Raw genomic sequence first — 57,671 nt, forward strand, 5'->3', positions numbered from 1 at the left:
ACTGCCGAAGGCTTGGCGTTCCCGGTCAGCGAGCGCCTGCTGGCAGAAGCGATCGTCCAGGCCGACATCGTCGGCCGTCGGGCCGCGCGGCTCGCTTCATCGGTACCGCCGGCTATATGAAAAATGATGTAGTCTCCGTCGGCGTCTCTTTTCGCTCGCAGCTTGTTAGCCTATACTGCAGCAGCGGCCAAGGGAGTCACGAAACGTAAGGCAGAAGCCAACCGTCTGGCGAACTTCTTACGTAGGGCGAGTAGTCAGAAAGAGCAATAACAACAAACCCCCACCTATTGTTGGATAGGCGGGGGTTTACAAGTTAATTTAAGGTAACGGAACAAATTTAAAGAATATGGGCAAAAGGTTGATGAAGTGGGAATATGACGGTAGTATTACTAATTAACAAACCTTAGATCCTGCGGCTAAGATAATGACCAGCAATACGAAGAGGACAAGCGCGAAAGCTGCGCCTCCGCCTGCTCCACCAACTTCACAACCCATACAGCACACCTCCAACGTAGTTGTTTATTTCGCTAATAGCTTATGCGCGTTAAAAAATATTGCATAGTCATTCGCACAGAAGGCCATATTTTGCTTTTCCGCATTTACCTTGTTGCAATAAGGCTATAATGTTCAACGCGGAATAGCCCAGGAGCTTAGGCTCTCGGGCTTTTTTTATTGAAAACGCAGCCGGGGAATAGCGTTGCACGGAAAAACCGTGTAACTCTTTACCAGTTAAGCGCATAGAAGCAATAACGCCGGCTCCGAGCCGCTCAAGATGCTGCCGATAAGCGCATTGGGGCAGGTTTACGCTCGGCCAAACATCCTGAAAAGCGGCTTCACGTTGAAAAGCACGCCTACCCTATCCACGATTCGCCGCCAATGGTATGCTTCGATAATCAAAAAAGGGATAAACCAGCGCGATCCTTCGCGCCGATTCATCCCTTTTATCTCTTCAAAACAAACCTTACACCTCTACCGAATCCTTCGCCACCGTATGCCGGTTAGCCGGAATCGGCACGCCGAGATTGCCGCGAAGCGTGTCGGCTTCGTATTCCGTGCGGTAGATACCACGTTCCTGCAGCAGCGGTACGACAAGCTCGACGAAGTCGTTCAGGCCGCTCGGCAACGTCGAGTGAATGATGAAGCCGTCTGCCGCCTCTTCCTTATGCCACTGCTCGAGCTGATCCGCGATCTGCTCCGGCGTGCCGATGAACTGTCCGCGAGGCGTCGCCGCGCGGAGCGCCACTTGGCGAAGCGTGAGCCCCTGCTCGCGCGCGTCCTTCTTGATCTTGTCCGTGCCGCTTCGGAAGCTGTTGCTGCCGAGGTCCCCGATGTCGGGGAACGGCTCGTCGAGCGGATACTGGGAGAAGTCGTGATGCTCGAAAAACCGGCCGAGGTAATCCAGCGCTTTTTCGATCGATACCAGACTCGCAATTTCCTCGTACTTGCGCTCCGCTTCCTCCTGCGTGCGGCCGATGATCGGCCCGATGCCCGGCAGAATGGCGATGTCGTCGCGCGAACGGCCGAAGGCGACCGCCCGGTCCTTGACATCCTTGTAGAATGCCTTCGCCTCCTGCAGATTTTCCTGGCCGGTGAAGACGGCGTCCGCTTCTTTGGCCGCCAGGTTTTTGCCGCTCTCCGAAGAGCCTGCCTGGAAGATGACCGGCTGACCCTGCTTGGAACGGGCGACGTTCAGCGGACCTTCGACGGAAAAATGCTTGCCCTTATGATTCAGCTTGTGCAATTTGGAGGGATCGAAGAAAACGCCTGACGCCTTATCGCGCACGAACGCGTCGTCTTCCCACGAATCCCAGAGGCCCTTCGTTACCGCCAAGTACTCTTCAGCGATCTCGTAGCGCTCGTCATGGGTCGGATGCTCCGTCTTCCCGTAGTTGCGCGCGGAGCCTTCGAGCGGCGAGGTTACGACGTTCCAGCCGGCGCGGCCGCTGCTGATCTGGTCGAGCGAGCCGAACTGGCGCGCCACCGTGAACGGTTCGCTATATGAGGAGGACAGCGTTCCGACGAGCCCGATCTTCTTGGTGACGGCCGCGAGCGCGGACAGGATGGTGATCGGCTCGAAGCGATTGAGGAAGTGCGGAATGGACTTTTCGTTAATATAAAGACCGTCCGCGATAAAGACGAGGTCGAAGAGTCCTTCTTCCGCCTTTTGCGCGGCCTGCACATAGAATGGAAGGCTGACGCTCGCGTCGGACGGGATCTCCGGATGTCTCCATGCCGAGATGTTGCCTCCTACGCCGTGGATCAGTGCGCCGAACTTCAGCTTTTTGCGTTCGCTCATCGTATTGCCTCCTTTAATATGGGGAAATGAAATCAAATCTTCAGCAGCGCAGCGTCGTTCAGACAGAGCCGGTAGCTCTTGACGAGAATGTCGCCGTTATAAAGGTCCTTGTCGTAGGCGCGCTCAAAGCCGAGGCGTTCGTACAGGCGAACGGCGGAAGCCATGAGATCGGAGGTGTGGAGGTGGAGCGTCTCGCCGCCGTGCGCCTTCGCGCGAAGCGCGGACTCGCGAAGCAGCGCGGTGGCGACGCCTTGGCCGCGGGCTTCGGGGCTGACGGCGATCAGGCGGATAATCGGGGACTCGATGCCGATATCGCGTCCGTACGCGACGATCGAGGAGTCGAACAGCACGGCGCTGCCGACGAGCCTGCCTTCCCGCTCTGCCACCAGGCGGGCGAACGGTCCGGGAGCGTCGACCGATGCTGCGATATTGTTTTTGTATTCGATCCAACGTTCCTCCGGCATGGTTGCCTCGTATTGTCCGTAAGCCGCGAGCAGCACCTCCAGGATCGCTTCGCGGTCGCGGTCTTCGGCATCGCGGACTTGAATGTGCGCCTGCGCCATGGTTAAGCCCCCTCGCGTGCGGAAGCCGACGGCTCTCGCCCTAGCGCCGCGGCCTCTGCCGCCTTGATTCTGTCGAGCTGGCCGAGGTGATGCTTCGCATGCGCCGCGAAACCGCGCACGACGTCCGCAAGCGTCACCCGGTCTCCCTTGGCGTTGATCGCTTCTTTCTCCCAATCCGCCGGGGACAGCCGATGCAGCAAGCGCGCGTTGTAGGCGACGAGCGAGCGGAAGCCCTCGAGCACGTCGGACGCCTCCGCCTCGTTGCCGTATTGGCCTTCGACCCAAGGGTCCTGGTTGAATGCGGGCAGGCGAACTTGCGAGCCGGACAGGATCTCGCGAATGCGGAAGGAAACGACGATCAGATGGTCGGCCAGATGGACGAGCACCTCGGTGGCGCTCCATTTGCCCGGACCCGGCTTCCAGGTTAGCGCGGATACGTCCAATCCGCGGACGGCGTCCGTCAGCCAATCGTAAGTATTAGAAAACGCGTCGATATCGGCGTTATGATTGCTCATTCGTAAACGACCTCCTTATGGGGTTGAAGCTGCGGTTGTCGACGGGAAACGGGAGAGCGAGAACGGCAGAAGGTCTTGCGGGGGAATGTCTGATTGCGTCCATTCGGCCAGCGCCTCGCCGATCGCGCTGGCGAACTTGAAGCCGTGACCGGAGAAACCGCCGGCGAGCAGCACGCCCGGAAGCTCCGGATGCGCGTCTATGATGAACTGGTCGTCCGGGGAAAGCTCGTATTTGCATGCCGCGCCGTGCAGCAGGCGGCCTTCGGCTCCGGGGAGAAATTCGCGGAGCGCCGCCCGCAGATCGGCTTCGTCCTCCGGAAACGTACCGAAAGGCTCAAACCGCTCGCCCGGCTGCCAGGGACGGCCTCCGTCGTGCCGGCCGATCTTGACGCCGGCGCCGCCGATGCTCGGGAACCCGTAGTAGCCGCCTTCCGGTCCGCCGAACGTGAAGCCCGGCAGATGACCCGCGCGGTAGAGCCGCTCGTCGGCCTCGAACCAGCCGACGACCTTCCGTACCGCCCGGATCGGCAGCTTTACGCTCGGTTCCAGCGATTTGAACCAGGCGCCGGCGCTGACGACGACCTTGCCGGCCGCGAATTCCCCGCGGCTCGTTTTCACCGCAAGACCGCCGCCGCGCCGTTTCTCAATTCCGAGGACGGCCGTATCCGTCAACAGCTCCGCGCCGGCCGCCAGCGCTTCGCGCCGATACGCGGCGACGCAGCGCTCGCTGTACAGATAACCCGCGTCCGGCTCATACAGTCCGCGATAGTGTCCGGGCACGGTCCATCCCGGCCATCTCCGCTCGATCTCGGCAGCGTCCAGCGATTCGTAGCGAACGCCTTCGCGATCGGCATCGGCGAACCGGCCGTCGTACGCGTAGGCGCCCGGGTCGCTCACGTTAAGCACGCCGGACCGTTCAAGCAGCCGCTCCCCCGTCCGTCCCTCCAGCTCTCGCCAGAGCGCATCGGACCGAAGCGCGAGCCTGACATAGTGCGCGCCGCCGTGGTAGACATGGCGGATCAGCCTGGGTTCTCCATGATGGCTTCCGCCCGTGTGAGGCGGGTCGAACGCATCGATCAGTAGCGTCTTCAGCCCGCGGGCGGCCAAATGATAACCTGCGCTCATCCCCATCGATCCGGCGCCGACGACAATAACGTCATACACGCTCGCGCCGCTCATGCTCGCGTACCAGCTTCGGCAGGTGCATCATCCGGCTGGCTGTCGGCCGCCTTCTCGGCCGACAATTCCGCCAGCGCCTCGATGGCAGCGGATGCCAGATAAGCGGCGGCAAGAGGAAGCGCGGATTCGTCGACGTCAAAAGCAGGATGATGCCACTCGCGCGCACCGCTCGTGCCCAAAAAGACGAAGGCGCCCGGCGCTTCCTTCAGATATAGCGCGAAGTCCTCGCCAGCCGGCGAAGGCTTCGGCTCCAGAACCGTAAGTCCCGCCCGTTCGGCGGCCTTCGCAGCCGAACGCGCCCAGCGCGCGTCGTTGACGACCGGCGGCGGCCCGCCCGTCCAGCGCGTACGCGCCGTCGTGCCGAAGGCGGCCGCCACGCCGTCCACCACCTGCTCGAAGCGCCGTTGCACCTCGGCGCGTACGTCTTCGTCGAAGGTACGGATCGTCCCGTCGAAGATCGCCTTTTCCGGAATGACGTTCCAAGAGGTGCCTGCGCTGAGCCGAGTGACGCTGACGACCGCGCTGTCGAGCGAGCTGACGTTGCGGCTGACGATGCTCTGCAGCGCCGTCAGCATATGCGCGGCCGTGACGAGCGGATCGAGTCCAGCCTCCGGCACCGCTGCGTGCGTACCTCTCCCGTCGACCTCGACCGCGAAGCCGTCCGCGGCCGCCATGATCGGACCGGACCGGATGCCGACGGTACCGACAGGCAGATCCGGCTTGTTGTGCAGGCCGAACACCGCGGCGACGCCCGCCAGCGCACCGCTTGCGATCACCTGGGCCGCGCCCTTCGCCTTTTCCTCCGCCGGCTGGAACAGCAGCCTCACCGTGCCTGGCAGCTCGGCTTCACGGCGCTTCAGCAGCACCGCCGCGCCGATCAGCGCCGCCGTGTGAAAATCGTGACCGCATGCGTGCATGACGCCCGGCCGCTGCGAGGCGAACGGCAGTCCCGTCTCCTCCTGGATCGGCAGCGCGTCGATGTCCGCGCGCAGCGCGACGATCGGGCCTTCCCGCAGACCGCCGATCTCGGCGACGAGACCGGTCTTGAGCGGATAATCCGCGATCCGGACGCCTTCCCGCCCGAGCCATTCGCGGATCGCCGCGGTCGTCTCGTATTCTTCGCCGGACAGCTCCGGATTGGCGTGCAGCCGGCGCCGGATATCGATCAATTGCCGTTCGAGCGGCTCATCTGCCTTCAGACGCATCTCATGTCCCTCCTTCGGTCGTGCGGTCATTCGCTAACCGGCAACCGCCTTTCGCTATCTTTCTATCAGTCGGTTATTCAGTCGACGCCGACCGGCAGCTCCTCGAACGCTTCCTTGATCAAACGAATCGAACGCTCGCGCTTCTCGAAATCCGCCAGAATCGTCGTAAACAGCAGCTCGCTGACGCCATAAATTCCGGCCAGCTCCAGCAGACGCTCGCGCACCTGCTCTTTGGTGCCGCGGGTAATGTCCGCGTCGCGCACCTCCGCGGTAAACGTCTCGCCGGCCTGACGCGCGAACTCCTCGGCCTGCTCGAGCGTGCCGACGTTGACGGTTTTGCCGCTCGCCAGCGTGACGCGCACGTTCTTGAATTCGCCGGCCAGCTCCGCGGCTTCTGCTTCCGTATCGGAAGCGATGACCGACAAGGCAAGAATCGCTCTGGGCTGACGGCCCGTGCTATAGTCGAAGCTCGCGCGGTAGGTCTCGAAGGCGCGCTCGGCCGTATCCGGGTCGTTGTTGATGAACAGCGCGAACGCGTACGGATATCCTCGTTTCGCTGCCAGCTCGGCGCTCGATACGCTCGTGCCGAGCAGATGGATCGCCGCCGGCGCAGCGGGCAGCGGGTTCGCCTGGACGCCCGCGAGCGGATGGGCTTCGCCCGCGGGACCGCTCAAGTACTGCTCCAGCTCGCCAAGCTTATTCGCCAGATCCGCTGCTTGGCCTGCTTCCCCTTGCAGCGCGCGGGTCGACCGCGGAAGACCGCCAGGCGCGCGGCCGATGCCCAGCTCTACCCGGCCCGGCGCCAGCGTCGCAAGCACGTTGAAGTTCTCGGCAACCTTGTAAGGGCTGTAATGCTGCAGCATGACGCCGCCGGAGCCGACGCGGATGCTCGAGGTACGGGCGAGCAAATGGGAGATCAACACTTCCGGCGACGAGCCCGCCACCGTGGGCGAATCGTGATGCTCGGCGACCCAGAACCGGTCGTAGCCGAGCTCCTCGGCGAGCTGCGCCAGCCGGATCGTGCCCTGCAGCGCCTCGGCGGGCGTGCGTCCCGGGAAAACAATGCTTTGGTCCAAAATGCCAAGGGATAAGGCCATAGGTCCCAGCTCCGTTCGGATTAGATGTTATAAACGGCCTCGGGCGTCATGCGGCGCAGAAATTGCTTCGTGCGCTCCTCCCGCGGCGATCTGAAAAATTCGGAAGCCTCGCCCTCCTCGATAACGGCGCCCTCGTCCATGAACACGATGCGGCTCGCCACCTCCTGCGCGAACGCCATCTCGTGCGTGACGATGATCATCGTGATGCCTTCCCGGGCGATCTTGCGGATGACGGCGAGCACTTCGCCGACCAGCTCGGGGTCGAGCGCGGACGTCGGCTCGTCGAACAGAATGACGTCAGGATTGAGCGCGAGCGCCCTGGCGATGCCGACACGCTGCTGCTGTCCGCCGGACAGCTGGCTCGGATAAGCGTCCAGCTTGGCGCCGAGTCCGACCTTCTCAAGCAGCTCGACGCTTCGCTTCCTAGCCTCTTCCTTCGGCACGTTTTGCACGACGACGAGTCCTTCCATGACGTTCTGCAGCGCCGTCTTGTGGCGGAACAGATGATATTGCTGAAACACCATGGCGGAGCGACCCCGCAGGCGGTGAATTTCTTTTTTGGACGGATGGCCGCAGTCGACCGCGACCTCGCCGATCTGAATGCGGCCGCTGCCCGGGCGCTCCAGATAGTTAATGCAGCGCAGCAGCGTCGTTTTGCCGGAGCCGCTCGGACCCAGGATGGCGACTACCTCGCCTTTTTCGACCTCGAGATCGATGCCCTTAAGCACCTCTTGACGGCCGAACGACTTGCGGATTTGCTTCAAGGCGATCATGCGACCCCTCCTCTGTCATAACGGCCTACCCGTTTTTCCAGCAGCGCCGTCAGTCGTTCGATGACGATCGTGAGCCCCCAGAAGATCAACGCAGCGGCGATATACGATTCGAAAAACTTCCAGTTGGTCGACGCGACGATCTGCGCCTTGGCGTTGATCTCGACGACCGACGCGGTGAAGGCGAGCGTCGAGCCGTGCAGCATCCCGATCACCGAGCTCGACAGATTCGGCAGCGCGGCGGCGAACGCCTGAGGGAACACAATCCGGCGAAGCGCCTGCCAGGTCGTCATGCCGACGGCATACGCCGCTTCGAGCTGACCGCGGTTGACGGCGAGCAGGCCCGAACGGACGACCTCCGACATATAAGCGCCGGCCGTAATCGAGAATGCGACGTACGCAAAGCCGATCATCGGGATTTGAACGGAGCTGAAGGAGAGCCCGAGCGCGCCTGACAGGGCGTCGATCGCAATGGGCAGGCCGAACATGACCATGAGCAGGTGGGTCAGCATCGGCGTACCGCGGACAAAAGTCACGTAAGCCGACGAGATCTCGCGAAGAACGGGAATCCGGTAAATGCGGGCCAGCGCGGTGACGATGCCGATGATAAAGCCGAATCCGACCGAAACGGCAGTAATCTCGAGCGTCGTCGGGATCGCGGCCAGCAGCTTGATAAAGGCTTCCCAGATAAATGCCGGATCGAGCTTCATCGCAGCGCCCCCTCTTCGGTCAGATTCAGCCTGCCGTTTGCGTCGTTTCCTTTCACGCGGCGCCGGTTCCGCGCCCTGGACTTGGACGTTCCGTCCGTCGCCTCATGCCGGAGCAGCCGCCGTTCCAGCCGATAGAGCAGCTTCTCAAGGACAAAGCTCAGAATAAAGTACAGGAGCGCAAGCGCCAGATACGATTCGAAAAAGCGCTGGGTCATCGTCGGCAGCGTCTGCGCCTTGCCCGTCAGTTCCATAATGCCGAGGGAAAACGCGAGCGACGTATCCTTCAGGTTGGCGATGGCCAGATTGCCGAGCACGGGCATCGCCACGGCAATGGCCTGCGGCAGCACGACGCGGCGGAATGCCTGAAAGCCGGTCATGCCGATCGCGTAGCCCGCTTCGACCTGGCCGCGGTCCACGGCGCCAACGGCCGCCCGGATCGCCTCCGAGATGAAGGCGCCGCTATGCAGGGCGTAGGCGGTGATGACGAAAACGAGCACCGGCGTGCGGGAGACGTCGACATGGACTAGCTTTAATAGCTCTGGCAGACCGTAATAGATCAGAAACAGCTGGATGAGCAGCGGCGTGCCCCGGAAAAAGGACACGTATACCTGGGACAGCCGCTGCAGCACGGGGATCCGGTATAGACGGGGAAGGGCGACGAGCATGCCGACCGCCGAACCGATCAAGAACGAGAAAACCACGATCTTCAGCGTGATCCCCACGGAAGGCAGCAGCCGGACAAAATACTCGAATACGTAGGAGACATCGACAGATGCACCCATCGGCTTTCACCCTTTCCGACGCTATTTGGAGATGTTGGCCGTGAAGTCCTGACCGAGCCATTCTTTGCTGAGACTGCCGAGCGTGCCGTCCGCCTTAAGTTCCTTGATCGCGGTGTCGATATCGTCGGCGAGCTGCTGCGATTCCGGATCGTCCTTGCGGAAGACGAACAGGATGTCGGCTTCGCTAAGATCGTCGCCGACCGTCTTCAGCTTGCTCTCGGGGTCGATGAGGGAGAGCGTGAAGTCCGCGCCGATGATGGCGTCCACGCGGCCGGTCGCGACTTGGCTGACCGTATCGTTCGCCGCTCCGCTCTGATAGACGATGTTGATTTTCTTGTCGTGGTCTTTATTATAGTTTTCGAGAATCTGCGCCTCGGCGCTCGTCGCGCCCGTAAGCACCTTTTTGCCTACGAGATCGTCGAGCGATTTGATCGAATCGTTGTCTTTGGCGACGATAATCTTGTTGCGCCAGTGCGCGTACGCCTCTTTATTAAACAGATACTTTGCTTCGCGCTCCGGATTTTTTTCCATTTCGTGGGCGACGAAGTCAATCTTTTTCGTTTCAAGGCTCAGCAGCAGGTTGCTGAAGTCCATCGTCTGAAGATCGAACTCATAACCCGGCAGACGTTCGTCGATCTTCTTCACGAGCTCGACGTCGAATCCAGTGAGCTTCCCTTTGTCGTCCAGGAACGCCACCTTCGGGAACTGCGTGCCCGTGCCGACGACGATCTTTTTGACCTTGCCGTCCGGTGCCGTGCTGGCCGAAGACGATCCGGAAGCCGGCGCCGATGCAGACGCCGTTGCTTTTGCGGTTGCCGCAGCGCCGTTTGTCGCGGCTGCCGCGCCATTGTCGTTTTTGTTGCCGCAGCCCGCCGTCACCGCTACCGTTGCCGTAAGTACCAAGCTTGCCGCGCCCGTCCACAATCTGTTTCTCATATAAAATCCTCCACCCTTTTCTCGTGTTATGCAGCATGCCGCGACGATCTCCGGATGTCAGGTCGATTCGTCCATTTATTAATAGTTTATAATTCTTACCCGTTTAGTAAGGATTATATGTTCAATAATCTACACGCTTGGCGAAAGCGCGTCAATACGGTTTCTAATAGATAAGTTCTATAAGTAAATCACACTATCCGATAAGCGGAATCCGCACCCGACAACACCTGTGCCGCAATCTCTTTTAAAGAGCGCGCGAACGCCTCGTTTTCCCCTTGTCCGTTAATTAGACTCGTCATCAGACCGATGCCCGCAGTCTCCTGAAAGCCGATCGGAACGAGCGTTCCTTCGCGCTCTTCGCGGCGGACGCTCATGCCCGGCAGGAAGCAGATGCCTTCCTGCTGCAGCAGCAGACGCTTGGCCGTCTCGGCGTTGTCCGTCTGCAAGATAAGATTGGGCAGTAAGCCCTGGCTCTCGAATACGCGGTGAATGCGAAGCCAATCGAGCGCGCCGCACTCGAAAAAGAGGAGCGGCTCCCGCGACAGGTCCTCGATGTGTGGCTGCGGGTTGGCCGCCAGCGCGTGCTCGCGATGAACGTACAGCCGAATCGGATCCTCGTACAGGACGGCGGAATTCAGGCCGGGATGATTGAATTTGCGGACGAAGCCGATGTCAAGCTCCTTGGAGAGGACGCGCGCGCCGATCTCCTCGGAAGTCCCAGTCGTCAGCTTAAGTCGCAGCGCTGGGTGCTTTCTTCTGAACGCCGGGAGAATGAGCGGCAGCAAATATTGGGCGGCTGAGACGGTACAACCGATCCGCACCTCTTCCTTGGCGGCTTGCGTCTGCCGAACCTGCTGCTTGCCCTTGCGATACGTATCGAGCAGCTGCTCGGCATAGGGCCTGAACAGCTTGCCTTTGTTCGTCAGCAGCACTTGTTTGCCCACGCGATCGAACAGCTGGCAGTCCAGCTCGCGCTCGAGCGATTGAATCCGCGCCGTGACAGAGGGCTGGGACAGAAAAAGCGCTTCCGCGGCTTTATTGAAGCTGCCGTAATGAAGAACGTGCACGAAGGCTTCGATATTTTCGATGTTCAATTCAATTCCCTCCTTCTTATTCCGTGTTTGGAGGTAATATTAGTTTGATTTAGTGCCCGCTGTCAAGCTTAAATCGGCGAAAAGAGGCGTATGGCGCGCTACTCTTCCCCAATCGGCCTGTCCGTTGCCGCCATATCCTATTGAGAGGGAAGGAGGTGGATACGCCAATGCGCGCAACGATATCGCAGGTCTACCCGAGGCTTTCCTTGTTCAGCCAGAAAAACTACAAGGGCTGCCGTTACGTATGGCGGGGCAACCGGGCGCTTCGAGATTTGAGACGCCTTTACAGTCACCTCGGCAGCCTTCGCTTCTTCTCGCCGAGCCGGGAAGCAACGCTCGTTCTCTTCAGCCGGTCCAACTTCCAGGGGAAATTCCGTATCTATCGCGGCACGACGAATATCCCGGATCTGAAGTGCTTGTTCGGCGGACACGGACCGGGTTCGCTGATCATCTCTAGCTATTGCCTGAAGCCCGAACAGGTAAAAATGATTCGTCGAACGGGCTGCTTGCCGCCAGGATTTATGGTCGTCTGACAAGGTTTACAGCGCACAAGAAAACCGTCAGGGACAGACCACCCTGACGGTCCTTTTAGGTTTGGCGGATATCCGAGACTTGAGTCGCGTAGAACGCCTACCATGTTTCATCCGACAGCCGTTCCGATGCGCCCGTGTATCGTCGCCTGTGTCGTTCTTGCGCCTCAATGCCTGCAAATATACACCTATTTTCGCCGAAATCGCCCCTCTCGATCAAAAAAGATGCAAAAGCGCAGGTATTTTTCTCCATCAGCCCGATTTCCGGCTTGTGTTTTGAATTTACCTGCACATTTGCAGGTATTTCATCAAGTGTCGCAGGTCGCCAGAAAATACATGTACAAACGCAGGTCTTTCGATCCGCCAAAATCCGAAAACTTCAATCGGCATGCCGATGCGCGCTTATCTATCCACGAATGGCCGCCTGAATCAGGAAAAAAGCGGTCCGTTTCCCGGCGACGGGGCGGACCGATCCGCACCGCCACTCGGGCGCAAGAAGTCTCATTCAGCACTTCCGCACCATCCGCGCTGCCACTTGCGCTCAAGTAGTCTCATTCAGCAACTTCCGCGCTATCCGCGCCGCCACTCTGGCGCAAGTAGTCTCATCCAGCAACTTCCGCACAGTCCTCCCCGTCACTCGGGCGCAAGTAGTCTCATTCAGCACTTTTTGCACCATCCCCACCGCCGCTCGGGCGCAAGGGATCTCACCTAGCACTTCTCAACGCAAAACGCTCGTTCCGGGAATCCCATCCTCGGAACGAGCGTTTTGCGTCTTACGCCGGCTACGGCGGCCGGTGAGAACGGTCTTGAAAGGCGCGATCAGACGCGAATCGCTTGGTCCTGCGCGACCAGGCAGAGCTCTGCCGCCTTGAAGGCGTGCGCCTGCGTCATCGCGTTCTCGGTGCGATGGATGCAATCCAAGATCAGCTCTCCGAAAAACGGGAAGCCGACCTTGCCGCCTACCGCTTCGTGGAATTCCCCGTCCCGGTTGACCAGGTACACATGGTCGCCTGACGGATCGCGCGCGATATCGACGTACTTGCGCAGCTCGATGTAGCCTTCCGTGCCGAGAATCGTCGTACGGCCGTCCCCCCATGTGCCAAGACCGTCCGGCGTCAGCCAGTCGACGCGGAAATACTGCGTGGCTCCATTGTCTCCAACAAGCGTCGCGTCCCCGAAATCCTCCAGCTCGGGATAATCGGGAGTCGCGTAGTTCGATACTTTGCTATTCAGCACCTTCGCATCGGCGTTGCCGGTATAATAAAGAAATTGCTCGATCTGATGGCTGCCGATGTCGCATAGGATACCGCCGTACTTTTCCTTCCGGAAAAACCATTCCGGACGCGTAGGCGCGTTCAACCGATGCGGACCGAGCCCGATTACCTGAAGCACGCGTCCGATCGCGCCGTCCCGCACGAGCTGCCCCGCATAGACGCCCGCTTCCGAATGGATTCGTTCGCTGTAATAAACCATGTACTTGCGTCCGGTCTCCGCCGCCTTTTTCCGCGCGGACGCAAGCTGCCCGAGCGTCGTGAACGGCGTCTTGTCCGTGAAATAGTCCTTGCCGGCATCCATGACGCGCAGGCCGAGCGCGCAACGCTCGGAAGGCACCGCCGCTGCCGCGACAAGCCGGACCTCCGGATCGTCCAGAATCTCGGCCTCGCTTGCCGCGATCCTGACGCCCGGGAACGACTTCGCGAAGCGCTCGGCCTTCTCGCGATCGCGGTCGTACACCCACTTAAGCGTAGCGCCGGCTTCCGTTAAGCCGTTCGCCATGCCGTAAATATGGCCGTGGTCGAGCGCCACAGCCGCGAACGCGAACTCGCCCGGCGAGACCACGGGACTCGGCTTGCCCTTGGGCGCATAGTTCATGCCGTCTTTTTTTTGCGTTTCGCTCACGATCCGTAGCTCCCTTCCGTGCTGAAGACCGCTCCGGTCCCCGTCTTATGCCGCGATGCGGCCGCGCGCTTGTTAAGCTCCGCGAGGAACAAGTCCTCGTCCGGCGGCATATCGACCGTGCGTTCAAGCCAGCTGGACAGATGCATCGCGTTGGACAGCTCGAGGCTGCGAATGCCCTCCGCGCCGTCCGCCGTCAGCGGCGTACCGTTAAGGATGCGTCCCGCAAAGGCGGCGATGACGCCGAGATGCTGCGGATTATCTCCTTCGGCGGATATCTCGTACAACGTCGACGAGGGGCGCTCGAAGCCGCCGACGGTTTTGTCGTAGCAGAACTCGCGTTCGTTGCGGTCGAGCTTGTAAAGCGTGAGCTTGTCGTTTTCGCAGACGAGCTTGCCCCACTCGAGCGTGATCTCGAGCCGGTTCGTCCCCGGACAGTCCGCCGTGCTCGTCACGAACACGCCGGTCGCGCCGTTCTCGAACTCTAAGTAGGCGGTTACGTCATCCTCGACCTCGATGTCATGCCATTTGCCGTTGTGGCAAAAGGCGCGTACGCGGCTCGGCATGCCGCAGATCCATTGGAGAAGGTCCAGGTTATGCGGACACTGGTTAAGCAGCACGCCGCCGCCTTCGCCGGCCCAGGTCGCCCGCCAGTTGCCCGAGTCGTAGTAAACCTGGGTCCGGTACCAGTCCGTGATGATCCAATTGACGCGCTTGATCGCGCCAAGCTCGCCGCCGTTCACCAGCTCGTGCATTTTTTGGTACACGGGATTCGTCCGCTGGTTGAACATCATGGCGAACACGACGCCGCTCGACGCGGCTCGCTCGTTCATCTCCCGCACCTGCTTGGCATATACGCCCGCCGGCTTCTCGCACAGCACGTGCAAGCCGCGCTCGAACGCCTTAATCGCGAGCGCCGGATGCTCGTAATGCGGCGTAGCGATCAACACGGCCTCGCACAGGCCGCTGTTCATGAGCGCCTCCGGCGAATCGAAAAGCGCGGTCTGCGCAGGCAGATACGCCCGAGCCTGATCGAGCCGGTCGGGTTCGCGCTCGGCCACGGCGGCCAGCAGCACGTCAGGCATGGCGCCTTCCGCTATTTTTTTCGCATGCGAGGACCCCATGTTCCCCATGCCGATAATGCCAAGCTTCAGCTGCTTCATCTTGAACGCTCCCCTGTCGGTAATTGATATCAGCGATATCCGAGTGCTGCGAGATTGCGATAGCTCGTCTCCAGGCAATCGAACGGACTGCCCTCGCACGTATCCTGCTCGACCAGCAAATATTCGGTCGTGCCCGCCTGCCTGATCGCTTCCAAAATGGCCGGGAAGTTCATGTTGCCCGCCATTACCGGCGCCATGACCTGCTCCATGCCGCGAACGTCCATGTCCTTGAGATGGACGCAGCGAATGCGGTCGGCAAGCTTCGCGATCCACTCGCAGACGTCCGCGCCGGCCGCCTGTACCCAGTACGTGTCGAGCGTGATCCCCATCTCCTGCGGCGAGAAGTCCTCGATCAGCCGTTCGATCAGCCGCTTGCCGCCGATTTTTTGCCATTCAAAGTTATGGTTGTGATACATGAACAGCTTGCCTGCGTCCGCGATCGCGGATGCGGCCTTGCGGAAGTCAATTGCGAAATATTCATACCATTCCGCCGTGCGGTACTTCTCGGCAAGCGCGCCAAGACCGATATATTTGCAACCCAGAATATCATGCTCCCGGATGAGCGCCGCGGTATCGTTCAGCAGACGGTCAGCGCTTACATGCGTCAGCGCGATCGTAAGGCCCAATTCGTCGCAGACGCTGCGCAGCGTCTCGGGCGAGATGCTGCCCATCGCCGATACCTGGATCGACGTATACCCGATTTTTGCAATCCGCTCAAGCGATCTGCGGATGTCCGTCTCCGTCTGAAGATACGATCGTACGGTGTACAGCTGTGCGCCAAGCTTCATCGTTTACGACTTCCTCCTCGTCATCCCTACGGGTTTTGTGTTACTTTTAAGTATAGTGATTCGAGGATCGGCATCCATTGTGAAAAGCACGACTGAGATTGCGAATATAGCGGTGTTGAAGTCACGTTCAGGAAGACGAGGTGAGACGAATGGGAAATATCGCGCAGCTGTTTACCGATTCCGTGTATTTCCACCATGGCCTGGACCGCCGCAGAACGGAAGCTTATGCGCTGCACTGCCACCACTTTTACGAGCTTTTTTATTTCGTCGAAGGCGAGGCAAGCTATCTGGTCGAAGGCGTCGAATACGTGCCGGCCCCGCATAGTCTGCTGTTGATCTCGTCGAATGTGTTCCATGGGGTCAGGGTCGAGAGCGACCGCCCTTACGAGCGCTATGCGGTACACTTCGATCCGGCCTTCCTGCCGGCCGAGGAGCGTTCGCTGCTGCTGTCTCCGTTCCACGAAGCCGCCGCGCCGGAGGACATTTATTTTACGGACGCCGACCGGTTCGGCATGCGGGATTTTTTCGAGCAGCTTATGTCGTGCGCGGGGATGCATGCTGACATCCGGGATCTGTCCCTGCGAGTCCGGCTCGGCGCGCTGCTGTCGCAGCTGCTTCATATGAGCCGGACGGTTCATCGCGCCGAAGAAGAGGAGCGGCCGAGGCAAACCGTCGAGCGCATAATCGGTTACCTGAACGCCCATATTGCCGAAGATATCTCGCTGGACGAGCTCTCCGCCCTCTTCTTCGTCAGCAAGCACCATCTGAACAAAATTTTCCGCAGGGCGACCGGCACGACCGTCGGCAACTATATCATTCATAAACGCGTCGCGCTTGCCAGGCAGCTCATGATGCAGGGCGAGACCGCGAACGCCGCTTCCTTAAGTGCGGGCTTCGGCCATTATTCCTCCTTTTTCCGCGCCTACCGCAACGTATACGGACACGCGCCCACAGAACGCGGCTCAATGCCGCTTGAAGGCGACGAACCGGGCGGCGGGGCGGACTCGGGAGATAGTACGCTTTTACGCGTTTGAACGATATCCCCTTCGAACAGGAACGGGAACAACCGAGAGGTAGCTGCTCCTTGCACGGTTGTGGGGCAGCCGTTCCGATTAGCCCCGGCGGATCGCCACCGATGTCTTTTTCGCCGCGAGGCCTGCAAATATACACCTTTTTCTGTTTTCGACCTTTTTGTACAAAATAGATGCACAAATGCATTTTTTTGATCCAGCCAAACATCCGAAAAGCGCCGGAACGTTATAACCGCGCTGGCTTTCCATGCATCCCCCCAAAATTTACACTTTCTAAAATCGCAAAAAAAAGCGGACTCGCGCTTCTTGCGAGTCCGCTTTTCATTTTTTTGACAGGCTTCAAGCTCGGATCGCTTCGACGAATCGCCTCGTAATCTCCATCGGTCTGGTGATGGCTCCTCCGACGACGACCGAAGAAGCGCCCAGTTCCAAGCAGCGCCTCAGCATCTCGGGCGTCAGAACATTGCCTTCTGCAATAACGGGAATCGACACAGTCTGCAGAACCTCCCGTAAAAAATGGAAGTCGTCCGCATACAGCTTGGATGCCGAAGTATACGGCGTATATCCGTGCAGCGTCGTGCCGACGCAATCGAAGCCGAGCGTCTGCGCGTGCAGCGCCTCCGCCGCCGTCGATATATCCGCCATGAGCCGGACGGCCGGGGCGCGCTGTCTGCAGTAAGCGACGAGCGCTTCGAGCGTTTCTCCGTCCGGACGGGCGCGCCCGGTGGCGTCCATGGCGATCATCTCGCAGCCGCTGTCCAGCAGCTCGTCGATCTCGCGGGCCGTCGCGGTGATGAACACTTCGCTGCCGGGATAGTCCCGCTTCACGATGCCGATCACAGGCAGCGCCACCGTCTTCTTGATCTCGACGATGTCCGCCTTCGAGTTGGCGCGGATGCCGACCGCACCGCCGTCCGCCGCGGCCGCGGCCATCCTCGCCATGATGTCTGGACTGTGCAGCCGCTCGTGGGGCAGCGCCTGGCACGACACGACCAATCCGCCTTTAATTTGTTCGAGCATGACGACCGCTCCTTCCATAATGGCTTACTTGCCGGCTGCGATCAGATCGAGAATGTCCCGGTTCAACGCCGCCAGCGATTCTGCATGCTCGGGCTCGATCGGCAGCAGCGGCATCCGGGGCGAACCCGTCTCTACGCCGCGCAAGCCGAGCATATGCTTGCAGGCGCCGTACAGCGACGGGTAGCCCAGGAGGCGCTTGATGATGCCGTTGATCTTGAACTGAAGCGCCTGCGCCTCCGCCAGCTCACCCTGCATGAACAGTCGGTCGAGCTTGACGAAAAGCTCGGGCATGACGCCGTAAGTCCCGCCGATCCCGCCGTCCGCGCCCATGATGCGTCCGGCCAGATATTGCTCGTCGGGTCCGTTGAACACGAGAAAGTTTTCGCCGCCCGTCGCTTTGAACTGCTGCAGCTCGAACGTGCTCTCGCCCGACATTTTGACGCCGATGACCCGTTCCTGCCGCGCCATGCGGCCGAGCAGCGCAGGCGTCAGGCTGAACCCGGTCGTCTGCGGAATGTTGTAAATGATGAAAGGAAGGTTCGTGCTGTCGATCATGCGCTGCCAATGCGTCTCGACCGCCCGCTCGGACAGCCGGTAATAGATCGACGGCACGGCGGATACGGCATCGGCGCCGACCTCCTCCGCATGCCGGCACAACGCCTCGCTCTCCCGCGTCGCGTTGGCCCCGACGTGAACGATGACGGTCAGCTCGCCCTTGACCTCCGCCATGACCGCCTCGAGCACCTGCCTGCGTTCCGCTTCGGTCTGCAGCATCCCTTCGCCGGAGCTGCCGCCGACGTACAGGCCTTTGACGCCAGTACCGACATAATGCCGGGCAAGCCGGCGGACGCGGTCCGAATCGACGTTACCTTGCTCGTCATAGGCCGAATACATGGCGACATAGACGCCCGCGAATTTGCTTATCCAATTTTTATTCATCCTGAAGTTCACCTTCGCTTTTCTTAAAATAGGGAAATAATGCGCCGTACAAAGCGGCACGGTTGCCCAGCTCCGCGGCTCTCAGCTCCGTCTGCGTAAAACCGCCCGGCAAATAAGCACGCAAATGGCCGCGCAGCTTGTCGATCAAGTAATCGCCTTGTTCGGAAACGGCGCCGCCGATGACGATCAGCGCGGGATCGGCGAGCAGCGCGATCTCGGCCAGGCCTCTGGCGACTTCTTCGCTCCAGTCGTCGATCAGCCGCTCGCATGCCGCGTCGCCGCGCCGCGCCCGCCCGAACAGCTCCCGGCCGCCGCCGGCTAAATCGGGAATTTCGGCCGCCGCACGCTTCAGCAGTGCCGACATGGATGCCCGCCGCTCGTAGGTCGTGCCGGTTTTCTTGTCGTACAGGCTGTGTCCGATCTCTCCGGCGCGGTACGAGCTTCCGGCCAAGAGCTTCCCGTCCGCGAACAGCGCGCCGCCGATGCCCGTCCCGAGCGTCACGCAGAAGAAGTGGTCGCAGCCTCTCGCGGCGCCTCGCCAATGCTCTCCGTTCGCCGCGGCGTTCACATCGTTGGCGACGAAGGCCGGCAGCCCGAAGCGCGCCTCGATCTCGCGCTTCCAATTCGCCCCGCGGTAAGCGGGAATAGTCGGCCCCGCATAGACGATCTCGCCGCGGTCGGGGTCAACGACGCCTGCGGTGCTGATGCCGACGCCCCGGACGTTCGGGAACCGCGCAAGCAATCCGGCCAGTATATCGCAGGCTGCGCCCGGGATGCGGCGGCCTGCGTCCTCGCCCTGTGGCGTCGCCGCCGATTGGGCGAAAACGATGTTCGCACGCCCGTCGAAGACAGCGAACTTGATGTCCGTCCCGCCGATGTCAAAGGCGACCCAGTGCGCAATGGACGCGCCGGCCTGCCGGGCGCCGGATTCGGTATATGGCATGCGAGACTACTCCTTTACGGCGCCGGCCGCGAGACCGCGCGTAAAGTACCGTTGGAACAACAGGAAGATAAGCAGCATCGGAATCGCCGCGACCGTGGCGCCGGCCATCTTGTATGCGAAGTTGGGATTGAGGTCCTGCATCAAGGTCGCGATCCCGACCATGAGCGTTTTCATCTCCTTGTCCTGTCCGATGACGAGCTGCCAAAGGTAGTCGTTCCACACCTGCACGAAGTTCAGGATAAACAGCGCGCCGATACCCGGCTTCACGATCGGGATCATGATCTTGAGGAACGTCCGGACTTCGCCGGCGCCGTCGATCCGGGCGGCTTCGCGCAGCGCGTCGGGCGCAGCGTCGAAGAAGCTTTTGAGCAGGAACACGCCGAACGCGGTCGCGACGTTGGGCCAGATCATGCCATACAGGTTGTTGACGAGGCCGAGCTCCTGGGCGATCCGGAAAAGCGGCACGATCATGACTTCCTTGGGCACCATCAGGCTCGAGACGAACAGAATGAAAATGACGTTTTTGCCTTTAAAGTTGAGCTTGGAAAACGCGTATGCGGCCATCGAACTGAAGACGATCAGGAGAATGGTCGTAAACCCGGAGACGAACAAGCTGTTAAACGTCCAACGGAGCGCCGGCTGGCTCTCGAACACCTCCGAATAATTGCTGAAGGTAAACGTCCGGGGCCACCAGTCCGGCGGCATTTTGATGACGTCCGAGCTGTTTTTGAGCGAGCTCGTGAACAGCCAGTAAAGCGGAAACAGATTCAGGGCCGCGAAAAAGACGATGATGCCGTTGGCGACGAGATCGTACGCTTCGCGCCTCTTTTTACCATAAGTTTTCGCCATGTGTATCCCTCACTTATCCTTGAACAGCGATCGCAGCTGGGGTACGGACAGCAGCAGCGTAATGAAGAACATGATGACGCCGACGGCGGACGCAATGCCGAGCTGATTGTACTTGAAGGCATTATTGTACAAGTAATACATCATCGTGACGGACGCATTGTTCGGTCCGCCGCCGGTCAGCAGCTGGATGACGACAAAAATTTTGAGCACGGCGATAATGTTGATGATCGTGATGTATACCGTGGTCGGCTTGACGAGCGGGATGAGGATCTGGAAGATAACCCTCACGCGGCTCGCGCCGTCGACCTCGGCCGCCTCGAACAGGTCCTTAGGCACGCCGATCATGGAAGCGACATACAGGATGATCGCCTGCCCGACGTTGGTCGCGAACGTGACGAAGATGATGACGGGCAGCACGGTGGTCTTGTTGCCCAGCAGGTTGACGATGCCGAAGTCCAGTTCCCGCGCCGTATGGGAAATGAGCCCGTTGGCCGGATTAAGCAGGAAGCTCCATATCATGCTCATGACGACCATCGACACCATGACCGGGATGTAGTAGCTCCCCCGGATGAACGAGACGTACTTGGCGTTCTTGTCGAACACCGAGGACGACACGAACAGCGCGAACAGCACGGTGAGCAGCACGATAAAGACGACGAAGACGACGGTATTGACGACCGATTTAAAGAAAACAGGATCCGCGAACAGATCCGCGTAATTGTCGAAACCGACGAAGGTCTCTTTCTGAAACTGAATCTTGTAAAAGCTGAGGCGGATGCCCTCGACGATCGGATAGACGATGAACACCAAAAAGAGCAGGAATTGCGGCAGTATGAACAGGTACCCGGTAATGCTCTCTTTCAAGTAGGGGTTTCTCAGTTTCATGGTTTCCGTTCCCTTTCCCGAAAGGCGCCGGCCGCCGCGCGGACGCGGAGACCGGGCATCGAAAAGATGTTAGACGGGACGTATCGCTTCGGGCTGGCTTTCTTGCAGGACTTTACTTGCCCAGCACGGAGTTGGCCCTAGCCTTCTGAATGACTTCGTTGCCCTTGGTTTGATAGTCCTTGACGGCCTGTTCGGGGGTCTTCTCTCCGATATACATTGCCTGAAGCGCCGGATAGAGCACCTGCCTCAGCTCGCTGTAGCCGGGTACGTTGCCGGTGAAAGAGAACATATTCGCGGCGTTTTTGTCGTAGGCTTCGAACAGCGGATACTGGCCCTTGAACTCGTCGACGACGGAGCTGCGGACCGGAATGCTGTTTTTAGACGCCTTGACGAGATCGGGATCGGTGGAGAAATATTTTACGAAATCCTTCGCGACCTCGGTGCGCTTGGCATCGTCAGTCTTGAACACGCTGGCGCCGATGACGTAGGTGAAGGTCAGCGGCGTACCGCTCTCCGACGGGATGTTGGCGAGGCGAACGTCGAACTTCGGCATTTTACCCGCGGCCATATCGGCCTTCATGTTGTTGAACAGCACCCGATTGGTGAAGCTGATGCCTAGCTGCTGGTTTTGGAACATGGCGTTGGCATCGTTGGAGGACACCGACTCGGCGCCCGGGTTCGTGTAGCCGGACTTGTATGCATCGTTCAGCCATTTAGCCGCCTTAATACCGCTAGCATCGTCCAGGACGATATTGCCCTGTTCGTCGAAGAACTTGTTGCCGAACATACGCAGATAAGCGAGGTTCCACGTGTCGCCCTGATTGTTGAGCGCGTAGAGCGCCATCGGATAGGCGTTCGGATATTTATCCCTTGGCAGCTTCGTCTTCAGAGCCTCGAGGATTTGGTTATATTCGTCCAGCGTCCAAGTCTTGATCTCGTCCTCTCCGCCGACGAGACCTTCAAGTCCTGCCGCCTTGAGCATGTCCGCGTTGTAGACGAGCGTACCCGGGTTGTTCGCGAACGGGTAGAAATAGATATCGTCCCCGAACGTGACATTGTCCCAATAACCCTGCGCGATGTCATTTTTGGCCGCGTCGTCCACGATGTCGTTCAGCGGCACGAGCGCGCCGCGGTGCGCGTAATCGCCCATCGCGAAAACGCTCTCGAAAAACACGTCGGGCGGAGTGCCACCGTTCAGGTTGACGTTGAGCAGCTCGTCACGCTGGTCGCCCGCGATGACCTGAACGTTGATTTTGGCGTCGTACTTGTCGTACTGCTTGACGAACTTGTCGGCCGCGGCTTTGAAGAAACTGTCGTAATCGGCGTCGCTCTCCGTCGAGTCGTAGACGCCTTTCCACTGCGGCGTCAGCCAGACCGAGATCTCGACCTTGTCCTTGCCTGCCCCGGCGCCATCGGCTGCGCCCGCCGAAGCTTCTCCGCCTTTGTCGTTATTGCCGCAGCCTGCGAGCAATGCCATCGACAACGCGACTGCAGGAACGACGGTAAACCTTCTTTTATTGAACATGGATAAGGACCCCCTTATGCGTTGTCAGGACCGTGATTCGTGGTGGCGTTTACAATAAAGACATGTCGATCTTAATGACGATCTTGCGGATCACGTCGCCCGGGCGGTCTCCGAGTCCGGGCCTGTGAATGTCGTCGGGCAGAAAAACCGCATACGTGCCGCGCCGCAGCCGAATCGACGATTCATGCGGCAATACCTCGTACAGGGCGAAGTCCTGCTCCGCGTTATAGGCTTGCGTCGGCTTCAGGGATTCGACGTTCGGCTGCCAGCCGATCGTCTCGTGGCCTTCCAGCAGATAATGAACGTCGGCAAATCGCTCATGCTTCTCTGCCGGTTGTTCGTAAGCCGCCTTTGACGAAAGCGTCATGAGCCGTCCTTGAATTGCTTCTCCCCGGATCGGGAAAAGCCCGTCCTCGTTTCCCCCGAAATCGGTTTCTTTCAGAAAATCGACTGTCTCGCGAATGACGGGGTGCATCCGCTTCCGTTCGGTCTGCCAATTTTCGATCGCGCCTACGATCATGCCGCCGCTCCTCCTTATCCTTGGTTTGACAGGCCGCCGGTATCGCCGATCGGCTTGTTGAAGCAAGTATATCGCCATGGCATATAAGCTAACAGGAACGGATTTTAACGAAATGTTCACGATCTTTCGATTCGGGCCGTTTTTTGTGAAAACCTTTTCATTTTCCGTCTTTTTGTCGCTGCGACCGATATTGCTGAGGGCTGACGCCCTTTATTTTTTTAAAGATGCGCCCGAAATAGTTGACGTTCTCGTAGCCGACCCGCTCCGCGATCAAATAGCCCGGCAGGTCCGTTTCCGCCAGTTCGGCGGCGGCGCGATCGATGCGCAGTCCGTTGATCCAGTCCGTGAAGCCCTTGCCCGTCTCCCGTTTGAACACGGTGCTCAGATAACTCTCGCTCATGTTGACCATCGCCGCAGCCGCCTTGAGCGACAGATTGTCCGCGTAATGCGCGGAGATATGGTCCAGCAGCCGCTTGATGTCGCTGCGCGGCGTCTCATGCGCTTCCGCGATGCTGAGCCGGTGGCGGATGCGGCCATATACCTCCGGCACCTGCCGCCAGTCCGAGAACGGCCCTTGCATGTCGCCGGCCAGCGCGATGCCGAGGAGCTGCCTGGAAGCGGCTTCCAGGCCGGCGACGATCCGCTCCGCTTCGTCGCGGTCCGCAGGCGGCCGTACCAGCGCGACGACCTCGCGGCTGCCAGAGGCAGCCGGTTCGCTCGCGAGGCGGCCGGCCAGCTCAGAGCGGACGAGGTGCGCGAGCAGTCCGGTCGCGGAATGCTCCTGCACGCCCTCGCGCATCCGCAGCATGACGAGAACCAGCAGGCTATAGTTCGGCTGCGGATCCACTGCTTCCGCTATCGCGCGTAAACCCGCTTCGTCCGGTTCCGGCGCCAGCGATGACAGCAACGCTTGGCCGAGACGCTCCCTTCTGCCGGCAGCCTCGTCCTCGCTTCCGGTCCGTGCGGCCTGGATCGCCTCGCGCTCGCGGCCCCGCGCGATTTTCTCCGAGGCTTCGACGAGCAGCGCCAACAGCTCGGCGGGCTTAAGAGACGTTTTCAGCAAATAATCCTCGATGCCCATCTTCATCGCGCGGCGAACGTAATCGTACTCGTTGTGACTGCTGAGCACGATGATTAGCGTATTCGGATAATCCCGCTTCACGCGCTCGATCAGCGCGAGTCCGTCCATACGGGGCATGACGATATCGGTAAGCAAAATATCGGGCGCGCCGCGCGACATCAGCTCCAGCGCTTCCTCCCCGTCCGCAGCGTCTCCCATGAACGCGAAGCCGTGCTTGTCCCAATCGATCAGGGACCTTACGCCAAGACGCACCAGCAATTCATCGTCTACGAGCATCACGCCCAGCGGCAGCATCGTCCATTCCTCCCATCGCTTTTTTGAGCGGCAGGCAAAAGACGACCGTCGTCCCTTTCCCTGGCTCGCTGTAAATGTCAATGCCGTACGGCTCCCCGTATTGCAGGCGGATCCGGTCATGCACGTTTTTGATGCCGATGCGCTCCGGCGGCCGCGCTTCGGATTCCTCGGCCAGGCGTCTTCGAAGCTCCGCGAGCTTATCCGCCGGGATGCCCGCCCCGTCGTCGGTCAGCTCGAGCAGGAATCGGTCCTCTTCGGCTCGTGCCCGGACGACGATTTCCCCCGCGCCCTCGGTCGGTTCGATCCCGTGCAGCAGGCTGTTTTCGACGAACGGCTGAAGCATGATCTTGATGACCTCCTGGTCCGCCAGCGCTTCCGGGACCTCGGTCTCGAACGTCAGCCTTTCGGGAAATTTGATCTTCATCAAGCCGATATAATTGTGGACGTAATCGAGCTCCTGCCGCAGCGGAATAAGGCTGCCGCCCCGGCCGATGCTTCCTTCGAGCATGCCCCCGAGATTGGACAGCATGTCGCCCACGTCGTTATCGCTGCGAATATAAGCCATCCATTTGATATTGTTGAGCGTGTTCAGGATAAAATGGGGATTGATCTGCGCCTGGAGCGCCCTGAACCGCATGTCCTCTTTTTGCTCGTATTCGTCCTTCAGCCTGGACAGTAGCGTACGGATCTCCTTGACCATCTTGTTGTAGGTCGCGATCAGCGCGGCGACTTCGCCCGGGCCCTTGACCGGGATGGACGAATGGAAGCCTTTGTCCTCGAGCTCCTCCATCCTGCGTTTGAGCAGGTTGAGCGGCTTGGATATGCCGTACGAAATAGTGAGCGTAATCATCGCGAACGCGACAAAGATGAGCAGGAAAATGAGCACGTTGGTCTTGCGGATCGCGAATATTTCTTTGAACACCGTATCATAGGAAACGAATTGCACGACGCGCCAGCCGTTGGCCTGCACCGCATTGTAATTGACGATCCACTTTTGCTTGCCTTTGCGGACGATCTCCTGGCCTCTAGCCTGGCCTTGCAGCGAAGCCGTATCGATCTGTTCGGACAGCAGTCGGCCGACCGACCCTTTCGACGTGCCGGAGACGATGACGCCGGATTTGTCGACCAGATACACCTCTCCTTCGAGCCCGGCCAGGTACTTGCGTACGTCCTCTTCAGCCACGCTGAACAGCACCATGCCGATGTTGCGTCCGGTTTGAATCTCCGTGACCGTCTTTTTTAAGGTGACCAGCGGTCGGTTGACCGGATACCATTCCTTGCTGTTGACTGACGTCCATTCGAGCTGAAAAGGCTTGGACATCATCCTGGCATACCACTCCGATGCGAGGAGCCGGGCCAGCGAGGCGTCCGATACGTAGCTCGTGCTCAGCCGTCCGCCTTTCGCGTCGATGAGCGTGACGTAGGTATTGGAAAAGTAAGAGCTCGTCCGCCTGTTCAGGATCGCGTCGTTCAGACGCAGCTTGTCGTACCCGCTGACCGCGTCCGGATCTTTAAGAAGCGTCACGATGCTCGGGTTCGTGGTGATCTGGACCGCCGACTGCAGCATGTCCTCAAGCAGCAAATTGACGTTGATGCCGACGAGATTGAGGGCGCTCTGCGCCGAGCTGCCCAGATTGCGCTCGATGACGCGCTCTAGCGGCTTGTCCATCAGGTAAAAGGTGAGCAGGACCGGAATAACGAGGAAAAACAAGATCGAGAAAAACAGCTTGTAGCGTATGGTGTTGGCGCGGGCAAGCGCGCGACGGAAGTTCAGGAAGAGCTTCAAGGTTTCCACTGCCTTTGCGTTGGCGTTCTCGGTTGCATGTCTCTAAGTTTAAGTCTGCCTGGCGGGATTGCCATCCACCAAATATACCTCATGGGGCTCATTTTTGACGAATCGGCACGGTTTGATTCGAATAATGGCGCCGACACGCGCCAACGAACGAAAAAACACGCCGCTCGAGACGAGGTCTCATAGCGGCGTATGCCTAACATGCGGTTACGGCGCGGCGGCGGCTCATGTCTACGATTTCGCAGGCCGTCGCGGCCATTCGCCGACGAACTCTTGAACGTCGTAGCGGTAGAATCGTCCGAGCGTCTCTTCCCGGTCGTCGAGGAACAGCTGGTCGGCCAGCGCGGAGACGAGCCTCGGAATTCCGTATTTCATGCCGGACAGCGCCGATGCGGAAATGCCGCAGCTGACGAGGGCGGCGTAATTGAAGGTGAATAGTCCGCGCAGCCGCGCTTCCCCGGCCTCGTCGCGGCTCGTGAAGGCGAAGCCGGGCGTGAGGTACGGATGCGCAGCGATCATCGGGCTAGCGAGCTCCGGGGGTGCAATATACCGGTCGCCCCAGCGGGAGATATGCCGCTCGATGCGCTCGAGTTCGGGACGCAGCGCGGGATCGGTGAGCAGACCAGTGCTGACGATAAGAAAATCGAAGGCATGATCGCCCAGCGGCGTCGTCACGACCGCGCCGTCCCCTTCCTGCCGAACTGCGAGCCATGGCGCGCCTAGGTGAAGCGCGAAGCCGGGCCAGGCGCTCGCGCGCTCGAACGTGTCGTTGGTCGGCGGCTGGTTAAACTTGAAAAAGTGCGCGATGACCGCGTACTTGTCCGCATCCGGCAGCGCCGGGAAGCGCTCGATCATGCCCGAGCCTTCCATCTGGCGGATCGGGTTGATCCGCGGCAGCTCCCGGCGCCGCACGAACACATGCGCCTCGGCGACGCCTGCGCCGAGCGCAAAGTTCGCATTGTCGAAGGCGGAGGCGCCGCCGCCGAGCACCGCGACTCTTTTGCCGCGAAGCGCCGCGAAATCGATCGTTTGCGACGTATGCGCATAAAGATGCGGCGCCAGGCTGTCCGCGATCATCGGCGGCACATGCCATTCGCCGCCGCCCTGGATGCCCGTCGCCAGCACGACCTTGCGCGCCAGCACCGAGGAAGCCGGTGCGCCGGCTCCTTTAAGATGAAGCCTGTGGATCCCTTCTTCCAGCGGCTCTACCAGCGTCAGCTTCGTTTCGTTGACGAAGGGCAGATTCAGTACCTTGCGATACCAACGCAGGTAGTTCATCCAGTCGCCCCGCGGAATTTTGTCGATCGCCTCCCAGCCTTCGGGACCGAACTGCGCCTCCCACCAGGACCGGAACGTAAGCGACGGGACGCCCAGATCGATCGATGTCAGATGCTTGGGCGTTCGCAGCGTAGTCATCCGGGCGTACGTTTCCCATGGTCCCTCCATGCCTTCCGGATTTTCGTCAATGATTAAAATATTGTAGATTCGCTCGCGCATTAGGCCGAAGGCGATACCCAGCCCGCTCTGTCCGCCGCCGACGATGACGGCGTCATAGACATGGCCATCCGGATGCGCAGTTCGGCGAACCCATGTATCACCGCCGAATGCCAGGTAAGAAAGGTCGGTTTTAACGCGCTCGTTTAACGCTTCAAGGCTCATCGTGACCCTTCCTTTCCGGGACGAGTTTTCGCGATCACAATTCATGTCATAATTCTAAACACATCATGATAGATTAACATCATATTATCGCCTTTAGCTCGTTCAGGACAGTGCGAAGCCCTATTTATTGTGAGGATTTCTAAATTTCGAATAGCGGATTGTACGCGATCACGAGCAAAATTATGGGCATCGATGGCCCTCAGATGCCAGTCGAGTCTCACTTTTTACGCGGTTGAAGCGGTGCTGCGGGAGGCGAAGGGTAATTGTAAACGAGACAAGGGTGGTTGCGAAAGATGGAGTCGCCGTAAGCCACGACTAGGAAGGGGCGTTAGTGGTTAATTGTGGCTATAGGCCGGGAGTTACGCGGTTTTTCCGTGCAACTTCCGCTCCAAACTTGGAAAGAGAGGTTGGAGCGGCGCGGCGGGTGGTGGAGGTTACTCCAAGCGCGGAAAGCGCTGTTGCAGGAAGATCTGGTGTCTGTAGGTAAGGATAGCATGGTTAGGCGAAAACAGAGTTTACGCTTTAGATCTGGCGGATGTCGGCTTTAATATGATCCACTCGACCGCGATCAGATTAAGCACGAGTCCGGCCCAAATGTTGACGTTCAGCGCTTCCTCGACCATTCCTTCGCGGCCAGCCGGAAGCGAAAAGCCATGCATGACCGCATAAAGCAGCAGCAGAAACGGCACCGCGATCCGTCCGCTTACGGCCACGAGCGTAATCCCGAAGCTGCGGATCATCCAGATGCGGTGTGCCGCGAACGATCCCGAACGCGCCGAGAGGTAGCCGCGCCAGGTCGAATACAGCCATATAGCCGATAGCGCTAAAAATCCGACCGCCTTCGTGAACGACTCCATGAAGAACAGGAGCGCGATCGCGAGGATGCCGCTAATGCCGACGCTAACGACGTAGAGCCGCCCCGCATAGCGGTGGAGCAGCGGCCGCCTGCGGCGAATCGGCTCCCTGAATTGGACGAAGCCGGCCAGCAAGGCGATCAGCGCCGTCAGGATGTGCGCGACCAGGATCGGGAACTGCAGCGACGATGCGGTTAACGTCACGCGCCCGGCGGACGGGTCAAATGTAAAATAAGGTGCCGCGAATGGCAAAATGACCGCAAGTGAAACGAACAAAACGATCCACCAGGCTTTTCCGTTTTTCATGACGGTCCAAATCCCTCCCTCCGGTGCGTCGAATTTGCTCCGATTCGGCAGCGTTAAACGTTAAAACGGTAGCCGACGCCCCAGATGGTCTCGATATATTGCGGCTTGGACGGATCGGCCTCGATTTTTTCGCGGAGCTTGCTGATGAAGACGGTGACCGTAGCGGTGTCTCCGACTGCGTCCAGCCCCCAAATTTTCTCGAACAGCTCGTCTTTGCCGAAGACGCGGTTCGGATGCAAGGCCAGAAACAGGAGCAGGTCGTACTCTTTGGAGGTCAGCACGACCTCGCGCTCGTTAACGAAAGCTTTGCGCGACGGCTTGTCGATCCGGATGCCGCGCAAGCGAATCTCTTCCGACCGCTTGGCCGGTCCGGAAGCCGTCAGCCGGTCGTACCGCGTCAGATGCGCCTTCACGCGGGCGACCAGCTCGCCGACGCTGAACGGCTTGGTCATGTAATCGTCGGCGCCCAGCCCCAGGCCTCTGATCTTGTCGATGTCCTCCTTGCGCGCGGACACCATCAGGATCGGGATGTTTTTGGTCTCGCGAACCTGCCTGCATATCTCGAAGCCGTCCACCTTGGGCAGCATGAGGTCGAGGACGATCAGATCGTACTCCCCCTCGAGCGCCAGCTTCAATCCAGCGTCTCCGCTGGTCGCGATGTCTACCGCGCAGCCGGCCGCTTCCAAGTAATCCTTTTGCACTTCCCCGATCACCTGCTCGTCCTCGACGATCAATATCCGCTTCATGGCCGCACACCGTCCATTTCCGTCTTTTTCAGCGTAAAATAAACGCTCGTGCCTTCACCTGCCTGGCTCTCGGCCCATACGTGCCCGCCTTGTCCCTCCACGATCTGCCTGACGATGGCCAGGCCGAGGCCGCTGCCTCCCGTATCCGTATTGCGGGAGCGCTCCGCGCGATAGAAGCGGTCGAACACGTGCGGCAGCGCATCGGGCGCGATGCCCGCGCCGTTGTCCGTAATCCTTACCGTAACTTCGGCGGCGTCTTCCGTCCATGCGACGACAAGCTCGCGGCGCGGCTTGGTCATGTGCCTCAGGCTGTTTTCCACGATGTTCATGAACACCCGCCGCAGCTTCTCCCGATCGGCCAGCACGCGGACCTTGCCCGCTCCGCCGACAGGCCCGACGATATCGATGCCGCTGAAGCGCGGATCGGTCCGCAGCTCCTCCGTGCAATCCGTGAGATACACACCTAGCTCCGTCGGTTCGATCTGGAACGGCAGCCGGTTTAAATCCAGCTTGGAAAATAAAAACAGCTCGTCAATGAGACGGTCCATGTCGCTCGCTTTTTTGGCGATCATGCCCATATATTTGTCCCGCTTGGGCGCCGTATCCGCGATGCCGTCCTGGATGCCCTCGACGCAGGCCTTGATGCCGGCGATCGGCGTCTTGAGATCGTGGGAGATGTTAGCGATTAGCTCCTTGCGGTTATCTTCGTACTGGAGCTGCAGGCGGATCGAATCGTTCAGCCGGACGCGCATCGCCTCGAACGCATCGCCCAGCTTGCCGATCTCGTCTTTGCGCTTGAGGTTCACGCGCCGGTCGAGCTGCCCGTCCTTGATTCGCTCGGCCGCTTGCTGCAGCGCATGGAGCGGCTTGATCATGCTGCGGGAAACGAGGAAAGTCAAAAGGCCGTTGGTCAATGCGACGGCGGCGAGCAGTGCCGCCAGGGCAATCAAAAACAGCGAGCGCATGCTTCCGAAAAAGCCGTCCATATCATACAGGACAAAAACTTCGCCCTGATTCCCGTCGCTAAACTTGAAGTTATATCTGACGACGCTGAATTTGCCGTCAAACTTTTTCTTGCCCCATGAGGGCCGCTCGTCGTTTGGACGGACTTCCTGCAACTGTTCGTACAGGCCGGAGGAATCCCCGACTTCGGGAGAGACATAAGCAATCGTGCCGTTGTTCGCGACGACAAGCTTTGCTTTAAGCGCCTGCAGCCGCCCGCTCGTCTTGGTCAAAAAGGCTGTGTCGCCTAAACGGTCCGGATCGTTCTCCGCCATGAATTTGAGGCCCGCAGTCAATTCGTCGAGCTCGTTGGACGCGGCCCATGCAGCCGGTATTTTCGTTTCGCCACCGTCCGACGGCGTCTTGAACAGCAATGAGGCGACACCCGCCGCGATCAGCGCGAACAAAATAATGGGGATGACCGTCATCGCAACGTAGGACAGCACGAGCCTCAGCTTGATGGACATGGCAAAGCTCCTTTATTCGGACGCGGGGCGTCTTGGATTACAGCTGCTTGCGTTCCAGCAGGACGACGCCTGCCGTATAAGCCATTATACAATAGGCAAGCAAGATGCCTGCCGCGCGAACCAGGCTCCCGACAGGCGCGCCGGCGCCAGACCAACGCACATGCCATTCGGCATAGGCGACGACGGACCAAATGGATGCTTGAGGGAACAAAAACGGCAGCAGTCCTGCAGCCAAATAGACGAGCAGCATGATCGCCATCCCGCCGGCGATGCTGCGCACGAGAAGTCCGACGACGCTGGCCAGCAGCCCGATTGCGATCATCGGCAGCCAAGAGACTGCATAGGCTTTCAAACTCTCGGCTATGCCGTCCGCAGCTTCGGCACCGGCGACAAATACGCCTGCGGCCGTCGAAACGATCCACCCGATCGCGAGCAGCGCCGCCGCGAACAGAGAGAGCGCGAATATTTTCGAGGCGTACACCTTCGCTCTCGTGACCGGGCGCAGCAGCGTCAGCTTCAGCGTTCCGTCCGCCGCTTCGCCCGCGAACAGGTCGGCCGCCGTCATCATGAGGAACAAGGGAATCAGAATCAATGTTAATAAGCGCAGCATCAGCATCGCGAGATCGCCGCCGAGCGCGCTCTGCAAAGCGCCTTCAGGCAGCGCGCGCAGCGCCCAGGCGGACAGCAGCGGGAGCAGCGCCGCGACTAGCGCGAACCCCTTCGTCTTCCTCCGCCGCCACAGCCGTTCCGTCTCATTGCGCGCATTGGCGTACAGACTGTTCATCCGAGCCTCGCCTCCCTGTCGCTTTGAATTTGCAGCATCGCGAACTGCTCCAGGCTCGATTCGCCCCACAGCCCCTCATCCACCGCCTCGGTTCGAATCAGGCGCCCCTCGCTCATAATGCCCACGCGTCCCGCGATCAGGCCCAGATCGTGCACCAGGTGGCTGGACACGAGAAAAGCGACGCCCGTCTCCGCCGACAAGCGGCGAATCGCCGTCCGCAGCTCCGCCATGCCCTGGACGTCCAGCCCGTTGGTCGGCTCGTCGAGTACGACCAGCTTCGGGCCCGACAGCAGCGCTGCCGCCAGTGCCAGCCGCTGCTTCATGCCGAGCGAAAAGCTTCCGGCCTTTTCATGGCGATAAGCGGCAAGGCCCACTTGCTCGAGCGCCTGATCGATCCCCGTGGCGGGCAGGCTCGTGTAAAACCGCGCGGCCTGCCGAAGCTGGCCGTACGCCGTCAGCTTTTCATAAACGTGCGCCTTCTCGATGATGCAGCCGACGCCCGACATCGCTTGCTCGAACTGTGTCGCCGCATCCAAGCCGAACAGCTCGATTCGACCTTGGTCCGGCCGTGCCAGTCCAGCGATCAGCTTGAGCAGCGTCGTCTTGCCGGCGCCGTTCGGACCGATCAGGCCGAATACCTCTCCCGATCCAATCTCGAAGCTGACGTCCTGCACGCCGCGGCCGTTCTTGAATCGCTTGCCTACGTTCGATACCTTTAACACGGTCTCCATGGGTCTCCGCTCCTTTCAATTCGTAAAACCGGGCGGCGCCGCCGCCCGATCGTACCGCCTTCGTCACGCGTAGCCCGATCTATTAACCTTCGTCAGGCGGATTCGTTTAGCGGTGCCAGCTGCGCCCTTCTTTTCCGTCGTCCAGCGGTTCGACTTTCTTGCCCGTCAGGTCGACCCGGTCCGGCGTCGTGCCGTCAATATCCGAGATATCAATGCGCAGCGCGAGATCAAGCTCGTGCTTGAGGCCGGTGTCGTCCTTGCCGGTCAACACGAGACGCACCGTCTGATCCTCGAGCAGTCCGTCCGGACCGATGTCGGCGTCGAGCTCGATGCGTTCGACCTTCACCCCGTCTGTCAGCGCCGGCGCCCCGGCGCCAGCGTCGCCATGCTCGGCCAAGCCGGAGGCGGCCAGCGCGCCGAGCGCGTTCACGACCGCCGGAATCTGGCTCCCGGACAGATGCAGCGAAGCCCGCTTGCTGCCATCCGCCTCCGTCTCTACCGTGGCCAGCTCCTTCACGTTGCCCGTCAATGCGTCGAACAGCCGGAGCGCAGCTTGCGGCGGACCATGCGGCTTTTCCTGCGCGGCGTTTTCCTTTTCCTCGTCCAGCGCTTTGACCTTGTACGCGTCGCTATTCGCGGTCTTGACGATCAGCTGTCCGTCCTGGACGAATATGTCGGCCGCATGCGCCTTCCCGTCCCCCTCCGCCTTGGCATTCAAGCTGACCGCGCGCCGCGCGCTGTCCAAGCGAATGTCCGACGCTCCCGCGAACAGCGATTTGCCGTTGTCGGTCACCGTCAGATTCACGCGCGCCGTCAAGCTGGATACCTGCGTCGTTTTCGTCAACGCCGCTTCATATGCCTCATATCCCGACGTGCTCGCCATCGCGCTAAGTCCGCTCGCCAGCAGCATCGCCGCTCCGACGCCGAACGCGCCGCCTGCCATCCACCATTTCTTGTTCATGTCCGTTCCCTCCGCTATTCTGATTTTCGAAGCGCTGCGGCTTCCTGTAATTCATCTTAGCTGGCAAGTCTAAACCATCCTCAAAGCAATTCTAAAAAAAGTATAAAAATGAAAAATCGCAATGAAGACACAAAAAAACGACACCTAAGCAACGGCTTTACCCGTGCAAGGGTGTCGTATATTTATGAGTTCGTTGCCGCAGCCGCCTTCGAAAAAAGGAAGCGGTCGCGATTCATATGTTTATTCGGCCGATCGAATGAGCACACGCACGCCGTTCTGCGCGAGGTTCAGCTCGCCGTCCGCCAGCGGCTCTCCGGTCTCGGCATCCCGGTAGGACCGGCCGTCCAGCTTGACGGTCTGGCCGGCGCCGCTGTAATTTTCGACGAACACGTAGTCCGACACGCCGTCGGAGCGGACATGCGCCGTCACGCCGCGCGGCAGCTCCGACGCGATGGCCCTCGGCAGCGACAGCGTCACGGCGAGCTTGGCGTATAGCGCGTCGAGGAACGCGGCATCAGCCCGGGTCGCCAGGTAATAGGCACGACCCTTGCCCAGCGCGTTCACCGTAAGTGCCGGACGCCCGGCGTAAAAGTCGTCCCGGTACGTCGCCAGCGCGGTCGCGCTCTCGAGGTGCACGAGCTCGCACAGCTCGCGCGATTCGTACGTCTCCGCGAGGCCCAGCTCGTTGCCGGGAACCGGCACAAGCGCGTTGCGTTCGTCGTCATACAGCGCGTCGATCTCCTCCGCCCATATGCCGAGCGTCTTGCGCAGCGGTCCGGGAAATCCGCCGAGGTGACACAGGTCATGCTCGTCGACGACGCCGCTCCAATAGGTGGCAACGAGCGTACCGCCATTTTCTACGAAACGCTCCAGGCGTTCGCCGGCGGATGCCCGGCACAGGTACATCATCGGCGCTGCGATCAGGTCGTAGCGGGAGAGGTCCCGGTCTTCCTCGGAGCCGATAATATCTACCTGGATGCCGAGCGACCACAGCGCGCGGTAGTGCTCCATCAGCGTGTCTTCGTAATGAACGCCTGCATTGCGCGGCCCTTGCGAATCGTTAACCGCCCAGCGATTGTCCCAGTCGGTCAGCAGCGCGGCGCGGGCATTCACGCCGGTCCCCGCCGCGTCCGCGATGCGGCGCAGCGTCTCGTCCAGCTCCGCCACGTCGGCGAATACGCGCGTATGCTCGTGCCCGACATGGTCGACGACCGCGCCATGCAGCTTCTCGCTGGAGCCGCGGCTTTTGCGCCACTGGAAGTACTGCACCGAATCGGAGCCGTGGGCGACGGCCTGCAGGGAAGCGAGCTTGTGCATGCCCGGCTTTTTCAGCTTGCTGATCGGCTGCCAGTTGGTCATGCTCGGCGTGCTCTCCATAAGCAGGAACGGCTTGTCCTTGAGCGAGCGGAACAGATCGTGATTGTAAGCGAACCAGGCGGCCACTTCGATGTCGTCCCGCGCGCCGTGCCACTTCGGATAGGCGTCCCAGGAGACGACGTCCAGAATGTCGGCGAATTTGCGGTAATCGAGCCCTTCGTAGCCTTCCATCAGGTTCGTCGTGACGGGAAGGTCCAGGTTGTAGGGACGCACCGCCGCAATCTCGTGGGCGCAGAAATCGACGGTACGCGCGGTCACGAAGCGCCGCCAGTCGAGGTTTTGTCCATGGACCATGCTCTCGCCGCGCGGCGAAGGCGCTTCCACCTGCGACCAGCTCGTATACGTATGCGCCCAAAAGGAGGTCCACCAGGCAGCATTCAGCGCATCCAGCGAACCGTATTCGTCTTGCAGCCATTCGCGGAACGCGTCCTGGCAATAATCGCAATGGCAATCGCCGCCGTATTCGTTGGAAATATGCCAGCCGACGACGGCGGGGTGCCGGGCATAGCGCTCCGCCAGCTTGCCGTTCATGATCGCCGTCTTCTGCCGGTACACCGGCGAGCTGTAGCAGTGATTGTGGCGGACGCCGTGCAGATTGCGCACGCGCTGGGCGTTGACCCGCAGCACCTCGGGATAGCGCTCGGACATCCATGCGGGACGTGCGCCGCTCGGCGTCGCGAGCCAGGCATAGATGCCGCTGGCTTCAAAGCGCTCGAGCACTCGGTCCAGCCACGCGAATTCGAATCTGCCTTCCTCGGGCTCGATCGCCGACCATGCGAAGATCCCGACCGCCATTACGTTGCAGCCGGCCAGCTTCATGAGCCGGATATCCTCCTCGAGTACCTGCGGATCGTGCTGCCATTGGTCCGGATTGTAGTCCGCACCATGCATGAACCCCTTGATCTTGCCGCTGACAGGCGCATAACGCTTCGTCATCGTGACTCTCCCCTTCGCTCTGTGCTTATCGTCTCATTGCTAACGCATAAAAACTAAACTATAGTCTGATTGTAGTCTTACGATCGGTATAATCGTTAGCACAATGAACGTCAAAATAAGCACAAAATGAACATGGAGGCCATCAGACATGCAGCTCCCGTTCCGCCTGTCCCCGTCCGTACATCGCGAACGGCTCCCGGTCAGTCTCTACTGCGTCGGCGCGCACGCCCAGCATCCGGTGGCTCGCCCGTCCGGTTTTCCCGTGATGCAATGCTTTGTCGCGTTCGGGGGCCGCGGCCGCTTTGAATTTCCCGACGGGAGCAGCCTGTCGGTCGATGACGGCCAGGCGCTGCTGCTTCCCGCCGACGACGCCCATCGCTACGAGTCGTATCCGGGGCAGCCTTGGCTGCTCGGCTACGTCGGCTTCGAGGGTCCTTGCGCGCCGGATATCGCGGAAGCTTGCGGCTTGCCTTTGCGTACGGCGTTCACGCTAAAAGACACCGATGCGCCCGCTGCGGGCATCCGGGGGCTTTGGCAGCTCGCGGACCGGGCCGATCCGGACGCCGCGCGTTTGTTATCTGCGCATCTTTACGATTTTTTGCTGCTGCTCGGGTCGCTCGCAGCCGGGCCGGCTTCGCCCGCTGCGCCGCTGCGCACGCGCCAATCCGACGCCGCGCTCAAACGCGCCGTTCATTTCCTGCACGAGCACTTCGCCGAGCCGCTGGTCATGTCGAACGTCGCCAGCGCGGTCGGATACTCGGTGCAGCATTTCCAGCGGCTGTTCCGCGAAGCTTACGGCGAGCCGCCGCTCGCGTACCTTCGCCGTATCCGGCTTCATCAGGCCGCGGTGTGGCTGGAGGAGGATCCTCACGCCTCCGTCTCGGAGACGGCCGGCCGAATCGGCATGGATCCCAATTATTTTATCCGCTCGTTCAAGCAGGCTTACGGCATTTCTCCCGGGCATTATCGAAGAGATAAAGGGCGTTAGTCTCCCGCGCCGGCGCTGTGTGCGCCGGGCAACAGCCGTTCCGTATAGGCATTGCGGAACTTGCCGTCCGGATCGAACCGCGCGACGAGACTTTCGAAGTCGGGCAGCCTGACATAAAGCGAACGCAGACGATCTGCGGGCATGACGAACAGCTTGGCCCAGTGCGGTCGGGCCTTGTACGGCGCGAGCGCCTCCTCGATCAGCGGGAGCAGGCGGGAGACGGCCGCCTGCTCGGGCTTCCACGTAAAGTGGATGCCTACGGCGTCCTGTCCATAGCAGGGACTCATCCACAGTTCGTCCGCGGCAATCGTGCGGATCTCAGACACGTACAGCAGGGGCGCGATTTGCGTGCGCAGCCGTTCGATCGCGCACAGCGCATCGTACGCCGCGGCGCGCGGGACGAAATATTCGCTTTGCAGCTCTTCGCCCGCGCTTGGCGTGAAGTTCATGCGGAAGTGCGGCAGACGCTCGTACCACTTTCCGACGATGCCGAGCTGTTCGCTGCAGGGGTCCGCCGGCAGTCCGGACACAGGATGCTTGCGCTCGGTCGCGCGCGTCGCGCCGTAGAATGACTGTTCCTCCTGCGATTGACTACCGTCGCCCGCTGCTTCCTTTCGTTTCAACCATACCTGGTTAAACCCGGCCTGGCGCCAATCCGTGAACAGGCTAACGCTGTAGGCGGCGGATAGAATCTCGTCAGTATGACCCGCAAGCGCATCGAGAGCCAACCCTTCGTAAACCGTCTGGCTCATGCGAAACGCCGGAATCAAGTCAAGCGTAATTGCCGTCACGATGCCCAGACGCCCGAGACCGACAACGGCCCCTTGCAGAGTCCCGTCCCCGTCGTCGCGGGAGATCTCGACCTTCTCCCCGTTCGCCGTGACCAAGTCAAGCGCATGAACCGACGTCGACAGGTTGCCGTTGCGAACGCCGGAGCCATGCGTCGCGGTCGCGCAGGCGCCGGCGACCGTAATATGCGGCAGCGAAGCCAAATTAGGCAGCGCATACTCCCGCTCGTCCAAATAAGCGCAAAGCTCCCCGTATCGAATGCCGCCCTCGACTTTGACTCTGCCATTCGTTTCGTCCAATTCGACGACCCGGTTCAGCTTTTCCATCGAGAGCAGCGTACCTTCCGTATCGGCGATTCCGTTAAACGAATGACGCGACCCGAGCGCCTTGACGCGGTTGCCGCGGGCCACCCGCTCCTGGATTTCTTCGACGCTCGCCGGAGCGGCGATCTCGGCGGCCTGAAAACGATAGTTGCCAGCCCAGTTGGTGTCGTTTCGCGAATTTTCCGTCATGCTTGCCATCCATCCTCTCATGAAGAAGCGCTGCGCTTTCATCATTAAACATAACATGATTGCGCGGCAACCGCTCGGCTGGATGCAAACGCGAAAAAGACGCCGGCGAGGAACATGCGCCATGCGTCTTAATCCATCATATTCGCTTGGTTCGCTAGCACTGGGGATCATTTTGATTTAAGTTAAGCCCGTTTGGACGAGACGCGACGCGTCTTTTTCCCTCGAACCGCGCCCGCTTTTGACAACCGGCCGTACGCCATTATTCTTCGATACATCCGTTTGTCGGACAATGCGTTAAAAATGGATTTGTCGGGCCGCGAATTCACCTCGATGATCCAGGGCTTCAGCGACCGGTCGATGCCTATGTCGATGCCGTATGCGCGGAATTGAGGGAATCGGCGGTTCAGATGGCGGCTGACCCGAAGTCCGAGTCCCAATAGCCGCTTCTTGTAGCGTGAGCGTCCGGCAGGAGGAATGGAAGGCGAGAGCAGCACGTCGGCAGGCATCGGCTTGCCCCCGTTATGGTAATTGGTCACGATTTTATTGGGCCTGGCAAGACGTCCGACGATGCCGGTCGCCTCCCAAGCCCCCTTCGGATTCCGTTGGACCATGACACGGAGGTCGAACGGCCGGCGCTTGTAACTGAGCAATGGAATCCCCATTTGCACCAAATACGTTTTTTTCGCCTTCGCCTTGGAATAAGCGGCATAGGCGTGTTCGAGCTTCGCGTACGTTCGGCTGTGCGTGCCGTGCCTCAGCCGGTATCCGTTCTTGAACCTCGATAACTTGAAGATGCCGAAGCCGCCGGTGCCATGACTCGGCTTTAGGTATACGGCCGAATATCGCCGTAGCATCGCTCGGACCGACTTCAAGTCGGCGACTGCCGTTGGAGGCAAATGCGCAGCGGCCGTCCGATCCTTGAGCAGCAGCCTGTATTTGCCCAGCTTGTTGTTCCCGTGCATGGCCGCCCCCCCGTTCCGATTGTTCGAATCCCCCTTTACATATATGCACCGGCGACGCCTGCAGCTTATGCGCATGTCGGGTTTCTTTTCGCCTAAACGCTAAACCGCCTTGCTCACGTATTGGACCAATATTTGCGTGACCACCTCCCGCTTTACGGGCTTGCTCACGTATTCGTCCATGCCGGCTGCCAGGCACTTTTCACGGTCGCCCTTGAGGGCGTTCGCGGTTACCGCAACGATTCGCGGACAACGATCGGGCGCCAGTCGCTCCTTGATCGCACGCGTCGCGTCCAAGCCATTGATAACCGGCATCTGAATATCCATAAAAATTAAATCGAAAGGTTCGCGAAGCGCCGCTTCGATCGCTTCTTTCCCGTTCGCGGCCACCGACACGTGATGACCCATTTTCTCCAGCATTTTTTTCAGTACGAGCGTATTGATGGGATTATCTTCGCCAACAAGTATTTTCGCCGCTGACAAGACCGCATCTCGCGGCTCCCCGATCTCGGGCATCAGATGATTTTCCGTCCTCTCGTGCAGTTCGACGGAGAATTGAAAGGTCGAGCCGTTTTTGCCGTCGCTCTCCGCGCGGATCTCCCCGCCCATCAATTCGACGATCCGTCTGCTGATGGAGAGGCCAAGCCCAGTCCCTTCATGCTTGCGCATCATAAAGCTGTCGATCTGCGAGAACGGATCGAAAATCTCTTCCAACCGATCCGGCGGAATGCCGACTCCGGTATCCGTCACGGTAAACGACAGCAGCGGCGTTTTGGCTTTGACCTTTTTGACGGCGACCGACACTTTGCCGCTGGGGGTGAACTTCACGGCATTGCCAAGCAGGTTGAGCAGCACTTGCTTCAAGCGATCGGCATCGCCGTATATATAATCGGGTACGTCGTGATGAATGGCATACGACAGCTCAAGACTTTTTTCGTCCGCCTTGGCGGAGACGACCGACATGCTGTCCTTGATGCATTTTCGGAGGTCGAAGGAGGTTTCTTGCAGTTCGCTTCTGCCCGCTTCGATTTTCGACAGATCCAGAATATCGTTGATGATGGCGAGCAGGGCCTCTCCGCTGTTGCGTATGATCTCGACATAGCCCTGTCTTTCCTCGTCCAGCTCCGTATCGAGCAGGAGGTCGGTCATGCCGATGACGCCGTTCATGGGCGTACGAATCTCGTGGCTCATCATCGCCAGAAATTCGCTTTTCGCGCGGTTCGTGGCCTCCGCCATTTCTTTGGCTAACACGAGCTGTTTTTGCTCCGAAATGTCCTTGCAGATGAGATAAAAGCCGATATTGCGATTGCCGACGAAAATAGGGGCGATACTCGTAATGACCTCGACGACCTCTCCGTCCTTGTTAACCAAGGTATCGATGCCTTGCTCGACCGTCGCGTCCTGAAGCGCGTCCGCCAATATACGATCCACGTTAGGCTGGCCGATAATATTGGCAAGCTCCATGCCGATCAGCTCCGATTCGATGCAGTAGCCCGTCAGCTTTTCGGCGACCGCATTCCCGTTAATCACGCGCCCCTGCAGGTCGAAGGAGATAACGGCGTCATGATTGTATTTTTTAAGCGAGGTATATCGTTCGACGGATTCCTGAAGCTTAATTTCGGATATTTTTTGCTTGGAAATGTCGTTGATCTGCACAATATAATAAAGCGGCGTTCCTTCGTCGCTGCGAAATAGACGTACGGACGTCATTGTCCAGATCGTCGCGCCGTCGTTTCTGATAAATCGCTTTTCCATTAACCATTCCAACTCGGTCTCCCCCATCAACGCCTTCAGCTCTTCGATGGATTGAACCGGATCATCGGGATTCGAGAAGCAGCCGAACCGCTGCCCTTCGAATTGTTCCTTGCTATAGCCGAATATCCGCTCCATGGCGGGATTCACGGTTAAAAAAAGTCCGTCCGGGTCGGTCAATGCGACGCCGAAGGAAGCGAATTGAAAAACTTGCCCGTTAAAGGAATTCTGATCCAGGTTGACGCGATGCATGGGTTACCTCCATATTTTCGTTCAGCCGCCCAGATTGCATGCTGGCATCATTTTTTCGTTTCATTTACCCGCTATAAAACGCCCTGAAACTGCCAAAAAAAAAAGCAGCGGCGCCCGGGGAAAAATGTCCCGGACGCTCGCTGCGATGAAAAACGGGGAATACTAGGAAACCGGCTGACTTGTCGCCTTTTGATAAGATTTGCTAGCGCTTAAGCCGAGCGAATGCGCCGTCGACGCCTGGATCTCGCGGAGCAGCTCCGGATTTTTAAGCAAGGAAGCGCCATACGACGGAATCATTTCTTTAAGTTTGGGCTCCCAAGCCTGAATCTGCTGCGGGAAACATTTTTTGATAACGTTCAGCATGACCGATACGGCGGTCGAAGCGCCCGGGGACGCACCGAGCAGCGCGGCGACCGAGCCGTCTGCGGCCGTGACGACCTCGGTACCGAATTGCAGCGTTCCTTTGCCGCCTGCGGCCGTGTCCTTGATGACCTGCACGCGCTGGCCGGCTACGACCAGATCCCAATCCTCGCTCTTCGCGTCCGGCACGAACTCGCGGAGTTCCTCCATGCGCTGCTCCTTGGACAGCATGACCTGCTGGATCAGGTACTTGGTGAGCGACATGTTTTTGGCGCCGGCTGCCATCATCGTGACCAGATTGTGCGGCTTGACCGATGTAATCAGATCGAGCATGGAGCCCGTCTTCAGGAACTTCGGCGAAAAACCGGCAAACGGCCCGAACAAGAGCGATTTTTTGTTGTCGATGAACCGGGTGTCAAGGTGAGGCACCGACATCGGAGGCGCGCCGACCTTCGCTTTGCCGTAAACCTTGGCGTGATGCTTGGCGATGACTTCCGGGTTGGTGCAAGACATGAACAGACCGCTGACCGGGAATCCGCCGATATGCTTGCCTTCGGGAATGCCCGTCTTTTGCAGCAGGTGCAGGCTGCCGCCGCCGCCGCCGATGAAGACGAACTTCGCGGTGTGCCGCTCGACGCGGCCGTTATCGGCGCGTACCTTCAGCTCCCAAGCGCCGTCGCGCGTGCGGCTGATGTCGTCCACTTTGCGCTTGTATTTAATGTCGACATTGTTTTTCTTAAGGTGTTCGAACAGCATGCGCGTCAAAGCGCCGAAGTTAACGTCCGTGCCTGCGTCGACCTTGGTGGCCGCGATCGGCTCGTTCGCGCCCCGGTTTTTCATGATCAGCGGGATCCATTCCTTCAGCTTGGCATGATCCTCGGTATACTCCATGCCGTGGAACAGCGGATTGACGGACAACGCTTCATACCTTTTTTTCAAAAACGATACGTCTTTTTGCCCGTGCACGAGGCTCATATGCGGCAAGGGCATAATGAAATCGTGCGGATTGCGGATCAGCTTGCTCTCGACGAGGTAGGACCAAAATTGCATGGAATCCTGAAACTGCTCGTTAATGCTGATCGCCTTGCTGATATCGATCGAGCCGTCAGGCTTTTCAACGGTATAGTTGAGCTCGCACAGCGCCGCGTGTCCCGTTCCGGCGTTGTTCCACTCGTTGGAACTCTCTTCGCCCGCGCTTGCCAGCTTCTCAAGCACGGTAATTTTCCAGCTCGGCGCCAGTTCCTTCAGCATCGCGCCAAGCGTCGCGCTCATGATGCCCGCACCGATCAAGATTACGTCTGAACTCGTTTGTCCGTTGCTCATTCATGACCATCCTTATATCTTAAAATTTGCGCAATTATGTCCGGGTCCGAATTAACCTTATCTATTTTAACACTATTACCATCCGACTTTAATAAATGTTTACTATAGAGATGATCGATATAAGTTATTTCTTTGCGGTGGTTCAAATGGCTTACATCGAAAGGTGCACGGTGGCGGCGGGACGCGGTAAGTTGTGGCGATAGGCGCGGAGATGCATAAGAAATGTGCACGGTGATGGCGGGGGCTCGGTGCTGGGTGGCGATAGGCGCGGAGATGCATAAGAAATGTGCACGGTGATGGCGGGGGCTCGGTGATGGGTGGGGATTGACGCGGAGATGCATAAGAAATGTGCACGGTGGCGGCGGGGGCGGTGATTGAGAGCGATGAACGCCCCCGCAGCACCGCCGTCCATCGTCATATGGACAGCGCGGGATAATTCCAGGCATACGACTGGAAGAAGCCGCTGCTCGCGTTGCGGTGTCCCGTCACCGGCCGATGCGGCGCAGCAAAGCGCGCATAGGCTTCATTCTGATAAACGATAGCCATGGCCTCGAACAGATCGACCGGCCACGTATCCGCGCCGAGCGGAGCCGGGATGTTCTGCGTCTCGCCTGTGGGCCAATCGTCGGCTCGGCCGTCCGCGTAGCGAAGGAACGTATCGAGGGCGCACTTGATGCTCTTGCCCCCCGGCGAAGTCCAGCGAAACAGATCCTCGCCTGTCGTATCGAGCACAAGCTTTGCAGCAGCCGTCATTGGCGCCAAGGCGAAATAATGGTACCACATCGCATTGGCGCCTCTCGCCGTTTCCTCCGGCAAGAAACCGTCCAACGCAACGGCATGATCGATATGCGCTCTTAGCGCTTGGGTCGCTAAGGCGAACGCCTCATCGTCGCCAGTCAACCGATGGAGCGCTAGGCGCGCATACAAGCTCCAGTCCCACCAATTGTTGCGCCCTTCGATGGCCTCCCAAGCGGGAAGACATACCAGCGTCAACCAATCTTTGAACCGCTCCCGCGACCCAACGCTCCAGCCCTCGAAGGGCTCCAGCCAAAGCGCTGCGCGAATGAAGCCGACGCCTACGTAAGCGGATACGAGCGGACCGTCGTGACCGCCGATCTCCCGGTTCACGGTCGCCCAACCATCGAGAATCTCCACGGCTTTGGACGCGTAGATCTCATCCCTGGTAATGCGATAGGCAAGCGCTGTCGTGTAGACTGCTTGGGCATCGGGCTCCATCAATCTTTTGCCACGCTGATGCCCTTCGCGATCATAATAAAATCCGGGAATCGACCAGTTGGGGACCGCGTTGCACGTCGTCTGCAGACTGGCTTGCGCTTCCCGGAGCAGAGCTGCAACCGCAAGCTTGGGGTATCCAGCCACGGCGATCAGTCTTCCTTTCATGCCTGATTCTATTTTTTTATCTTAACGATGAAATTCGCAGAATAACATACACCCAGTTAGCGCGGGCATATCCTTTATTTCATTCGGGCAATCGCTAGGTACTGATACCATTCCTTTTTCTTTCTTCTATCGCAATCGTCCGATACCCAATTCACGACCTTGATGTGGCCAATCAATAACGCGACTGCTGCGAAAAAAGCGCCAAACAAACCTGCAATAAACCACATTGCTGTCTTGTCGTCGATCATCGGGCACTCCTTGGATCAGCGCAATCAGACATCAGCTTTTCATAAAATACGATTGTCATCTTGTCGTTAATCACTTCGCTTTTCCCAGTTCTGCGGCAGCCCAATTTTTCATAAAGGTAGCAATTGCCTCGCTCTTGAAGAATGGTGTCCAGTTCCCATCTTTCGGCTTCTTCGTATTTTTGCTCAAGTAACGCAAAAACCTGTTGGGCGATACCGAGACCTTGATATTCGGGCAATACAAATATAGGGCTCACTCGAAACGTGTTATTTTGCAGCCTTACGATTCGAACGGCCCCGACGGAAAGGGAAGACATTCTGATGAAATAGTAATCGGTAATCGGTTGGTTTAATCGGCTGACGATCCGTTCGACCGGTTCGTTTGCGGGACTCGCTCTTGCCAATGATACATTCGATACGTCCATTTACGTTCCTCCAGTTCCGCCGTTCGATCGGCCAAACGAGACCTTTTGAGGCAAGTCCAAATTTTGTAACCGTTCGTGCACTTCTCTTATATCTATCTGTTGCTTATACTTTTTGGTGAGAATGAAGCCGCTGAGTATATTTTTGCAGATCTCTTTTTCATCCGCGCTGCGTTTCGACAAACTTGATGGAGAGAACTCGATCGGCTCGCCGAAATGGATGGATAAACCGGAGCTAATCATCTGCTGTTCTTCTTTCGTGAGCGCCATAAATTGCGAAAGCAGCATTTCATCGATAGAATCCACGATCATTCTCCTTTGATGCACAGGTTTCCCATCTTATTCCACGCTCGGCGCCTTTTATCCTGCATCTGATGTATAATGGGCAGAACGACTGAACGAACTTCTCAGGTTAAAGGCGGTTTGGCTTTGGCTCTTTCAAAAACATCCCCAATTTACATCTATACCTACGTTGCGCATGAGGACGAGCGATCTCTATGCCTATTGGAGCTGCGCTCCTTGTTCGGCATCGACGCCGAGCTTCCTATTTTCAAAAGTCACGTCCCTATCGATCCCAGTCGAAGCCCCTTTATTAAGGACAGGCTCGAGGTCTGGTACGAAGGCGGCAGCGTGGAAGAGATCGCGATTCAAGTGGCGGAAATGCCTGCGCTTCAGTCGTCGTTCAAGGTATTGTTCGTCAAAACGAACGATCTGCCAGCGAATGAAAAAGTGTCATACGAGGATGAACGGGAAATCGAGCGGCAGGTCGGCTTGCGGATCAAAGGCAAAGCGGATATGCGTCAGCCGGACCAAATCTTCGGCATCGCGACGATGGGCGGACGCTGGTACTTCGGCCCTCATGCCAAAAACCGTTCCGTATGGCTGAACCATATGGACAAACCCCGCCAATACTCCATGGCGCTCCCCACGAGGATCGCGCGAGCGGTCGCGAATATCGCGGTTCCGCGTCCTGACGGCATCTCGGCCCTCGATCCCTGCTGCGGCATCGGGACCGTCCTTGTGGAGGCGCTCTCCATGGGCATCGACATGGCCGGTCGCGAGATCAATCCGCTGCTGGCAGGCGGCGCGCGCGAAAATATCGCGCATTTCGGACTTCAAGGCGAGGTTGTCCTTGGTCCGATCGCCGAAGTAAGCGCCCGCTACGATGCGGCCGTCGTGGACTTGCCTTATAATCATGTGTCTAAAATTACCGCCGGGGAACAGCAGTCCATCCTCCTGCACGCCCGCCGGATCGCGGACCGCGTCGTCGTCGTCTCCATCGAACCGATCGACGACATGCTGACGTCAGTTGGGCTTACCATCTCAGATCGCGGCTTCGTCAGAAAAGGGGCTTTTTGCAGATATATCCTATTGTGTGAATAGCAAGAAAAAGAGGATGAAGCGGAGATTTCTCCCGCCTCATCCTCTTTGCTTGCTATCGCTTATTGCTGCCCCTTGAATCGTCTCGCGCGGCGCATCAGTCTCGTTTCCCGATATACAGCAGGTCCGCGTTCGCTTCCGGCAGCTCCAGTATCGTATTCAAGCCATCGGCGCGCACGTTCGGCGCGCACGGATACCGCTCGCGCAGATCGAACGCTTCCCAAGCCGGGGCCTGGCGCCATATACGGCAAACTTGCACGTCAAAGACTTCGAGATTAAAAGAGTCGACCATCAGATGGGGTTCTCGGTACTCGGCACGCCGACGGGTCAAGGACGCTTGAACTGGCCCCTGCCGCACGAAGCGTTAATGAATAACCGATCGTCGCCGGACGTCCCGACGAAGCCGCGTCCGCCGTGACCGATCATCTCGAATACGGCAAGCGGATCCTGATTCATTAATCCGCCGGTTCGCCGACGCCTTCATGCCGTCTCAATCAAACGAATACGCTGCAAACCGCCTGGCGTTGGCCATGCTCGCCCAGACGTCCAGGCTCTCCCCACCCATGTACCAGAAGCCGTAGCCGGCCACGCCAAGCGATTGACCGAGGGCAATCCTGAGCGACAGCGAACGGCCATCCTCCAGCCAGATCCGATGCAAGGACGCCGCCGTCCCATAGTAGGCGTAGTACTGGCCGGTCGTTTCCTCCCATTTTACATTGGCGCGCATGGTCGTCACGAGCTCGTTCTGCCGAACCAGACTAATCTCCTCGGAGGCGGTCGTGCCGGCCACGGTATGCCATTCCCGGTTGTACAACGGCAGCGCCATAATGACGCGGGCGGCGGATACCTGCTTAAGCAGCGTCGTCAAGCCTTGCTTGAGCCAGGGCAGCGACGACACCGAGCCCGGAGCGCCGCCGCTCCAATGCTCGTCGTATCCCATCAGCACGATGTAATCGGCAGCCTTCCCCAGCGCGGCGTAATCGAATACTTCCGTCCAATCCGTGCCCAGGTCGGGCGAGACGTCCACAGACAGCACGGCCGGCACCTTGTCCAGCGCAACATTTAATTCGGCGATAAATAAGGTAAACGTCTGACGATCGCTCGGCGCCATGTTCTCAAAGTCTACGTTTAGTCCGTCCAGGCCATATTGCCGGACCAGGGCGGCCAGTTGCTGAACGAAGGCGCTTCGCCGTTTGGCGTCCGCCAGCATCGTATGCGTGGCGGCTTGATCGGAACGGTTGCCGACCATCGCCCAGACTTGCTTGCCTTTGCCGTGCGCCCACGAAATTAACGAAGCGTTCGCATTGTCCGAGACAGATCCGCTCTTATCGAGAAAGAAGGAGCGCGGCGACAACGTATTGATGCCGGAGGAGAGAACCTCCTTTTCATACTCCGCGGTCGACTGTCCGTATTGCCAGCCGAGCTGGATCGGGGCGTTTGGCGCGGCCTGAATCTTCGCCGACCAGCCCGGATAAGACCAGATCCGATCGAGCATCACGGCCGCTTCCTGCCTCGTCATCGGCGCTTCCGGCCGAAAGCGCCCGTTCTCGTCCCCGCTCATGAGACCGAGCTTCCACAGGCGATAAGCCGCCGGCAGTGCCCAGGCCTGGATTTGCGCCTGGTCCCGGTAAATCCACGCAGACGATGCCGCCGCCGTATCGAGCGGCTGCTTCAAGGCGCGCGCGAGCAGAACCGCCGCTTCCTCGCGCGTCACGGGACGGCTGGGCGCAAACGAAGTTTCCGTTATCCCTTTCGCTAATCCCAATTGGACGGCAGGCTGCACCCACCGGTAATACCAAGCCGTCTTCGGCACGTCCGAAAACGACGGAAGCGCGCTCTCGACAGGCTCGATGCGCAGCAGCCTGTCCAGCATCGTCATAAATTCCGCTCGGGTAACCGGCTTGTCGGGCTCGAACTTGTCCTCCGCCGTGCCGGTTAAAATATGTAACGCCGTCATGTTCGCAATCGCTTGAGCGGCAAAGTTGTCGCGCACGTCTTCAAAAGGAAGCGCGCCGGAGACAGAAGCGACAGTAGCGGCAGCCGTAGCGGTCGGCAGCCAGGGTTCGCCGCTCCATCCCCCCAGCATCCCTGCGAGCGCAGCGACCGACGCAGCCTTGCGCGATGCGGCGGACCATTTTGACACCATCAGGAATCACGCTCTCCGATCTATGATAGAGTCTCGCACTCTATCGTAATCAATCGAAGAATAGATACCTATCCTCAAATAATGGCAGGCGCCGCAAGCTCGCTACTCCTTGACGGAACCTAGCGTAATACCGTGAATAAAAAAGCGCTGCAAAAACGGATAGACGACCAGCACGGGCATCATCGCGATAAAGATTTTGGCCGCATTCAGCGTCTGGTTGGACAGCTCGTTCATCCGCTTGTATTGATCCTCCGTCATGTTGGCGGCATCGATGACGACGACCAGCTGTTGAATGAACGTCTGCAGCGGATAATGATCCTGCCCCGAGGTCAGGACGAGACCGTGGAAAAACTCGTTCCAATGATACACGATCGTAAACAAGGTCACTGTGGCCAGCACGGGAACGGCGAGCGGCACGTAGATCGACAGCAGCATGCGCCAAGGCCCCGTCCCGTCGACCAGCGCAGCTTCGTCCAGCTCCTTGGGCAGATTACGGAAATAATTCACGATCAGAATCACGTTAAATACCGGCACCCCGCCCGCGAGCACCAAGCCCCAGATCGTATTGTACAGGCCCAGCGCCTTGACCGTCATATACCAAGGGATCAAGCCGCCGTTGAAGAGAAGCGTGAAGACAAGGATCCACATAAAAACGTTGCGCGGCCCGAACTCTCTGGTGTTCCTGGAAAGCGGGAAGGCCATCAAGGTCGTAATCGCAATCGTGATGACTGCGCCCAGCGCGACCCGCTGGATCGAGATCCAGAACGAATGGAAAAAACGGCCGTCGTTCATGATCTGCGCATAGGAGTTAAAATTGAAGCCGACGGGCCACAGCCATACTTGACCTGCCGAGGCCGCGGATTTTTCGCTTAAAGACACGGCCAGCGTATACCAGATCGGCAGCAGGCAGAGAAAGGCGACGAGCAGCAGCGCGACGACGAGCAGCCTGTCGAACAGCCGCGACCGCAGGCCTGTGTTCTGTATCATATCGGCTCTCCTTCCCTCAAAAGATGCGATAGTTCGCGAATTTGGATGCGAGCAAGTAGGAGACGACGATGAGGACGAAGCTGACGACCGACTTCAGCAAGCCTACCGCCGTCGCCAGACCGTATTGCATATTCAGCAAACCTTCCCGGTACACCCAAGTGTCGATGATATCGCCCGTCGAATACAGCATCGGGTTGTAAAGGTTGAAGATTTGATCGAAGCCCGCGTTAAGGACGTTCCCGAGACTCAGGACGGCGAGCAGCACGATCGTCGTTCGAAGCCCGGGCAGCGTGACGTGCCACATGCGGCGAAGTCTCGAGGCGCCGTCGATCGAGGCCGCTTCATAAAGCGATGGATTGATGCCTGTCAGCGCCGCCAAATAAATAATCGTATTGAAGCCGAATTCCTTCCATACGTCGCTGCCGACCACGATATAAGGGAACAGGTCCGCGCGGGCGAAAAAGAGAATCGGATCCGCTCCGAAAACCGATAACAGGCTGTTCACGGGACCGGTGTAGGAAAAGATATCGAGCAAAATGCCGGATAAGATGACCCAGGACAAAAAGTGGGGCAGATAAACGATCGTCTGGATCCAGCGCTTCATCGCCATGTAGCGCAGCTCGTTGAGCAAAATGGCGAACGCTAGCGGCACTACGAGATTGGCCGCGATTTTCATGACGGCGATAAAAACGGTGTTGCCGAAAATTTGCGCCGTATCGTTCAGATCGAACATGTACTTAAAATTTTCGAGCCCGATCCATTCGGAGCCGAAAAAGCCTTGTCCCGGGTTGAAGTCCTCGAAAGCAATCACGATGCCGAACATCGGAACGATGCTAAGCAGGATCAGCCACGCGATCCCGGGCAGGAGCATGAGGTAATAATGTTTGGCGAATTGACGGTTTCTCATCCCGTGTCTCCTCTCTCTATCGCCGGCGAGGCAATCGAGGAGACGCCGGTTTCACCGGCGCCCCGTCGTCGGCTGCCATTTTCAGGACCGAGTCCTTTTACTGGAACTCTACCTTCTACTGGAACGCTTCCTTCTACTGGACCGTTCCCTTCACTTCCTCGGTAATTTTGTCGCCGCCCTGCTTCTTCCAGTCGCTGACGAACTTGTCGAAGTCGTCCAGCGGCGCGGCGCCCATAATGATCTTCAGGAAGGTTTCGTCTTCGAGCTTCTTCAGGTTCGACCAGCGGCTCTCCATCGTCTTGGTCTGCGAATAGAGCAGGCTGTACACTTTGTTGTAATCCTGCTCCAGCGGAGACGAGCCGACGAGCAGCGAATAAATCCGGCTCCAGGTACCCATGTCCGCCTTCGGATCCCAATACTTCATATCCATGTTGTCGTAAGGCTCTTTTTTCACCTTGGTCACGTTTTGAATGTCGGCGGCGAGCAGCTTGTAGCCCGGATCCGTAAAGTCCTCCGGCTTCTTCGCGCCGGTCAGCACTTCCTTGAGCGCCTTCGAGGAGTATTCGCTCTCGTCCGTATAGGACATCGGCACGCGCAGCGGGTAATAGCCGACCGGTACGCTGATATCGAACTTGGATTCGTCGCGCACGAGCAGGTTCAGCATTTTAACGACTGCCTCGGGATGCTCGTAGTTCTTCCTGACGACGACGAACAGCGTGGACGGCGCGCCCATGTGGGCGTTGAACTGCCCGTCCGCGTCCAGCGGCAGCAGGTACGCCTGCCAGTTCGCGTCCGGATTGTTTTTGATCGCGTCCGGCAGCGGACCGTAGCCCATCCACCAGGGAGCGAAGAAAATCCCGGCTTGACCGCTGACGATCGGCTCGTAGGCGCTCTTGCGAATGCCGATCTCCTTGTCGATCAGGCCCTCAGCGTACATGTCGCGCAGCTTGCCCAGCGCTTCCTTGGTCTCCGGCAGCGTCGAGCCGTAGACGGGATTGCCCGCGTCGTCCTTGAGCCAATAGCCCGGATAAGACTTGTAGGCGCCGAAGATCGGGTCGAGACCGAACGTGTTGTTGGTCGACTCGAGGAAGTTCGCGTACAGCTTGCTGCCGTTTTGCTGGCCGGAGATGCCGATCGTGTCCTTTTTCCCGTTGCCGTCCGGATCCTGCTCCACGAACGCCTTGGCGACCTTCTCGAGATCCGCCATCGTCTTGGGCGGTTCGAGGCCGAGCTTGTCGAGCCAATCCTTGCGGATCCACATCTCGTGCACGCCGTCGGATTGAACCTGGATGCTCGGGATGGCGTACATCTTGCCGTCGAACGTTACCGATTCCATCGATTTGCCGCCGGTCTTCTCCATGAAGTTTTTCATGGCCGGCGACGCGTATTGCTGGAACACGTCGGCCAGGTCCGCGAGCTGTCCGGACTTCACCATTTCCCGCAGCTGCGTATCCTTCACCACGAGCGCGTCGGGCAAGTCGCTGCTCGAGATCGCAAGATTGACCTTCTGGTCGTAGTTCGTGCCGGATGCGGCTTGCCAGGTGACCTTGGTGTCGATGTTCAAATTGTCCAGCACATAACGCGAGTACTGGTTGTGCTCCGGCGTGTCGCCGCCCGGCAAGCTGTTGTCCGTCGGATCGACCGCTTTGCCGTACGTCAACGCGATCTGTTCGGGATATTTGCCGAACGGGTCCTTGGCCTCGGCGCTTGCCGACGGCGAGCCGGACGATTCGGCGGAAGCGGGAGCGGCGGCGTTACGATCGTTGTTCGATTGGCTGCATGCGCTCAGCGCGACGGCCATGACCGACATGGCCAGCAATGCGGATTTCTTGTTCAACGTGTGGCATCCCCCTTGGCTTTAATTCCTATTGGCGTGAACCCTTATTCTTGGAGCAAAATCAATATAGCATGGCTGAAAGCGCTCTTAAGATGGAGCGGATACCGAGGATCGGGGAGAGAAATGAACGGCAATCGGCACCATCGGCCGCATCTCCCCCTCTTTGCGGGCATCCGTCTACCCTTGCCGGTGCCGGGTCCGGTATTCGCTCGGAAGCATGCCGGTCTGCTCCCGAAATGTCCGGCTGAAGTACTTCTCGTCGGCGTAGCCCGTATGCTCGGCGATCCATTGAATCGGCTTCTTCGTCTGGACGAGGTATTCTCTGGCTTTGTCGACCCTGGTCTTGCGGAGGTATTCGTTAAAGGAATAGCCGACGGCCTCCTTGAACACCTGGTTGAAGTAGCTGCGGCTTAAGTTGACGCGCTTGGCCACATCGATGGCGAACAAAGGCAGCGCCAGCTCGTCGTGAACGATCTTGACCGCGGCCATGATGCTGCCGCTCACCTCTCCGCTCAGATGCGCGCGGCCCGATGCCGCCCCTGACATTTCCCTGAAGGCGTCCAGCCAGACGGCGCAATCCTCCCAGCAAGCAAGCTTGTCCGGCAGCGCGGCCCGGGCGTCCGATACAGAACGGAAAATCCGGTTCCACTCGACCGTGCAGCCGTAAAAAAGCTGCATCAGCTTCTCCGCGGGCAGCCGGAGCGCATGCAAACGACGCCTCAGCTCCGCGAAGCTCGTCTCGTCATGAAGCCATCGGAACGCAAAAAGCATGTCCTGCGTCTCCTCGATCTCCCGCTCACTCGGGGCGGTCCGCTCCGCGCGAAGCTGCTCGAGGTCCAGCTCGATCGGCAGCTTCTTGCCGCCGTCGCAGTCGTAGAAGAAATCCTGCTGCCGATAACGGTTCAAGCGAAGCTGCAGCTCTGCAACCGATTCGCCGGCAGCGTGACGGACCCGAACCATGCGCCATTCGGGCGGCAGCGCTTCCGCTTGAACGGAGGGCCCTCCGCTCCCATACCCCGTTAAGTCTTGCCGGGTTAGTTCACTGGCCGGCAGCCATAGCCTGACATGCGAATCGATGTCGGCCCGCCAGCAACCTTCGCCTTCGGCGGGCAATAATACGGCCTCCGGCTCGGCCTGCTCCCGCAGCGCCAGCAAGGCATAGGCATCGCCGCCCGGGAATCGTTCTTGCGGCGCCGCATCGCTCTCCTTCGTCCGGCCGCTACCACCTGCGACGATCCGCGCGCGGATGCGCCCCAGCACCTCTCCGAAGTGCTCCTTTTCAAGCTGAACCTTCGCAATATAATCGATGGCGCCAAGCCGCAGCGCTTCCTGGATATATTCGAAATCCTGATGCAAGGTGAGCACGGCGACGGCCAGGTCGGGATACCGCTCGCGCACGGTCCGGAGCAGCTCGATGCCCGACATGACGGGCATAGCGAGGTCGGTGATGAGCAGCTCGACCCGGTGGGAAGCGAGAAATTCCAGCGCCTTCTCGCCGTTCGCCGCTTCGCCAGCAATCCGCATCCCGAAGTCGTCCCAAGGCATTGCGGTGATAAGTCCTTTGCGAACCAGGTTATCGTCGTCCACGATCAGTACATGAATCATTCAGTCGTCCTCCTTGACCGGCAGCCGGATGACGATACGCGTCCCGCGGCCGAGCTCGCTTTGCACCCGCATCTCGGCACGGCCTTCGTAATGCGATTCCAGCATCCGCTTGACGTAGTTCATCCCGATTCCCATCCCGACGCGATGCCGCTCCGACTGCTCGCCTGCCAGCAGCGCCGCGATCTTTTGCTCGGAAATGCCGCCCCCGTTGTCACTGATCGAGATCTCGAGCCCGCCTGGCAGGCAAACCTCCACTTCGATCCGGCCCTCGTCGTCTAGCCCGTGATACAAAGCGTTCTCGACCAGCGGCTGAAGGATGAACCGGGGCACTTGGATGTCGAGCAGCTCATCCTGCACGTGCAGCCGGACATCGAATTGAAAATTATAACGAATCTGCTGCAAAATGAGGTATTGCTTGAGGGAATCGATCTCCTCGCGAACGTTGGACAGGCTGTCTCCCTTGCGAAGGTTGTAATAAAGCAGCTTGTTCAAGGAAGTCACGAGCCGGTCGATCTCCTGCTGGCCGTTCATAACGGCCAGCCAGTGCGCGGTATCGAGCGTATTCATCAGAAAGTGGGGATTGATCTGATACAGGAGCTTCTCGATCTCCAGGTCCGCCCGCCGCTTCTCTTTGCTCTCGACCTCCGCGAACAGGTCCGCGATCTGAGACTTCATCTTGCGGAATTGCCCGAGCAGCGCTTCGAATTCCGGGATGTTGGTCCGCATCGTGACCGCGTTAAAATTGCTGTTCGCCATCCACTTGATCTCTTTGCCAAACCTCGACAGCGGCTTGTACACCATCTTCCACAGCAGCCATCCGATGGAGAGGCTGACCGCGATCAGCAGCAGCGCCATGACGAGCATCTTTACGATCCAGGCGTTTTTCTCCTGGTTGTAGCCTGATTTAGGCACGAGCGAGACGACGCTCCAGCCCTGCGTGCTCGCCTGCCGGTACCAATAGTAACCGGCGGCGATGCCGGCGTTTTGCGAAGGCGCTTTCAATTCGGCGAATACCGAATTTTCCGGAAAGTCATTGCCCAGTTCGCTGTACGCGACGCGTCCCTCGTTGTCTAAGATCAGATGGTACGTGTGCTTGCTGACGCCATCGAGGTCGAGGATGCTTTGCGTGAGCTTAAATCCCGATTCGACGTATATATAGGCGTCCTCCCTGTCCGGCAGCTCGACCTTGCGCAGCGCGGACAACACGTATTGGTCGTTGAAGCGATCGTTGCTGACGTGCGGTCCGAAATAGGTGATGCCATAGTAGGAAGAAAGCACGGGCAGTCGGCCGACGTCGAACGAATCCTTGACGCCGGAAGTCTCGAAGAGCATCGACCGGTCTTTTTGAAAATAGTACATCGTCAGTCCGATGTTGGGGTTGGTAAAGGTAATAAGGTTGAGCTGATACTTGATCTGGTCGGTGAGGTTGCTTCTTGCGTACGGCTCGTCCGCGGTCATAAACGCTTCCAGCTGCCGGCCGATATCTCCGGCATAGGCGAGCTGCTGCGACACGTGATTCAGGTTGCCGAGCGTGCTCTCCAGAGACAGCTCGACTTGCTTCAGATTGTTCTGAATGCCCGCCGTCAGTTTTTTGTCCAAAATGGACGTGATGGTGTTGTACGACAAATAGCAGGTAAAAACGAAAGGAAGGAGCGTCGCGGCGGCAAACAGCAGCAAAATCCGGTTTTTCAGCGTGAGTCGTTCCAAAGCCGGTTCCTCCTCTCTCCCGATTCCTGGCCGCGGCGCACGCATCGCATCCGAAATTCCCCGGAAGTTCTCCCGGGGAATTTCGAATCGTGCGTCAGTATGAGGAGTGCCGCAGCCAGACGTTCATCTCGCCGGGCTCGCGGTTGCCCCACAGGTAATAGGGAACCGCCTTGAATCGGACGGCTCGCTGCCGCTTGCCGAACGGACGGTAAGGAAGCTCTTCCTCCCAGCCGGCATCTTCCGTGACCTTGCCGTCTCCCTCGACGACGACGCAGCCGCCGAGCAGCCCGGATGCCTCTCGCTCCGACAAGCGCGGTTCTCCCGCCAGCGACAGAGAGGCCAGCGGCTTGCCGTTATCCGCTTCCTCCACGCAATAGACGAGCGGTCCGCGTTGAATGGCGGCCTTGCCGGCATCCGCGCGGATGAGCGGATTCGCTTCGACAAGCGTCGCTTGGAGCGGCAGCAGCCATGCTGCCTGATCGCCGTCGCGCCACGCGCGTTCGATAAGCGCGTAGCCCCGATCGACGCGGTAATCGCATCGCTCGCCGTTCACGAGCAGCGTTGGGCGTTCCGCGTTAAACCAGTTCGGAATGCGAAGCGCGAGCTCGAACGCTGCATCGCCTCCAACCGGGACATCCGGCAGCGAGATTCCGAATTCTACCCTCCCGTTCCATGGCAGCGCCGACCGCTGCGTCAGCACGATCTTGCGGCCTTGCGTTTCGAACGAGAGCTCGCTGCCGATAAACAAATGGACATGGACCGAACCGCCGTCTTCGGCTACGTCGTAAATATACGTGTCGAGCGAGCCGATCAAACGGGCGACATTCGGCGGGCAGCAGGAGCACCCGAACCATTTTTGCCGCACCGGCTTCACGTGGAACCGGTCCGGATTGCTCCGGCTCGCTTCCGGCCACACCTCGAGCGGATTCACGTAGAAGAAATGCTTGCCGTCCTTGGCCATGCTGCCAAGCACGTTGTTATAGAGCGCCCGCTCCATCACGTTGGCATATTCGCTTCTCGCTTCGAGCTGAAGCATTCTCCGCGCCCAGAAGATCAGGCCGATCGAAGCGCAAGTCTCTGCGTAGACGGTATCGTTCGGCAGATCGTGATCGAACGTGAACGCTTCGCCCAGATGCGTCGCGCCGATCCCGCCGGTGATGTACATCTGCTTGCCCGTCGTGTTCGCCCACAAGCGTTCGCATGCTTCCCGCAGGCCGGCATCGTCGTTCAAGCGGGCGAGATCGGCCATCGCCGTGTACAGATACACCGCGCGTACGGCATGTCCCACCGCGACCGGCTGCTCTCGAACGGGAAGATGGCTCTGGTACACTTCCAGGTTCGGCGCCCCCTGCGACCAGATGTTTTTGCGCCCCCGGCGCTCCCATTCCTCGTTATAATAGCTGGGCCGGCTGCCGCGTTCATCGATGAAAAATTGACTCAGCTTCAGGTAGCGTTCTTCTCCCGTCGCCGCGTACAGCCTGACCAGCGCCAGCTCGACCTCCGGGTGTCCGCAGTATGCGCGCAGCTGTCCCGGCTTCGTCCCGAATAAGCCGTCGATCAGGTCGGCGAACCGGCAGGCGATGTCGAGCAGCTTGCGCTTGCCGGTGGCTTCGTAATAAGCCGTGGCGGCTTCGAACAGATGGCCAGCGCAATACAGCTCGTGAGCTTCGTAAAGATTCGTCCACGCCCGGCCCGGCTCCTGGATCGTGAAGTACGTATTCAGGTAACCGTCGTCCCGCTGGGCTTGGCCGATCAGGTCGATCGCTTCGTCCGCGATTTGCTCGAGCGCCGGGTCGGGATGACGCCGGAGCGAATACGCGACCGCCTCCAGCCATTTGTACAGATCGCTGTCCTGAAAAATCCAGCCTCCGAA

The 57,671-nt window shown here is 59.2% G+C and carries 53 protein-coding genes (2 of these 53 running past the window's edge); 5 read left to right on the plus strand and 48 right to left on the minus strand.

The genetic code is table 11. From position 1 onward, the window contains the following. On the plus strand, positions 1-120 hold the final stretch of the coding sequence (locus ACFOTD_RS13085; protein ID WP_378119355.1) for an iron-containing alcohol dehydrogenase family protein. It extends 999 nt beyond the left edge of the window; the window shows 120 of its 1,119 coding nt (coding positions 1,000-1,119); its start codon lies beyond the left edge, outside the window; its stop codon occupies positions 118-120. A gap of 841 nt (positions 121-961) precedes the next feature. Here ACFOTD_RS13085 and ACFOTD_RS13090 read toward each other — a convergent pair. The 11 genes from ACFOTD_RS13090 to ACFOTD_RS13140 all read right to left on the minus strand — a co-directional run bounded on the left by ACFOTD_RS13090 (position 962) and on the right by ACFOTD_RS13140 (position 11,147). After that, entirely contained in the window at positions 962-2,296 is a 1,335-nt protein-coding gene (locus ACFOTD_RS13090; RefSeq protein ID WP_378119357.1) for an LLM class flavin-dependent oxidoreductase, read from the minus strand. Positions 2,297-2,328: 32 nt separating this feature from the next. After that, positions 2,329-2,859, minus strand: a complete 531-nt coding sequence (locus ACFOTD_RS13095) for a GNAT family N-acetyltransferase (protein WP_378119359.1) — start codon at positions 2,857-2,859, stop codon at positions 2,329-2,331. A 2-nt stretch (positions 2,860-2,861) separates the two neighbouring features. Then, positions 2,862-3,374: a DinB family protein gene (locus ACFOTD_RS13100; RefSeq protein ID WP_378119361.1), complete on the minus strand. Its 513-nt coding sequence runs from the start codon at positions 3,372-3,374 to the stop codon at positions 2,862-2,864. A gap of 15 nt (positions 3,375-3,389) precedes the next feature. Beyond that, positions 3,390-4,553 (minus strand): N-methyl-L-tryptophan oxidase, encoded by a 1,164-nt coding sequence (solA, locus tag ACFOTD_RS13105; RefSeq protein ID WP_378119363.1) that lies wholly within the window; start codon positions 4,551-4,553, stop codon positions 3,390-3,392. Next, the gene (locus tag ACFOTD_RS13110; protein ID WP_378119364.1) at positions 4,550-5,758 is read right to left on the minus strand and encodes an amidohydrolase; all 1,209 of its coding nucleotides are present in this window, start codon (positions 5,756-5,758) and stop codon (positions 4,550-4,552) included. The genes solA and ACFOTD_RS13110 overlap by 4 nt, the downstream gene beginning before the upstream one ends. 77 nt (positions 5,759-5,835) lie before the next feature. After that, on the minus strand, positions 5,836-6,855 hold the full coding sequence (locus ACFOTD_RS13115) for an LLM class flavin-dependent oxidoreductase (protein ID WP_378119366.1): 1,020 nt from the start codon (positions 6,853-6,855) through the stop codon (positions 5,836-5,838). A gap of 20 nt (positions 6,856-6,875) precedes the next feature. Further along, positions 6,876-7,628: an amino acid ABC transporter ATP-binding protein gene (locus tag ACFOTD_RS13120; protein ID WP_378119368.1), complete on the minus strand. Its 753-nt coding sequence runs from the start codon at positions 7,626-7,628 to the stop codon at positions 6,876-6,878. Then, complete coding sequence (locus tag ACFOTD_RS13125; RefSeq protein ID WP_378119370.1) at positions 7,625-8,335, minus strand: amino acid ABC transporter permease; 711 nt, start codon at positions 8,333-8,335, stop codon at positions 7,625-7,627. Before ACFOTD_RS13125 ends, ACFOTD_RS13120 begins: the two co-directional genes overlap by 4 nt. After that, on the minus strand, positions 8,332-9,117 hold the full coding sequence (locus ACFOTD_RS13130) for an amino acid ABC transporter permease (protein WP_378119372.1): 786 nt from the start codon (positions 9,115-9,117) through the stop codon (positions 8,332-8,334). The genes ACFOTD_RS13125 and ACFOTD_RS13130 overlap by 4 nt, the downstream gene beginning before the upstream one ends. 21 nt (positions 9,118-9,138) lie before the next feature. Continuing rightward, positions 9,139-10,053 (minus strand): transporter substrate-binding domain-containing protein, encoded by a 915-nt coding sequence (locus ACFOTD_RS13135; protein ID WP_378119374.1) that lies wholly within the window; start codon positions 10,051-10,053, stop codon positions 9,139-9,141. 188 nt (positions 10,054-10,241) lie between these two features. Further along, complete coding sequence (locus ACFOTD_RS13140; RefSeq protein WP_378119376.1) at positions 10,242-11,147, minus strand: LysR substrate-binding domain-containing protein; 906 nt, start codon at positions 11,145-11,147, stop codon at positions 10,242-10,244. Positions 11,148-11,314: 167 nt separating this feature from the next. On the opposite strand from ACFOTD_RS13140, the gene ACFOTD_RS13145 reads away from it, so the two are divergent. Next, positions 11,315-11,680 carry a hypothetical protein gene (locus tag ACFOTD_RS13145; RefSeq protein WP_378119378.1) on the plus strand — a complete coding sequence of 122 codons (366 nt, stop codon included), beginning with the start codon at positions 11,315-11,317 and terminating at the stop codon, positions 11,678-11,680. Positions 11,681-12,496: 816 nt separating this feature from the next. Here ACFOTD_RS13145 and ACFOTD_RS13150 read toward each other — a convergent pair. The 3 genes from ACFOTD_RS13150 to ACFOTD_RS13160 are packed head-to-tail and all read right to left on the minus strand — an operon-like array spanning position 12,497 to position 15,524. Then, entirely contained in the window at positions 12,497-13,549 is a 1,053-nt protein-coding gene (locus ACFOTD_RS13150) for a Gfo/Idh/MocA family protein (protein ID WP_378119520.1), read from the minus strand. A gap of 23 nt (positions 13,550-13,572) precedes the next feature. Continuing rightward, positions 13,573-14,736, minus strand: a complete 1,164-nt coding sequence (locus tag ACFOTD_RS13155) for a Gfo/Idh/MocA family protein (RefSeq protein ID WP_378119380.1) — start codon at positions 14,734-14,736, stop codon at positions 13,573-13,575. A gap of 29 nt (positions 14,737-14,765) precedes the next feature. After that, a complete protein-coding gene (locus ACFOTD_RS13160) occupies positions 14,766-15,524 on the minus strand; it encodes a sugar phosphate isomerase/epimerase family protein (RefSeq protein ID WP_378119382.1) in 759 nt (252 codons plus the stop codon). Between the two features lie 149 nt (positions 15,525-15,673). Between ACFOTD_RS13160 and ACFOTD_RS13165 the strand changes: the two genes are divergently transcribed. After that, positions 15,674-16,558, plus strand: coding sequence for a helix-turn-helix domain-containing protein (locus tag ACFOTD_RS13165; protein ID WP_378119384.1), 885 nt, complete (start codon positions 15,674-15,676; stop codon positions 16,556-16,558). 336 nt (positions 16,559-16,894) lie between these two features. Here the strand turns inward: ACFOTD_RS13165 and ACFOTD_RS13170 are convergent, their stop codons facing one another. The 17 genes from ACFOTD_RS13170 to ACFOTD_RS13250 form a co-directional block, all read right to left on the minus strand. Further along, positions 16,895-17,575, minus strand: coding sequence for an N-acetylmannosamine-6-phosphate 2-epimerase (locus ACFOTD_RS13170; RefSeq protein ID WP_378119386.1), 681 nt, complete (start codon positions 17,573-17,575; stop codon positions 16,895-16,897). 24 nt (positions 17,576-17,599) lie between these two features. Further along, entirely contained in the window at positions 17,600-18,514 is a 915-nt protein-coding gene (locus ACFOTD_RS13175; RefSeq protein ID WP_378119388.1) for a dihydrodipicolinate synthase family protein, read from the minus strand. Further along, a complete protein-coding gene (locus ACFOTD_RS13180; RefSeq protein ID WP_378119390.1) occupies positions 18,507-19,457 on the minus strand; it encodes an ROK family protein in 951 nt (316 codons plus the stop codon). Before ACFOTD_RS13180 ends, ACFOTD_RS13175 begins: the two co-directional genes overlap by 8 nt. Positions 19,458-19,463: 6 nt before the next feature. Continuing rightward, the gene (locus ACFOTD_RS13185; RefSeq protein WP_378119392.1) at positions 19,464-20,306 is read right to left on the minus strand and encodes a carbohydrate ABC transporter permease; all 843 of its coding nucleotides are present in this window, start codon (positions 20,304-20,306) and stop codon (positions 19,464-19,466) included. Between the two features lie 9 nt (positions 20,307-20,315). After that, the gene (locus tag ACFOTD_RS13190) at positions 20,316-21,191 is read right to left on the minus strand and encodes a carbohydrate ABC transporter permease (RefSeq protein ID WP_378119394.1); all 876 of its coding nucleotides are present in this window, start codon (positions 21,189-21,191) and stop codon (positions 20,316-20,318) included. Positions 21,192-21,303: 112 nt separating this feature from the next. Beyond that, positions 21,304-22,716 (minus strand): ABC transporter substrate-binding protein, encoded by a 1,413-nt coding sequence (locus ACFOTD_RS13195; protein WP_378119396.1) that lies wholly within the window; start codon positions 22,714-22,716, stop codon positions 21,304-21,306. 49 nt (positions 22,717-22,765) lie between these two features. After that, the gene (locus ACFOTD_RS13200; RefSeq protein ID WP_378119398.1) at positions 22,766-23,236 is read right to left on the minus strand and encodes a NanQ anomerase/TabA/YiaL family protein; all 471 of its coding nucleotides are present in this window, start codon (positions 23,234-23,236) and stop codon (positions 22,766-22,768) included. A gap of 157 nt (positions 23,237-23,393) precedes the next feature. Next, positions 23,394-24,611: a response regulator transcription factor gene (locus ACFOTD_RS13205; protein ID WP_378119400.1), complete on the minus strand. Its 1,218-nt coding sequence runs from the start codon at positions 24,609-24,611 to the stop codon at positions 23,394-23,396. Then, positions 24,577-26,397, minus strand: coding sequence for a sensor histidine kinase (locus ACFOTD_RS13210; RefSeq protein ID WP_378119402.1), 1,821 nt, complete (start codon positions 26,395-26,397; stop codon positions 24,577-24,579). The genes ACFOTD_RS13205 and ACFOTD_RS13210 overlap by 35 nt, the downstream gene beginning before the upstream one ends. Positions 26,398-26,634: 237 nt before the next feature. Beyond that, positions 26,635-28,062 carry an FAD/NAD(P)-binding protein gene (locus tag ACFOTD_RS13215; protein ID WP_378119404.1) on the minus strand — a complete coding sequence of 476 codons (1,428 nt, stop codon included), beginning with the start codon at positions 28,060-28,062 and terminating at the stop codon, positions 26,635-26,637. 515 nt (positions 28,063-28,577) lie between these two features. Next, positions 28,578-29,222 (minus strand): DUF2306 domain-containing protein, encoded by a 645-nt coding sequence (locus ACFOTD_RS13220; RefSeq protein ID WP_378119405.1) that lies wholly within the window; start codon positions 29,220-29,222, stop codon positions 28,578-28,580. A 53-nt stretch (positions 29,223-29,275) separates the two neighbouring features. Continuing rightward, positions 29,276-29,968, minus strand: a complete 693-nt coding sequence (locus ACFOTD_RS13225; protein ID WP_378119407.1) for a response regulator transcription factor — start codon at positions 29,966-29,968, stop codon at positions 29,276-29,278. Beyond that, the gene (locus ACFOTD_RS13230) at positions 29,965-31,437 is read right to left on the minus strand and encodes a sensor histidine kinase (protein WP_378119409.1); all 1,473 of its coding nucleotides are present in this window, start codon (positions 31,435-31,437) and stop codon (positions 29,965-29,967) included. The genes ACFOTD_RS13225 and ACFOTD_RS13230 overlap by 4 nt, the downstream gene beginning before the upstream one ends. Positions 31,438-31,474: 37 nt before the next feature. Next, positions 31,475-32,221: an ABC transporter permease gene (locus tag ACFOTD_RS13235; protein WP_378119411.1), complete on the minus strand. Its 747-nt coding sequence runs from the start codon at positions 32,219-32,221 to the stop codon at positions 31,475-31,477. Beyond that, positions 32,218-32,952: an ABC transporter ATP-binding protein gene (locus ACFOTD_RS13240; RefSeq protein ID WP_378119413.1), complete on the minus strand. Its 735-nt coding sequence runs from the start codon at positions 32,950-32,952 to the stop codon at positions 32,218-32,220. The genes ACFOTD_RS13235 and ACFOTD_RS13240 overlap by 4 nt, the downstream gene beginning before the upstream one ends. 106 nt (positions 32,953-33,058) lie before the next feature. Continuing rightward, entirely contained in the window at positions 33,059-33,913 is an 855-nt protein-coding gene (locus ACFOTD_RS13245; protein WP_378119415.1) for a hypothetical protein, read from the minus strand. Positions 33,914-34,153: 240 nt separating this feature from the next. Next, the gene (locus ACFOTD_RS13250) at positions 34,154-36,226 is read right to left on the minus strand and encodes a beta-galactosidase (protein WP_378119417.1); all 2,073 of its coding nucleotides are present in this window, start codon (positions 36,224-36,226) and stop codon (positions 34,154-34,156) included. 148 nt (positions 36,227-36,374) lie between these two features. On the opposite strand from ACFOTD_RS13250, the gene ACFOTD_RS13255 reads away from it, so the two are divergent. Further along, positions 36,375-37,214 (plus strand): AraC family transcriptional regulator, encoded by an 840-nt coding sequence (locus ACFOTD_RS13255; RefSeq protein WP_378119419.1) that lies wholly within the window; start codon positions 36,375-36,377, stop codon positions 37,212-37,214. On the opposite strand, the gene ACFOTD_RS13260 is transcribed toward ACFOTD_RS13255, so the two are convergent. From ACFOTD_RS13260 to ACFOTD_RS13295, 8 genes are all read right to left on the minus strand, one after another. Then, a complete protein-coding gene (locus tag ACFOTD_RS13260; RefSeq protein ID WP_378119421.1) occupies positions 37,211-38,515 on the minus strand; it encodes an FAD-binding protein in 1,305 nt (434 codons plus the stop codon). The two genes, ACFOTD_RS13255 and ACFOTD_RS13260, sit on opposite strands and share 4 nt — an antisense overlap. A 182-nt stretch (positions 38,516-38,697) precedes the next feature. Next, positions 38,698-39,477, minus strand: a complete 780-nt coding sequence (locus ACFOTD_RS13265) for a YheC/YheD family protein (protein ID WP_378119423.1) — start codon at positions 39,475-39,477, stop codon at positions 38,698-38,700. Between the two features lie 99 nt (positions 39,478-39,576). Next, positions 39,577-41,478, minus strand: a complete 1,902-nt coding sequence (locus tag ACFOTD_RS13270; RefSeq protein WP_378119425.1) for a PAS domain S-box protein — start codon at positions 41,476-41,478, stop codon at positions 39,577-39,579. Between the two features lie 162 nt (positions 41,479-41,640). Continuing rightward, on the minus strand, positions 41,641-43,161 hold the full coding sequence (locus tag ACFOTD_RS13275; RefSeq protein ID WP_378119427.1) for a malate:quinone oxidoreductase: 1,521 nt from the start codon (positions 43,159-43,161) through the stop codon (positions 41,641-41,643). A 414-nt stretch (positions 43,162-43,575) separates the two neighbouring features. Continuing rightward, positions 43,576-44,541: an alginate lyase family protein gene (locus ACFOTD_RS13280; protein WP_378119429.1), complete on the minus strand. Its 966-nt coding sequence runs from the start codon at positions 44,539-44,541 to the stop codon at positions 43,576-43,578. 95 nt (positions 44,542-44,636) lie between these two features. Then, the gene (locus ACFOTD_RS13285; protein ID WP_378119431.1) at positions 44,637-44,810 is read right to left on the minus strand and encodes a hypothetical protein; all 174 of its coding nucleotides are present in this window, start codon (positions 44,808-44,810) and stop codon (positions 44,637-44,639) included. Beyond that, positions 44,807-45,232, minus strand: coding sequence for a GNAT family N-acetyltransferase (locus tag ACFOTD_RS13290; RefSeq protein ID WP_378119433.1), 426 nt, complete (start codon positions 45,230-45,232; stop codon positions 44,807-44,809). Before ACFOTD_RS13290 ends, ACFOTD_RS13285 begins: the two co-directional genes overlap by 4 nt. Beyond that, complete coding sequence (locus tag ACFOTD_RS13295; protein WP_378119435.1) at positions 45,233-45,535, minus strand: hypothetical protein; 303 nt, start codon at positions 45,533-45,535, stop codon at positions 45,233-45,235. Between the two features lie 123 nt (positions 45,536-45,658). On the opposite strand from ACFOTD_RS13295, the gene ACFOTD_RS13300 reads away from it, so the two are divergent. Then, on the plus strand, positions 45,659-46,612 hold the full coding sequence (locus ACFOTD_RS13300; RefSeq protein WP_378119437.1) for a TRM11 family SAM-dependent methyltransferase: 954 nt from the start codon (positions 45,659-45,661) through the stop codon (positions 46,610-46,612). A gap of 94 nt (positions 46,613-46,706) precedes the next feature. Here the strand turns inward: ACFOTD_RS13300 and ACFOTD_RS13305 are convergent, their stop codons facing one another. The 9 genes from ACFOTD_RS13305 to ACFOTD_RS13345 all read right to left on the minus strand — a co-directional run. Further along, the gene (locus ACFOTD_RS13305) at positions 46,707-46,940 is read right to left on the minus strand and encodes a hypothetical protein (protein ID WP_378119438.1); all 234 of its coding nucleotides are present in this window, start codon (positions 46,938-46,940) and stop codon (positions 46,707-46,709) included. Continuing rightward, positions 46,937-47,065 (minus strand): hypothetical protein, encoded by a 129-nt coding sequence (locus ACFOTD_RS13310; protein ID WP_378119440.1) that lies wholly within the window; start codon positions 47,063-47,065, stop codon positions 46,937-46,939. The genes ACFOTD_RS13305 and ACFOTD_RS13310 overlap by 4 nt, the downstream gene beginning before the upstream one ends. A gap of 34 nt (positions 47,066-47,099) precedes the next feature. After that, positions 47,100-48,755, minus strand: a complete 1,656-nt coding sequence (locus ACFOTD_RS13315) for an S-layer homology domain-containing protein (RefSeq protein WP_378119442.1) — start codon at positions 48,753-48,755, stop codon at positions 47,100-47,102. Positions 48,756-48,857: 102 nt separating this feature from the next. Beyond that, the gene (locus ACFOTD_RS13320; RefSeq protein ID WP_378119444.1) at positions 48,858-49,742 is read right to left on the minus strand and encodes a carbohydrate ABC transporter permease; all 885 of its coding nucleotides are present in this window, start codon (positions 49,740-49,742) and stop codon (positions 48,858-48,860) included. A 16-nt stretch (positions 49,743-49,758) separates the two neighbouring features. Further along, positions 49,759-50,649 carry an ABC transporter permease gene (locus ACFOTD_RS13325; protein ID WP_378119446.1) on the minus strand — a complete coding sequence of 297 codons (891 nt, stop codon included), beginning with the start codon at positions 50,647-50,649 and terminating at the stop codon, positions 49,759-49,761. A 133-nt stretch (positions 50,650-50,782) separates the two neighbouring features. Next, positions 50,783-52,486, minus strand: coding sequence for an extracellular solute-binding protein (locus ACFOTD_RS13330; protein WP_378119448.1), 1,704 nt, complete (start codon positions 52,484-52,486; stop codon positions 50,783-50,785). Between the two features lie 177 nt (positions 52,487-52,663). Continuing rightward, entirely contained in the window at positions 52,664-54,091 is a 1,428-nt protein-coding gene (locus ACFOTD_RS13335; RefSeq protein ID WP_378119450.1) for a response regulator transcription factor, read from the minus strand. Further along, positions 54,092-55,843 (minus strand): sensor histidine kinase, encoded by a 1,752-nt coding sequence (locus ACFOTD_RS13340; protein WP_378119452.1) that lies wholly within the window; start codon positions 55,841-55,843, stop codon positions 54,092-54,094. A gap of 49 nt (positions 55,844-55,892) precedes the next feature. Beyond that, on the minus strand, positions 55,893-57,671 hold the 3' portion of the coding sequence (locus ACFOTD_RS13345; RefSeq protein ID WP_378119453.1) for a glycoside hydrolase family 127 protein. Its footprint extends 174 nt past the window's final position; the window shows 1,779 of its 1,953 coding nt (coding positions 175-1,953); the start codon falls outside the window, past its right edge; the stop codon is at positions 55,893-55,895.

Origin of the sequence: Cohnella sp. GCM10012308 (assembly GCF_042649185.1) — a bacterium.
Taxonomy (GTDB): Bacteria; Bacillota; Bacilli; order Paenibacillales; family Paenibacillaceae; genus Cohnella.

Bases quoted from the DNA above. Each gene is read 5' to 3' on its own strand.
- ACFOTD_RS13090 (WP_378119357.1), bottom strand. From the start codon at position 2,296: ATGAGCGAACGCAAAAAGCTGAAGTTCGGCGCACTGATCCACGGCGTA.
- ACFOTD_RS13095 (WP_378119359.1), bottom strand. From the start codon at position 2,859: ATGGCGCAGGCGCACATTCAAGTCCGCGATGCCGAAGACCGCGACCGC.
- ACFOTD_RS13100 (WP_378119361.1), bottom strand. From the start codon at position 3,374: ATGAGCAATCATAACGCCGATATCGACGCGTTTTCTAATACTTACGAT.
- solA (WP_378119363.1), bottom strand. From the start codon at position 4,553: ATGAGCGGCGCGAGCGTGTATGACGTTATTGTCGTCGGCGCCGGATCG.
- ACFOTD_RS13110 (WP_378119364.1), bottom strand. From the start codon at position 5,758: ATGCGTCTGAAGGCAGATGAGCCGCTCGAACGGCAATTGATCGATATC.
- ACFOTD_RS13115 (WP_378119366.1), bottom strand. From the start codon at position 6,855: ATGGCCTTATCCCTTGGCATTTTGGACCAAAGCATTGTTTTCCCGGGA.
- ACFOTD_RS13120 (WP_378119368.1), bottom strand. From the start codon at position 7,628: ATGATCGCCTTGAAGCAAATCCGCAAGTCGTTCGGCCGTCAAGAGGTG.
- ACFOTD_RS13125 (WP_378119370.1), bottom strand. From the start codon at position 8,335: ATGAAGCTCGATCCGGCATTTATCTGGGAAGCCTTTATCAAGCTGCTG.
- ACFOTD_RS13130 (WP_378119372.1), bottom strand. From the start codon at position 9,117: ATGGGTGCATCTGTCGATGTCTCCTACGTATTCGAGTATTTTGTCCGG.
- ACFOTD_RS13135 (WP_378119374.1), bottom strand. From the start codon at position 10,053: ATGAGAAACAGATTGTGGACGGGCGCGGCAAGCTTGGTACTTACGGCA.
- ACFOTD_RS13145 (WP_378119378.1), top strand. From the start codon at position 11,315: ATGCGCGCAACGATATCGCAGGTCTACCCGAGGCTTTCCTTGTTCAGC.
- ACFOTD_RS13150 (WP_378119520.1), bottom strand. From the start codon at position 13,549: ATGAACTATGCGCCCAAGGGCAAGCCGAGTCCCGTGGTCTCGCCGGGC.
- ACFOTD_RS13155 (WP_378119380.1), bottom strand. From the start codon at position 14,736: ATGAAGCAGCTGAAGCTTGGCATTATCGGCATGGGGAACATGGGGTCC.
- ACFOTD_RS13160 (WP_378119382.1), bottom strand. From the start codon at position 15,524: ATGAAGCTTGGCGCACAGCTGTACACCGTACGATCGTATCTTCAGACG.
- ACFOTD_RS13165 (WP_378119384.1), top strand. From the start codon at position 15,674: ATGGGAAATATCGCGCAGCTGTTTACCGATTCCGTGTATTTCCACCAT.
- ACFOTD_RS13170 (WP_378119386.1), bottom strand. From the start codon at position 17,575: ATGCTCGAACAAATTAAAGGCGGATTGGTCGTGTCGTGCCAGGCGCTG.
- ACFOTD_RS13175 (WP_378119388.1), bottom strand. From the start codon at position 18,514: ATGAATAAAAATTGGATAAGCAAATTCGCGGGCGTCTATGTCGCCATG.
- ACFOTD_RS13180 (WP_378119390.1), bottom strand. From the start codon at position 19,457: ATGCCATATACCGAATCCGGCGCCCGGCAGGCCGGCGCGTCCATTGCG.
- ACFOTD_RS13185 (WP_378119392.1), bottom strand. From the start codon at position 20,306: ATGGCGAAAACTTATGGTAAAAAGAGGCGCGAAGCGTACGATCTCGTC.
- ACFOTD_RS13190 (WP_378119394.1), bottom strand. From the start codon at position 21,191: ATGAAACTGAGAAACCCCTACTTGAAAGAGAGCATTACCGGGTACCTG.
- ACFOTD_RS13195 (WP_378119396.1), bottom strand. From the start codon at position 22,716: ATGTTCAATAAAAGAAGGTTTACCGTCGTTCCTGCAGTCGCGTTGTCG.
- ACFOTD_RS13200 (WP_378119398.1), bottom strand. From the start codon at position 23,236: ATGATCGTAGGCGCGATCGAAAATTGGCAGACCGAACGGAAGCGGATG.
- ACFOTD_RS13205 (WP_378119400.1), bottom strand. From the start codon at position 24,611: ATGCTGCCGCTGGGCGTGATGCTCGTAGACGATGAATTGCTGGTGCGT.
- ACFOTD_RS13215 (WP_378119404.1), bottom strand. From the start codon at position 28,062: ATGAGCCTTGAAGCGTTAAACGAGCGCGTTAAAACCGACCTTTCTTAC.
- ACFOTD_RS13220 (WP_378119405.1), bottom strand. From the start codon at position 29,222: ATGAAAAACGGAAAAGCCTGGTGGATCGTTTTGTTCGTTTCACTTGCG.
- ACFOTD_RS13225 (WP_378119407.1), bottom strand. From the start codon at position 29,968: ATGAAGCGGATATTGATCGTCGAGGACGAGCAGGTGATCGGGGAAGTG.
- ACFOTD_RS13230 (WP_378119409.1), bottom strand. From the start codon at position 31,437: ATGTCCATCAAGCTGAGGCTCGTGCTGTCCTACGTTGCGATGACGGTC.
- ACFOTD_RS13235 (WP_378119411.1), bottom strand. From the start codon at position 32,221: ATGAACAGTCTGTACGCCAATGCGCGCAATGAGACGGAACGGCTGTGG.
- ACFOTD_RS13240 (WP_378119413.1), bottom strand. From the start codon at position 32,952: ATGGAGACCGTGTTAAAGGTATCGAACGTAGGCAAGCGATTCAAGAAC.
- ACFOTD_RS13245 (WP_378119415.1), bottom strand. From the start codon at position 33,913: ATGAACAAGAAATGGTGGATGGCAGGCGGCGCGTTCGGCGTCGGAGCG.
- ACFOTD_RS13250 (WP_378119417.1), bottom strand. From the start codon at position 36,226: ATGACGAAGCGTTATGCGCCTGTCAGCGGCAAGATCAAGGGGTTCATG.
- ACFOTD_RS13255 (WP_378119419.1), top strand. From the start codon at position 36,375: ATGCAGCTCCCGTTCCGCCTGTCCCCGTCCGTACATCGCGAACGGCTC.
- ACFOTD_RS13260 (WP_378119421.1), bottom strand. From the start codon at position 38,515: ATGACGGAAAATTCGCGAAACGACACCAACTGGGCTGGCAACTATCGT.
- ACFOTD_RS13265 (WP_378119423.1), bottom strand. From the start codon at position 39,477: ATGCACGGGAACAACAAGCTGGGCAAATACAGGCTGCTGCTCAAGGAT.
- ACFOTD_RS13270 (WP_378119425.1), bottom strand. From the start codon at position 41,478: ATGCATCGCGTCAACCTGGATCAGAATTCCTTTAACGGGCAAGTTTTT.
- ACFOTD_RS13275 (WP_378119427.1), bottom strand. From the start codon at position 43,161: ATGAGCAACGGACAAACGAGTTCAGACGTAATCTTGATCGGTGCGGGC.
- ACFOTD_RS13285 (WP_378119431.1), bottom strand. From the start codon at position 44,810: ATGATCGACGACAAGACAGCAATGTGGTTTATTGCAGGTTTGTTTGGC.
- ACFOTD_RS13290 (WP_378119433.1), bottom strand. From the start codon at position 45,232: ATGGACGTATCGAATGTATCATTGGCAAGAGCGAGTCCCGCAAACGAA.
- ACFOTD_RS13310 (WP_378119440.1), bottom strand. From the start codon at position 47,065: ATGAATCAGGATCCGCTTGCCGTATTCGAGATGATCGGTCACGGCGGA.
- ACFOTD_RS13315 (WP_378119442.1), bottom strand. From the start codon at position 48,755: ATGGTGTCAAAATGGTCCGCCGCATCGCGCAAGGCTGCGTCGGTCGCT.
- ACFOTD_RS13320 (WP_378119444.1), bottom strand. From the start codon at position 49,742: ATGATACAGAACACAGGCCTGCGGTCGCGGCTGTTCGACAGGCTGCTC.
- ACFOTD_RS13325 (WP_378119446.1), bottom strand. From the start codon at position 50,649: ATGAGAAACCGTCAATTCGCCAAACATTATTACCTCATGCTCCTGCCC.
- ACFOTD_RS13335 (WP_378119450.1), bottom strand. From the start codon at position 54,091: ATGATTCATGTACTGATCGTGGACGACGATAACCTGGTTCGCAAAGGA.
- ACFOTD_RS13340 (WP_378119452.1), bottom strand. From the start codon at position 55,843: ATGCGTGCGCCGCGGCCAGGAATCGGGAGAGAGGAGGAACCGGCTTTG.